At 63.4% G+C, this 57,671-nt stretch carries 47 protein-coding genes, 2 tRNA genes, 1 rRNA gene and 1 pseudogene (1 of these 51 running past the window's edge); 29 read left to right on the forward strand and 22 right to left on the reverse strand.

Going from position 1 to position 57,671, the window contains the following annotated elements; all coding sequences use genetic code 11:
• Positions 1-120 precede the first annotated feature (120 nt).
• The 4 genes from rrf (at position 121) to rlmM (ending at position 4,338) form a co-directional block, all read left to right on the forward strand.
• Positions 121-236 (forward strand): 5S ribosomal RNA (gene rrf, locus C6W88_RS15995).
• A gap of 731 nt (positions 237-967) precedes the next feature.
• Complete coding sequence (locus C6W88_RS16000; RefSeq protein ID WP_108133202.1) at positions 968-2,527, forward strand: BCCT family transporter; 1,560 nt, start codon at positions 968-970, stop codon at positions 2,525-2,527.
• A 310-nt stretch (positions 2,528-2,837) separates the two neighbouring features.
• The gene (locus C6W88_RS16005; RefSeq protein ID WP_045992979.1) at positions 2,838-3,275 is read left to right on the forward strand and encodes a DUF2721 domain-containing protein; all 438 of its coding nucleotides are present in this window, start codon (positions 2,838-2,840) and stop codon (positions 3,273-3,275) included.
• A complete protein-coding gene (rlmM, locus tag C6W88_RS16010) occupies positions 3,265-4,338 on the forward strand; it encodes a 23S rRNA (cytidine(2498)-2'-O)-methyltransferase RlmM (protein WP_045992978.1) in 1,074 nt (357 codons plus the stop codon). The genes C6W88_RS16005 and rlmM overlap by 11 nt, the downstream gene beginning before the upstream one ends.
• 31 nt (positions 4,339-4,369) lie before the next feature.
• Here rlmM and C6W88_RS16015 read toward each other — a convergent pair whose 3' ends face one another.
• Positions 4,370-4,657: an antibiotic biosynthesis monooxygenase family protein gene (locus tag C6W88_RS16015; RefSeq protein WP_045992977.1), complete on the reverse strand. Its 288-nt coding sequence runs from the start codon at positions 4,655-4,657 to the stop codon at positions 4,370-4,372.
• Positions 4,658-4,683: 26 nt separating this feature from the next.
• On the opposite strand from C6W88_RS16015, the gene tusA reads away from it, so the two are divergent.
• Positions 4,684-4,938, forward strand: a complete 255-nt coding sequence (gene tusA / locus C6W88_RS16020) for a sulfurtransferase TusA (RefSeq protein ID WP_108133203.1) — start codon at positions 4,684-4,686, stop codon at positions 4,936-4,938.
• Between the two features lie 75 nt (positions 4,939-5,013).
• On the opposite strand, the gene C6W88_RS16025 is transcribed toward tusA, so the two are convergent.
• From C6W88_RS16025 to C6W88_RS16035, 4 genes and pseudogenes are all read right to left on the reverse strand, one after another.
• Positions 5,014-5,727 (reverse strand): hypothetical protein, encoded by a 714-nt coding sequence (locus C6W88_RS16025; RefSeq protein WP_108133204.1) that lies wholly within the window; start codon positions 5,725-5,727, stop codon positions 5,014-5,016.
• A gap of 98 nt (positions 5,728-5,825) precedes the next feature.
• Complete coding sequence (locus C6W88_RS22120) at positions 5,826-6,053, reverse strand: hypothetical protein (RefSeq protein WP_375038301.1); 228 nt, start codon at positions 6,051-6,053, stop codon at positions 5,826-5,828.
• Positions 6,054-6,153: 100 nt separating this feature from the next.
• Positions 6,154-6,900: pseudogene (locus C6W88_RS16030) on the reverse strand (DUF3080 family protein); the annotation flags it as partial.
• A gap of 2 nt (positions 6,901-6,902) precedes the next feature.
• The gene (locus tag C6W88_RS16035; RefSeq protein WP_231498674.1) at positions 6,903-8,342 is read right to left on the reverse strand and encodes an MATE family efflux transporter; all 1,440 of its coding nucleotides are present in this window, start codon (positions 8,340-8,342) and stop codon (positions 6,903-6,905) included.
• Positions 8,343-8,791: 449 nt separating this feature from the next.
• Between C6W88_RS16035 and C6W88_RS16040 the strand changes: the two genes are divergently transcribed.
• A complete protein-coding gene (locus C6W88_RS16040; protein WP_108133205.1) occupies positions 8,792-9,346 on the forward strand; it encodes an elongation factor P hydroxylase in 555 nt (184 codons plus the stop codon).
• Between the two features lie 9 nt (positions 9,347-9,355).
• Here C6W88_RS16040 and C6W88_RS16045 read toward each other — a convergent pair whose 3' ends face one another.
• The 3 genes from C6W88_RS16045 to C6W88_RS16055 form a co-directional block, all read right to left on the reverse strand.
• The gene (locus C6W88_RS16045; protein ID WP_108133206.1) at positions 9,356-10,354 is read right to left on the reverse strand and encodes an MBL fold metallo-hydrolase; all 999 of its coding nucleotides are present in this window, start codon (positions 10,352-10,354) and stop codon (positions 9,356-9,358) included.
• A gap of 315 nt (positions 10,355-10,669) precedes the next feature.
• Positions 10,670-11,149, reverse strand: a complete 480-nt coding sequence (locus C6W88_RS16050; RefSeq protein ID WP_108133207.1) for a hypothetical protein — start codon at positions 11,147-11,149, stop codon at positions 10,670-10,672.
• Position 11,150: 1 nt separating this feature from the next.
• Entirely contained in the window at positions 11,151-12,020 is an 870-nt protein-coding gene (locus C6W88_RS16055; protein ID WP_231498675.1) for a TatD family hydrolase, read from the reverse strand.
• Between the two features lie 200 nt (positions 12,021-12,220).
• Between C6W88_RS16055 and C6W88_RS16060 the strand changes: the two genes are divergently transcribed.
• On the forward strand, positions 12,221-14,164 hold the full coding sequence (locus tag C6W88_RS16060; protein WP_108133209.1) for an ATP-binding cassette domain-containing protein: 1,944 nt from the start codon (positions 12,221-12,223) through the stop codon (positions 14,162-14,164).
• Positions 14,165-14,342: 178 nt separating this feature from the next.
• On the opposite strand, the gene C6W88_RS16065 is transcribed toward C6W88_RS16060, so the two are convergent.
• A complete protein-coding gene (locus C6W88_RS16065; protein WP_045992968.1) occupies positions 14,343-14,789 on the reverse strand; it encodes a universal stress protein in 447 nt (148 codons plus the stop codon).
• Positions 14,790-14,900: 111 nt separating this feature from the next.
• On the opposite strand from C6W88_RS16065, the gene C6W88_RS16070 reads away from it, so the two are divergent.
• Positions 14,901-15,431, forward strand: a complete 531-nt coding sequence (locus tag C6W88_RS16070) for a preprotein translocase subunit YajC (RefSeq protein ID WP_108133210.1) — start codon at positions 14,901-14,903, stop codon at positions 15,429-15,431.
• A 145-nt stretch (positions 15,432-15,576) separates the two neighbouring features.
• Here the strand turns inward: C6W88_RS16070 and slyA are convergent, their stop codons facing one another.
• Positions 15,577-16,023, reverse strand: coding sequence for a transcriptional regulator SlyA (slyA, locus tag C6W88_RS16075; protein WP_045992966.1), 447 nt, complete (start codon positions 16,021-16,023; stop codon positions 15,577-15,579).
• 148 nt (positions 16,024-16,171) lie between these two features.
• Complete coding sequence (locus tag C6W88_RS16080) at positions 16,172-17,563, reverse strand: DUF5924 family protein (RefSeq protein ID WP_108133211.1); 1,392 nt, start codon at positions 17,561-17,563, stop codon at positions 16,172-16,174.
• Between the two features lie 232 nt (positions 17,564-17,795).
• Between C6W88_RS16080 and fadB the strand changes: the two genes are divergently transcribed.
• Positions 17,796-19,955, forward strand: coding sequence for a fatty acid oxidation complex subunit alpha FadB (fadB, locus tag C6W88_RS16085; protein ID WP_108133212.1), 2,160 nt, complete (start codon positions 17,796-17,798; stop codon positions 19,953-19,955).
• A 23-nt stretch (positions 19,956-19,978) separates the two neighbouring features.
• The gene (fadA, locus tag C6W88_RS16090; RefSeq protein WP_045992964.1) at positions 19,979-21,157 is read left to right on the forward strand and encodes an acetyl-CoA C-acyltransferase FadA; all 1,179 of its coding nucleotides are present in this window, start codon (positions 19,979-19,981) and stop codon (positions 21,155-21,157) included.
• Between the two features lie 97 nt (positions 21,158-21,254).
• Here fadA and C6W88_RS16095 read toward each other — a convergent pair whose 3' ends face one another.
• Entirely contained in the window at positions 21,255-21,785 is a 531-nt protein-coding gene (locus C6W88_RS16095; RefSeq protein ID WP_108133213.1) for a hypothetical protein, read from the reverse strand.
• Between the two features lie 592 nt (positions 21,786-22,377).
• Here C6W88_RS16095 and peaA point away from each other — a divergent pair.
• From peaA to C6W88_RS16125, 6 genes are all read left to right on the forward strand, one after another.
• The gene (peaA, locus tag C6W88_RS16100; RefSeq protein ID WP_146164676.1) at positions 22,378-23,946 is read left to right on the forward strand and encodes a quinohemoprotein amine dehydrogenase subunit alpha; all 1,569 of its coding nucleotides are present in this window, start codon (positions 22,378-22,380) and stop codon (positions 23,944-23,946) included.
• Between the two features lie 41 nt (positions 23,947-23,987).
• Positions 23,988-25,421: a quinohemoprotein amine dehydrogenase maturation protein gene (peaB, locus tag C6W88_RS16105; RefSeq protein WP_308812441.1), complete on the forward strand. Its 1,434-nt coding sequence runs from the start codon at positions 23,988-23,990 to the stop codon at positions 25,419-25,421.
• On the forward strand, positions 25,418-25,783 hold the full coding sequence (gene qhpC / locus C6W88_RS16110) for a quinohemoprotein amine dehydrogenase subunit gamma (protein ID WP_108133216.1): 366 nt from the start codon (positions 25,418-25,420) through the stop codon (positions 25,781-25,783). The genes peaB and qhpC overlap by 4 nt, the downstream gene beginning before the upstream one ends.
• Complete coding sequence (gene peaD / locus C6W88_RS16115; RefSeq protein ID WP_108133217.1) at positions 25,783-26,934, forward strand: quinohemoprotein amine dehydrogenase subunit beta; 1,152 nt, start codon at positions 25,783-25,785, stop codon at positions 26,932-26,934. Before qhpC ends, peaD begins: the two co-directional genes overlap by 1 nt.
• 86 nt (positions 26,935-27,020) lie before the next feature.
• Positions 27,021-28,691 carry an ATP-binding cassette domain-containing protein gene (locus tag C6W88_RS16120; protein ID WP_108133218.1) on the forward strand — a complete coding sequence of 557 codons (1,671 nt, stop codon included), beginning with the start codon at positions 27,021-27,023 and terminating at the stop codon, positions 28,689-28,691.
• A complete protein-coding gene (locus C6W88_RS16125; protein WP_108133219.1) occupies positions 28,688-29,392 on the forward strand; it encodes a S8/S53 family peptidase in 705 nt (234 codons plus the stop codon). Before C6W88_RS16120 ends, C6W88_RS16125 begins: the two co-directional genes overlap by 4 nt.
• Here C6W88_RS16125 and qhpG read toward each other — a convergent pair.
• Entirely contained in the window at positions 29,351-30,688 is a 1,338-nt protein-coding gene (gene qhpG, locus C6W88_RS16130; protein WP_108133220.1) for a flavin-dependent monooxygenase QhpG, read from the reverse strand. The two genes, C6W88_RS16125 and qhpG, sit on opposite strands and share 42 nt — an antisense overlap.
• Positions 30,689-30,990: 302 nt before the next feature.
• On the reverse strand, positions 30,991-32,490 hold the full coding sequence (locus C6W88_RS16140; protein WP_108133222.1) for an aldehyde dehydrogenase family protein: 1,500 nt from the start codon (positions 32,488-32,490) through the stop codon (positions 30,991-30,993).
• A 281-nt stretch (positions 32,491-32,771) separates the two neighbouring features.
• Between C6W88_RS16140 and C6W88_RS16145 the strand changes: the two genes are divergently transcribed.
• Positions 32,772-34,718 (forward strand): sigma-54-dependent Fis family transcriptional regulator, encoded by a 1,947-nt coding sequence (locus C6W88_RS16145; protein ID WP_181248655.1) that lies wholly within the window; start codon positions 32,772-32,774, stop codon positions 34,716-34,718.
• Between the two features lie 174 nt (positions 34,719-34,892).
• Here C6W88_RS16145 and C6W88_RS16150 read toward each other — a convergent pair whose 3' ends face one another.
• Positions 34,893-35,354 carry a flavodoxin family protein gene (locus tag C6W88_RS16150; RefSeq protein WP_108133224.1) on the reverse strand — a complete coding sequence of 154 codons (462 nt, stop codon included), beginning with the start codon at positions 35,352-35,354 and terminating at the stop codon, positions 34,893-34,895.
• Positions 35,355-35,611: 257 nt separating this feature from the next.
• On the opposite strand from C6W88_RS16150, the gene C6W88_RS16155 reads away from it, so the two are divergent.
• The 3 genes from C6W88_RS16155 to C6W88_RS16165 all read left to right on the forward strand — a co-directional run bounded on the left by C6W88_RS16155 (position 35,612) and on the right by C6W88_RS16165 (position 37,299).
• Positions 35,612-36,091, forward strand: a complete 480-nt coding sequence (locus C6W88_RS16155) for a YbhB/YbcL family Raf kinase inhibitor-like protein (RefSeq protein ID WP_108133225.1) — start codon at positions 35,612-35,614, stop codon at positions 36,089-36,091.
• A 75-nt stretch (positions 36,092-36,166) separates the two neighbouring features.
• Positions 36,167-36,856 carry a hypothetical protein gene (locus tag C6W88_RS16160; RefSeq protein ID WP_108133226.1) on the forward strand — a complete coding sequence of 230 codons (690 nt, stop codon included), beginning with the start codon at positions 36,167-36,169 and terminating at the stop codon, positions 36,854-36,856.
• A gap of 107 nt (positions 36,857-36,963) precedes the next feature.
• Entirely contained in the window at positions 36,964-37,299 is a 336-nt protein-coding gene (locus C6W88_RS16165) for a zinc ribbon domain-containing protein YjdM (RefSeq protein WP_108133227.1), read from the forward strand.
• Positions 37,300-37,402: 103 nt separating this feature from the next.
• Here C6W88_RS16165 and C6W88_RS16170 read toward each other — a convergent pair whose 3' ends face one another.
• From C6W88_RS16170 to C6W88_RS16180, 3 genes are all read right to left on the reverse strand, one after another.
• A complete protein-coding gene (locus tag C6W88_RS16170; protein WP_108133228.1) occupies positions 37,403-38,887 on the reverse strand; it encodes a YfcC family protein in 1,485 nt (494 codons plus the stop codon).
• 449 nt (positions 38,888-39,336) lie between these two features.
• Positions 39,337-41,097 carry a ShlB/FhaC/HecB family hemolysin secretion/activation protein gene (locus tag C6W88_RS16175; RefSeq protein ID WP_108133229.1) on the reverse strand — a complete coding sequence of 587 codons (1,761 nt, stop codon included), beginning with the start codon at positions 41,095-41,097 and terminating at the stop codon, positions 39,337-39,339.
• 153 nt (positions 41,098-41,250) lie between these two features.
• Complete coding sequence (locus C6W88_RS16180) at positions 41,251-43,593, reverse strand: collagen-like triple helix repeat-containing protein (protein ID WP_146164677.1); 2,343 nt, start codon at positions 43,591-43,593, stop codon at positions 41,251-41,253.
• A 378-nt stretch (positions 43,594-43,971) separates the two neighbouring features.
• Here C6W88_RS16180 and C6W88_RS16185 point away from each other — a divergent pair, with 378 nt between their 5' ends.
• Positions 43,972-44,526 carry a hypothetical protein gene (locus C6W88_RS16185; RefSeq protein ID WP_231498676.1) on the forward strand — a complete coding sequence of 185 codons (555 nt, stop codon included), beginning with the start codon at positions 43,972-43,974 and terminating at the stop codon, positions 44,524-44,526.
• Positions 44,527-45,153: 627 nt separating this feature from the next.
• Here C6W88_RS16185 and C6W88_RS16190 read toward each other — a convergent pair.
• Both C6W88_RS16190 and C6W88_RS16195 read right to left on the reverse strand, forming a co-directional pair.
• On the reverse strand, positions 45,154-45,744 hold the full coding sequence (locus C6W88_RS16190) for a helix-turn-helix domain-containing protein (RefSeq protein ID WP_162816469.1): 591 nt from the start codon (positions 45,742-45,744) through the stop codon (positions 45,154-45,156).
• A gap of 103 nt (positions 45,745-45,847) precedes the next feature.
• On the reverse strand, positions 45,848-46,600 hold the full coding sequence (locus C6W88_RS16195) for an SDR family NAD(P)-dependent oxidoreductase (protein WP_108133232.1): 753 nt from the start codon (positions 46,598-46,600) through the stop codon (positions 45,848-45,850).
• Between the two features lie 166 nt (positions 46,601-46,766).
• On the opposite strand from C6W88_RS16195, the gene gltX reads away from it, so the two are divergent.
• From gltX to C6W88_RS16210, 3 genes are all read left to right on the forward strand, one after another.
• Complete coding sequence (gene gltX, locus C6W88_RS16200; RefSeq protein ID WP_108133233.1) at positions 46,767-48,254, forward strand: glutamate--tRNA ligase; 1,488 nt, start codon at positions 46,767-46,769, stop codon at positions 48,252-48,254.
• 331 nt (positions 48,255-48,585) lie between these two features.
• Positions 48,586-48,661: transfer RNA gene (locus tag C6W88_RS16205), tRNA-Ala, on the forward strand.
• A 17-nt stretch (positions 48,662-48,678) separates the two neighbouring features.
• Positions 48,679-48,754: transfer RNA gene (locus C6W88_RS16210), tRNA-Glu, on the forward strand.
• A gap of 511 nt (positions 48,755-49,265) precedes the next feature.
• On the opposite strand, the gene C6W88_RS16215 is transcribed toward C6W88_RS16210, so the two are convergent.
• The gene (locus C6W88_RS16215; protein ID WP_108133234.1) at positions 49,266-50,162 is read right to left on the reverse strand and encodes an NAD(P)-dependent oxidoreductase; all 897 of its coding nucleotides are present in this window, start codon (positions 50,160-50,162) and stop codon (positions 49,266-49,268) included.
• Between the two features lie 215 nt (positions 50,163-50,377).
• Complete coding sequence (gene gltA, locus C6W88_RS16220) at positions 50,378-51,664, reverse strand: citrate synthase (RefSeq protein WP_045992953.1); 1,287 nt, start codon at positions 51,662-51,664, stop codon at positions 50,378-50,380.
• Between the two features lie 477 nt (positions 51,665-52,141).
• On the opposite strand from gltA, the gene sdhC reads away from it, so the two are divergent.
• The 5 genes from sdhC to C6W88_RS16245 all read left to right on the forward strand — a co-directional run.
• Positions 52,142-52,519 carry a succinate dehydrogenase, cytochrome b556 subunit gene (gene sdhC, locus C6W88_RS16225; RefSeq protein WP_045992952.1) on the forward strand — a complete coding sequence of 126 codons (378 nt, stop codon included), beginning with the start codon at positions 52,142-52,144 and terminating at the stop codon, positions 52,517-52,519.
• Complete coding sequence (gene sdhD / locus C6W88_RS16230; RefSeq protein ID WP_045992951.1) at positions 52,513-52,860, forward strand: succinate dehydrogenase, hydrophobic membrane anchor protein; 348 nt, start codon at positions 52,513-52,515, stop codon at positions 52,858-52,860. Before sdhC ends, sdhD begins: the two co-directional genes overlap by 7 nt.
• A 3-nt stretch (positions 52,861-52,863) precedes the next feature.
• Positions 52,864-54,636: a succinate dehydrogenase flavoprotein subunit gene (gene sdhA / locus C6W88_RS16235; RefSeq protein WP_045992950.1), complete on the forward strand. Its 1,773-nt coding sequence runs from the start codon at positions 52,864-52,866 to the stop codon at positions 54,634-54,636.
• A gap of 12 nt (positions 54,637-54,648) precedes the next feature.
• Positions 54,649-55,359, forward strand: coding sequence for a succinate dehydrogenase iron-sulfur subunit (locus tag C6W88_RS16240; protein ID WP_045992949.1), 711 nt, complete (start codon positions 54,649-54,651; stop codon positions 55,357-55,359).
• 301 nt (positions 55,360-55,660) lie between these two features.
• A protein-coding gene (locus tag C6W88_RS16245) for a 2-oxoglutarate dehydrogenase E1 component (RefSeq protein ID WP_108133235.1) crosses the window boundary here: on the forward strand, positions 55,661-57,671 show its 5' portion. It continues 827 nt past the right edge of the window; only the first 2,011 of its 2,838 coding nucleotides appear in the window; the start codon lies at positions 55,661-55,663; its stop codon lies off the right edge, out of view.

The raw sequence follows: 57,671 nt of genomic DNA on the forward strand, positions 1-57,671 counted from the left end.
TGAGGCTTGACCATATAACACCCAAAGGGTTTTGGTCGATGATGTCTCGAATCAATTGACGGATACGTGGGACGTATCGAGCAGGACTTTGTCAGTAGTGATGTACATTGCCTTTTTCCGCCTGACGACCATAGCGAGTGGGAACCACCTGATCCCTTGCCGAACTCAGAAGTGAAACCGCTCAGCGCCGATGGTAGTGTGGGGTCTCCCCATGCGAGAGTAGGTCATCGTCAGGCATTTATTCAGAATAAGCCCAATTCCGAGAGGAGTTGGGCTTTTTCGTACGCATGGGGAAGACCCCGCTTTTTATATGTGGGGCCGCACTGCGTGCGGTCCGGCCGCTCGCAAGCTCGCGTCGTTCGTCCCCCCTTGCGGCGTTGCCGCAAAAGCTAGGGGTGACTCACCCCCATGCGAGAGATAAGCTGCCTTGTTTCTAGTACAACTCCGGATACCGGAATTTTCCACAAGGTTAAGCTCGCTTTCTATAAGCGGGCGCGGGACGATAACCCCCTCGGCGCGGTCCGGCCTGGCTCTTCTCAAGGAGAAGCTCGCGTCGTTCGTCACCCCTTGCAGCTTCGCAGCAGCCCTTGTAAAGAGCTTCGGGGTGACTCACCCCCATGCGAGGGCGCTGGTGTTTGTGTGACGCCCGGAGGTCGTATACCCCTCCAGTGGCATGCTGGCATGACCGGAAAAAGACTCAAGCGTTGAACCATCGCGCTGTTCAGGGGGTGGTCATGCGGCGTCGACATTGTCATGCTTTTTTTACGATACGCTTGGAACGGGTTCCAGGCGCGTCGCCGGGTTCGATTCGCGCATGAGGCGCGGTGAATCCTTTCCCTTCAGCCACAGAGCTGTCATGAAATCGCGGAATCCTCCGTGCTTCCTTCATGCCCATCAGGGCGCCATTCATCTTTCCCAAAAGGAGAGTCCGACAGCCTGACCCTAGTCTGCTGTCGCTACCCACCACATGAGTCATACCACCGCTTCCTCCGACTCGCGGGCTTCTTCGGCCGGTTCTCGACTGGGTGATCCCATCGTGCTCATCTTGAGCATCGGCTTCATCATGGGCTTCGTCGCCCTGTCTGTGTACGACATCGAGATGGTTGCCAACGGCATTTCGGCAGGCTTCGCCTGGACCGCCAAGACCCTGGGCAGCTATTTCCAGCTGTTGTTGCTGGCGACCTTCTTCATCGCCATGGGCATCGCCGTGTCTCCCAGCGCCAAGGCGCGTATCGGCAATCTCGAGACGCCAGAGATCAGTACCTTCAAGTGGCTGTCGATGATCATGTGCACGCTGCTCGCGGGCGGCGGTGTGTTCTTCGCCGCCGGTGAGCCGGTCTATCACTTCGTGGTGACGCCGCCGGCCTTCGACAGCGAAGCCGGGACGGCCGAGGCCATTTCAGGGGCTCTGGCCCAGTCGTTCATGCACTGGGGGCTGCTGGCCTGGGCCGTGCTGGGTACGCTGGCGTCGGTGGTGCTGGCTCATGCCCACTACGTCAAGGGACAGCCGCTGCAGCCGCGGACCCTGCTGTATCCGGTGCTGGGCGAAAAGGTCATGAAGGGGCCCTTCGGTGGCCTGGTCGACGCTCTGTGCGTAATCGCCGTGGTGGCGGGTACCGTCGGCCCCATCGGTTTCCTGGCGACTCAGGTCAGCTTCGGTTTTCATGAGCTGTTCGGTGTCAGTGAAGGCTACAGCACCCAATTGATGGTGCTTGCTGCTCTGGGGGTGGTGTACGTGACCTCGGCGGTCACCGGAATCCACAAGGGGATCCAGATCCTCAGCCGCTTCAACGTGTTTCTGGCTCTGGCGATCGCTGCGACGATCTTTATCCTGGGACCGACGCTGTTTCTGACCGATGCCTTTACCCAGGGGGCGGGCGCCTATCTGAGCTCGTTCTTCGAGATGGCGACCATGACCACCCAGACCGCACCGGACTGGTGGATGCAGTGGTGGACAGTGTTCTTCTTTGCCTGGTTTATCGGTTACGGCCCGCTGATGGCGATCTTCGTCGCTCGGATTTCTCGTGGACGCTCCATCCGGCAGATGATTCTGGCGGTGGCGGTGATGGCGCCTGTGGCCACCATGATCTGGTTTACCCTGCTGGGTGGTTCCGGCATCTACTATCAACTGAGCGGTGCCATCGATCTGACCGAGGCGCTGAACAACTTCCAGTTTGATGTCGCGACCCTGACCGTGGCCCAGTCGCTGCCCGGCGGAAGCCTGATGGCCATGGCCATCCTGCTGTTGACCACCATCTTCGTGGCGACGACCGGTGACTCCATGAGCTACGCCATTTCCGTGGTCGGTGCCGGTCACGACGAGCCCAACGCACTGGTTCGTGCCTTCTGGGGCATCGCCATGGCGCTGATGGCCGCCATTCTGCTGAGAATGGGCGCAGGCCAGATCAGTGCCCTGCAGCAGTTTATCGTGATCACCGCCATCCCGGTGTCGCTGGTGCTGCTGCCGACATTGTGGACGGCCCCTCGGGCGGCTCGTCAGATGGCCAAGGAGCAGGGCATCCTGTAATCGGGACATCGCCTCTGTTGGCCGCGGCCTGATGGCTCTGCAGGTTGAGTCCTGATTGCGGCCTCCGCTCCATTGTCTGCCCCCGACGCTTGCGTCGGGGGCAGTTTCGTATAAGGCACAGCGGTCCGGCGGTCGCTACCGGATCGGCAAGTTGTGCGTCTTTCCACGCGAGCTTGTCTCAGCGTACCGGGTGTGTCGCACCTGGTGCGTCAAGCTGACCTTCGAGGCTGGGGGAAGGGCCGCGCGACTCGTCGCCAGGCGCCGTGACTGCTACCATGATCGACTTTCGTCGATCCTCTGGAGTGCCCCCGTGAATCTAACCACGCCGGCCCTGCTGTTTCCCGCCATTTCATTGCTGTTGCTGGCCTATACCAACCGCTTCCTGACCCTGGCCGGACTGATCCGCAAGCTGGCGGAGCAGGTAAAGGAGGGGGAAGAGGATCACGTCACCCAGATCCGACTACTGCGCCGGCGCATCTCGCTGACCAAGCGAATGCAGATCGCCGGGGTCTTCAGCTTCCTGCTGTGTACCCTGTCGATGTTTGCGCTGTTCCTGTCATGGACGCCGCTGGGTATGCTGCTGTTCGGCATCAGCCTGGCATCGCTGTCGATATCCCTGGTGTTTTCGTTGTGGGAGGTGGTGATCTCCACCAACGCCCTGAATGTTCAGTTGAAGGATATCGAACTGACCGCCGAGGGACGCGCCGGACTCGACTGGAGAAAGAGAACCTTTACCCATGACGCCTGATCAAATCCTTCTATTCTGTCGCCCGGGGTTCGAGCCGGACCTGGCCGCCGAGCTGACCGACCGCCTGCACGCTGAGTTCCTGGCCGAAGGCGAGGGCGCCAGCGTCGAGCCCCTGATGGAGGAGGGGCTGGTCAGGGTCAGCATGGACGGCGAGCACCCGGCCAATGACTTGCATCGTCGCCTGCGTCTCGACGAGCTGGTATTTGCCCGCCAGTCGTTGCTGGCCCTGCCGGAGCTCTCGCTGTCCCGGGACGATCGGCTCTCGCCCATCTTCGAGCAGCTCAAGGCCTGTGGCTGGAGCTTCGAGTCGATCTGGCAGGAGACCCCGGATACCAACGAGGCCAAGGCGCTGAGTAGCCTGTTGAAGGCGTTGGAGCGCCCGCTCAACTCCCAGCTCAAGAAGCGTGGCGCCTTGCGCCGCAAGGCGGGAGGACGACGGCTGCACCTGGTCTGGCGTGACGGTGACCGGGTCCAGCTGGCGATGAGCTTTCCCGGCAATCGCAGTGAATTCCCCGGCGGCATTCGACGTCTGCGCTTCCCCCACGCTGCGCCAAGCCGATCGACCTTGAAGCTCGAGGAGGCCTGGCATGAATTCGTGCCGCGTGACGAGTGGGACGAGCGGCTCGGGGAGGGCATGCAGGCGGCGGATCTTGGTGCTGCCCCGGGGGGCTGGACCTGGCAGCTGGTGCAGCGGGGGATGCAGGTCTACGCCATCGACAATGGCCCCATGGACAAGGCCCTGATGGCCAGCGGCATGGTCGAGCATCTGCGTGAGGATGGCTTCGTGTGGGAGCCGCCGATGCGCCTGGACTGGCTGGTCTGCGACATCGTCGACAAGCCCTCGCGCGTCATCACCATGATGGAGCGTTGGCTGTTGCAGCGCTGGTGTCGCGAGGCGGTGTTCAACTTGAAGCTGCCGATGAAGAAGCGCTGGGAGGAGGTATCGCTGTGTCTTTCCGGCCTCGCGTCACGCTTGCAGGAGGCCGGGGTTCGGGCCGAAATACGCTGTCGTCACCTCTATCACGACAGGGAAGAGGTCACCGTGCACGTTCGCCTCGATTGAGGCGGCGACACGGGCAGCAGATGGGCGTGGGTCAGTAGGCCGGTTCGAAGATCCGGACGTTCTCTGCCTCGGTCAGCAGCGGCTGGACGTGCTGCATCACTCTTTCTCGGGCCTCGCTGTTGTACCATGCCTTCCAGGCGCGCAGATCGCGCCACTTGGTGATCATCAGACGGCGGTCGGAGCGTCCTTGTTCGACCAGGCTCTCGCCGCCGAAGAAGCCATCGGCGCCCAGCGACTGGCGCATGGCCTCTCGTGCGGCCTGCTCGTATTCTTCTTCCAGGCCCGGCATGATGCGGCGCTCGATGATGATCTTGATCATGCTTTCACTCCAACTCCGAGGTATTGATGGTGGATTCTTCCGATGCGCTGCCCGCAAGCGACAAGGAACTGGATACCAGCGGTCTGTTCTGCCCTGAACCGATCATGATGATGCACAACGCGGTGCGGGACATGAGTCCTGGCCAGGTGCTCAAGGTCACGGCGACAGATCCGGCGACCACCCGAGATGTGCCCAAGTTCTGCCTGTTTCTCGGGCACGAGCTGGTGGAGCATCGCAGTCTTGAAGATGGCTCGCACTTCTACTTTATCCGGCTGGGATGATATTGCCGAGGGAGGGGACTCAACGCTTGAGCCCCCTCCCCGGTGGTGACGCTGATCCTGACGCTCCTTCCGACGCTATTCTGAGGCTTCCTCATCGTCGTCAGGCATGACCATCATGGCCAGGGCTTCCAACGTCGCCGGGTCTTCCTGGCGAATACGATTGGCGATCTGGCGCTGGAAGAAGTACACCACCCGGTGTCGGCTGTGGCCCGGGTAGAGACAGGCGTCGCCGGGCAGTACCGGGACGGTTTCGATCAGGTTCTCGTCGGCCAGCAGGGACTCGATGGTGCCGTCGCTGTACAGGCGCCAGCCGAAGACCTGCTTGAGCTGCCAGGGCGCGCCTTCCTCGTCCATGCACAGGGCGTGGGTACCCTGATGATCCGGCAGGCTCTGGATCAGGGTGGTTTCGCGGGTATCCTCGTATTCGAAGTAGGCCGCCGCGTGGGCCAGTTCCATTTCCTTGTGTTCCGGGGGCTGGTCGAACAGCTCCTCGGTTTCCGGATCACGGTAGCCGACGAAGTGACCGTGGTCCGGATCGTCGAGCTGCTCGCATGGCGTCAGCGACTCCATCCACGGGACCAGCCCGACAATATCGCCGTTCTCACGCATCCCCCAGGCCAGTATCGGCATGCCGTACAGGGTATCCGGGTGCGCGTCGAGTCGGTACACCATCTCCAGTCCATCGAGCTCCGGGGCCAGGCGAACCAGGCGTCTGCGGGCCAGTTGGCGTTGGCGCATGCTCTCCAGGTCGATGACCCGAGCGGGGCGGGGTGACAGTGGAATGCCCATGATCTCCCTCCAGCGGCTGCTTGCTTACGGCATCGCATCTCGGCCCGGGGCCGGACGCTGCGCTCTACGTCCCTGTTCTCATCAATAGCACAGACTCATCAACTAGCGTAAGTCCTCGTGGGTATCACAGCGTTGACGCCATTGCTGACGCAACCACAGGTGATCGTCTCGTACGCGCACGAAACTTGCCAGTGGCGTGGTTTCGCTGTCCAGGTCGAGCCATTGCCGGCGGTAGTCCTGAAAGGCCTGGCTGCCCGCCACATGGGCGTCCAGCAGTCGGTCCATGCCAGCGAACCAGCGTAGCGCCTGCGTCTCGAGGCGCTCAAGTGACGCTAGGGTGTCGCCTTCCTCGGGCAGCGTCGTCGTCTGTGAACATGCCGCATCAGCGCCGGTCCGGTCGTCGTCTGAGCCATGGCGGGAGGCGAGGGCGCTCTCAAGCAGTCGACTGGCTTCCTCGAGGCGTTGGCTTGCCAGCATCAGGGCGCGCATCAGCTCGGCACTCAGTGGACGATCCCGCAGGGTGGCAAGCGCCTGTTCCAGTGGCCCGGACTCTGGCGTCCACTGGCGGTCGAACTGATGGATGACCGCTTCGTTCAGATAGCCAAGCGCCGCAAGCTGCTCGTCGACCGCCGAGAGTTCGTCGAGAGGCAGGGGAGAGCTTGCCCGCGAGAAGCTGCCGGTCCACTCCTCGGAGGAGACCAGGGCGTTGTAGCTGGCCAGCGGTAGCTGGCGTGTCTTGATGTCGGTCAGGCGAGCCAGGCGCTGGCGGTCACCCTCGGCCAGGGCGTCGGCGGCCTCGGCGTTCCAGCAGGCGCTGAGGCGGCGCCACAGACGCAGCTCGTAGAGCCAGCGCTGGCTGGGGGCGGCGGTCTTGCCAAGCTGGTTGTTGCGCTCGGCGACCAGGTTGGCGATATGGCAGCCGCGCAGGGCAAAGACGTCGAGCATGCCTTCCCTGATCGGCGGGATCTCGAGCGTCAACTGACGGCGTTCGGGGAAGTCGCCGATGTTGGCCACCGGCGCGGGCTCCGGTGGTGGCTGGTCGAGTGCCTCGGCTAGCCGCTGTTGATAGGCCAGCAGATCACGTTCCAGCGCCGAGTCGCCACAGCCCACCAGCAGCGACAGGCAGGAGGCGAGCAGCAGCGGTCGCCACCGGCCAGGACGAAAGCCGTTCATGCTCAGCCGTCCTCCGCGCGCCTGGCAACGCTTCGGGCCTTGCGCCGGAAGCGCTCACCGAGCAGCAGCGCGGCGACGGTCAGCCCCGCGATCAGCCCGATCCAGTAGCCGTGTACCCCCATCGGTTCGATCCAGTCGCCAACCCCGTAGCGTCCCAGCAGGTGGCCGCCGCCGAGGCCGACCAGCCAGTACGCCAGCAGGGTGATGAACATGATCACCCGGGTATCCTTGTAGCCGCGCAGGGCGCCGGCGAGGGCCACCTGCAGGGAATCCGATACCTGATAGAGCATCGCCAGCCCCACCAGCGACAGGGTCAGTGCCTGGACCTCGACGTTATGGGTGTAGAGCCCGACGATGGTCTCCGCCGTCAGCCACAGCAGCAGGCTGTTGAACAGCGCCACCAGTAGCGCGATCAGGATGCCGTTCCAGGCCACCAGTCGCGCCAGCCGAGGGTCGCCACCGCCGAGGGTGTTGCCGACCCGCACCGTCAAGGCCATACCCAGTGACAGCGGCAGCATGAACAGTACCGAGGTGTAGTTGAGCGCCACCTGGTGCGCGGCCACCACGATCTCGCCGAGGCTTGCGATAAACAGCGCGATCAGGGTGAACAGGGTGACCTCGACAAAGATCGCCACACCGATGGGAACGCCCACGTAGAGCAGTTCGGCGATCATCCGGGGATTCGGACGGGTGGGCGAGTGCCACAGCTCGATACTGCCATAGGCGCGGCTCTTCTGGGTGTAACGGACCATCGCCAGGGTCATCACCCACATGGCGATGGCGGTGGCGATGCCGCAGCCATAGGCGCCCAGTGCCGGCAGGTCGGCCAACCAGCCGGGGGTGGCGTCGCCCAGCAGGCGAGTAAAACCGTCGCCACCGTAGATCAGCACATAGTTGCTGGGAATATTCACGGCAAGCCCGATCAGGCTGATCCACAGCGCCGGTCGGGTATGATTGACCCCGTCGGAGAACGCTCGCAGTGCCAGAAAGATGGCGACGCCGGGCATTCCGAAGGCCACTGCGCCAACATAGTCACGCGCGCGTTCGGCCACCTCCGGCGGCACTTCCATCCAGGCGAATACCGGCGCCACCGCCAGGCGCAGCAGCAGCGCCGAGACCAGCCCCAGTACCAGGCCCACCCACAGCGCCTGGTGCACGTTGGGGCGAATGCCCGCCTGGCGCCCCCCCCCCAGCAGCTGGGCGACGATCGGCGTCAGCCCCATCAGGGTTCCGGTCATGAACAGCATCAAGGGCATCCACAGACTTGCACCGACGGAGACCGCGGCGAGGTCGGTGGCGCTCTGGCGGCCAGTCATCATGATATCGACGACGCTCATGCCGGCCTGGGCCAGTTGGGCGCCACAGATGGGCAATGCCAGACGGATCAAGGGCCAGCTCTCGCGGCGGCTGGTGGCGCCGAGGCCGGTGGGGAAAGGACGCACGTTGGTGGGCTCCATGCAAAGAATACGGGCTTCTTGCCCTGGTGCCTTGAGTCAGCGGGCCGCTGTCGGGACAGACGGCCAAGAGGTGATCGCCGGGCGAGCGCCGACTCGGGACACGGGGTACCGTGAGAGTGTACCAGCGATGCACCATCTTGGCGCCGCAGGCCCTGGTGCCAGAGCGCGAAGGCCGAGCGCCGTCATCGGTGTCTGGTCAATCAAACCAGCGATGTCGCCAGAATAGAATGCTTCGAGAGTTTGGCTGTGCGCCAAGCCTTGGTATCCTTGCCGGCTCGCGCCAATCGGCATCGGCCACTGTTCTCGCCAGGCGGGTTCGGCCATCGTTGTCGGCAGGCGCCCTTGGCAAGCGCCCTCGCCAACATCGCTCGGTAGTGGCGTTGGTCAACAACCCGCCGCCGCTTTAGTCAAACGCCCGACGTGAAGGAGCCCTCGTGGAGCACCGCCTGGAAGACGTGATCGAACTGTTCGATGGGCTGTTTCTGGGCCCCTGCAATACCCGTCTGGTGCGTGGCGGTGATGAGCCACTGTATCTGCCCGCCGACGATCAGGTGCCCTGGCATCGGGTGATCTTCGCACGGGGCTTTTTTGCCAGCGTACTGCACGAGGTCAGTCACTGGTGTATCGCCGGGCCGCGCCGGCGACTGCTGGAAGACTACGGCTACTGGTACGAGCCTGACGGTCGCAGCGAGATGCAGCAGCAGGCCTTCGAGAAGGTCGAGGTGGCGCCCCAGGCGCTGGAGCGCATCTTCAGCGAGGCGGCCGGGCTGACCTTTCACGTCAGCGTCGACAACCTCGGCGAGGTGGAGGTCGATCGTGAAGGCTTCGCCCGACGGGTGGCCGAGCGTGCCCGCCGTTACCGTGACGAAGGACTGCCGCGCCGTGCGGCAGCCTTCGAAGCGGCGCTGCGCGGCTTCTATCGGCAAGGGCTGGCGTTGAGCGAGGCGATCGAGCTCGGACGAGAGCAGCTCGAGCCTGCCATCGCCTGATGGTGTCGGTCACTCGATGACGTCAAGATCATCGGGTAGCAGCACCCTGCCATCATAGTCGGCGCGAACCTCGTCAAGCACGCTCTCCCGCGGGGCCGAGTAGTGCAGAACATGGGTCAGCACCAGGGTGCCGGGACGCGCTTCCCGGGCCAACTCTGCCAGTTCATCGCTCAGCGTGTGGGCGTATTGATGGTAGGCCTGCCACTGCGGTGACAGTTGTTCCCACCCCTGACGGCTGATCACCTCGTGGATCAGTACGTCTGCGCCGCTTGCCTGGCGACGCACTTCCTCGGAAAGCGACGTGTCACCCGAGATCACCAGGGTCAGGTCATCGGTGACGACCTTGTAGCCGTAGGCCTGCTCCCAGTCTCCATGAGTTACCCCGAAGGCGTGGATGCTGATGCCGGGTGACTCGTGGACCAGCCCCTCCTTCTCGATTTCGGTCACCAGGACCCTGGCCGCCGCTGGATTGGTGACAGGGCTCTTGTCGGCCAGGCGCGTATTGGTGTCCTCGGCCAGCATGGTGTAGACCCCTTGGCTCATGGCCTCGGTACCCACCGGGCCGACCACCGAGATGGGCTGTTCGCGGCGCCACCAGTAGGTGCCGAGCAGTTCCGGGTAATCCAGTACATGGTCGCTGTGGAGGTGGGTCAGAAACAGCCGCTCGATGTTCACCGGGGCGAGCGCTTCGATGCCCATTCGCTCCTGGGCCTGGCTGGCGCGCTCGACGACGCCGGGGCCAACATCGAAGAGATAGGCCTCGCCATCATGGATGACCGCGACCCCCGAACCGGCCCGCTCTCCGTCGGGTACCGGGGTGCCGGTGCCCAGCATCACGATACTGGTGTCGGCCTGGGCGGCGGTGGACAGGGTTGCGCTGAAAAGGGCTGCGCTGGCCAGGGCCAGGAAGGTGGCGATGGCGCGGGGGGCAGGTCGGGGGCCGGCAAGACGCCGGGGCTGGGCAAAAGACGTGGCAATGTTCGTGGCAATGTTCGTGGCAATGGGCATGGGCTCACTCTCTCGAAGCTTGTTGTTCGTATAGCGCACTTAAGTTCGATTTGTTGGGAAGAACAAGCCTGGCCCGAGAGGAGGGAGGAGACCAGTCGACCAAGGTATACCGCGACCACCACGCCGGGGTGACGCCAGCCGCTGCTTTGCTTCGCGCCGGGAGGGGCGGTACTGCTTCGTGACCAAGCGATAGTTCGCGAGAACGCCTGAAGCCCTGGTAACAGGGGATGGAGCTATGGGAGGGCTGACGGGAGGACTGCTGGTAGGACTGACGGCCCGAGTCGCACCGTCAGCGGTCGCATTTCGTTTGCGGTCTCAGTCGCTGTCGCTGAGTCGCTTGTGCAGATGCAACATTACCTCTACCTCCTGCTCCGGACGCATGGGCTCGAGGCCCAGTTCGGCAAACAGCTCGTTGCGGGCGCGCGCCCACTCGCCAGGATCCAGGTCGGGATAGAGGGATTCTGCCGGGGCCAGCTCGACGAAGGGGTCGAGACCGTAGGTGTCGAACAGCCGTGAGATGGCCGCCTCGTCGTCGAATACGCCGGCGGTCAGCAGGGTGGCATTGAAGTGATCGGTTTCCAGTTCACGGATCACGTCCAGCGGACTCACGCCGATGCTGGCCAGTTCCTCGCGGCTGTAGTCGCCGAGGGACACCGTCTCGGCATCGAGCCAGTCCTCGTCGGGCTGGATCAGGGTGTGCTTGATGCGGCCATCGTCGAGGCTCCAGGCGATGGCCAGGGGCAGATCGCCGTCGCCGCCGGTCTCCACGGCGATAAAGGCAGGCATGTCGCCCATGTCAGGACTCCTTGATATCGAAGAAGGCGCGGGCCGTCGCGGTGCTGCTGGCGGCAAGCTCAGCTTCGCTTTCGCCGCGCCAGTGGGCGATCTCTCGCACGATCCAGGGCAGCAGCGCCGGCTCGTGGCGGCGGCCCTTGAGCTTGGCCGGCAGATTACGCGGCAACAGGTAGGGACAGTCGGTCTCCACCATCAGTCGATTGGCGGCGATGTCGCCTACCAGATCACGTAGATGATGGCCCCTGCGCTCGTCGCAGATCCAGCCGGTCAGGCCAATGTGCAGGTCAAGATCCAGGTAGCCGTGGAGCGTCTCGCGATCCGCGGTGAAGCAATGTATCACCGCCCGTGAAATATCATCTCGCCAGGCGCCGAGGATGTCACGCATTCGGGCACCGGCGTCGCGCTCGTGCAGGAACAATGGCAGCCCCGACTCGGCAGCCAGGGCGAGTTGCGCCTCGAAGGCGCGTTCCTGTTCGGCCGGGGTCGAGAAGTTGCGATTGAAGTCGAGGCCACATTCTCCCACCGCGACCACTTGGGGCTTTTGGTGTAGCTCGGCCATGGCGGCTTCGAGCTCCGGACCCCATTCGCTGGCCTGGTGCGGGTGGATGCCGGCGGTGGCGTAAAGGCCTTCGTGGGCCTGGCACAGGGCCACCGCCTGTTCGGCATGCTCACGATCGGTACCGGTGAGAATCAGCGTCTCGACGCCGGCCGCGCGGGCACGGGCGAGGGTGGCATCGATATCGTGGGTAAAGCTCTCGTGGGTCAGGTTGGCGCCGATGTCGACCAGAGGGGCAGGCGAGTGAAAGCGCAGCGGCTCCGGCAGCGGGTTCGGCAGCGTCTCGTCTGGGGCTGGCTTGTCTGGGACGGACAACGCGGTCTCCTTGGGGCGGCTATATCGATGGAGGCGCATTGTACCTGTGTGTCGGCGGCACAACCACGTGGAGCGGTGCTCGAGGTGGCCATGTCGCTGATCGCGTGGTCTCTGATTTTGACTCTCAGGTGGGATCGGTCATGCCAGCAGGAGGGGGGCATGAGGTACACTGTCGCGATGATCAAGCGAAGAGGTGAAGCGTGACCCTGCTACGATTGGAGCAGTTGCAACTGGCCTATGGCCACCATGTGTTGCTCGACGGTGCCGACCTGGTGCTCGAGCGGGGAGAGCGGCTGGCGCTGGTGGGCCGCAATGGCACCGGCAAGTCCACGCTGCTGAGACTGGTGGCGGGCGAGAATCAGGCCGACAGCGGCACCATCTGGCGCGCCCCAGGCCTCAAGATCGGGGTGCTCGAGCAGGACCTGCCCGAGGCCAGCGGCGAGACCATCTTTGATGTGGTGGCCCAGGGCCTGCCCGAGGCCGGCGATCTGCTGTCCGAGTATCACCATCTGGTGCAGTCCGAGGATCCGGACATGAACCGCATGGCCACGCTGCAGACGCGGCTGGAGGCCATCGACGGCTGGTCGTTCCACCAGCGGATCGATGTGGTGCTGACCCGCCTGGGGCTGCCCGAAGACGCCGAGATGTCCTCGCTGTCGGGCGGCTGGCGCCGGCGGGTGGCGCTGGCTCGGGCGCTGGTCGCCGAACCTGATCTGCTGCTGCTCGATGAGCCGACCAACCACCTGGACCTGGATACCATCGCCTGGCTCGAGGAACAGCTTGCCGCCTTTGCCGGAGCGGTGCTGTTCATCACCCACGACCGCGCCTTTCTGTCGCGTCTGGCCACCGGCATCCTCGAGCTGGATCGTGGCAAGCTCGGGCGCTATCCCGGTGACTACGCCACCTACCAGGCCCAGAAGCAGCACGAGCTTGAGGTCGAGGCCCGGGAGAACGCCGAGTTCGACAAGAAACTGGCCCAGGAAGAAGCCTGGATTCGTCAGGGGATCAAGGCCCGACGTACGCGCAACGAAGGACGGGTGAGGGCGCTCGAGCAGTTGCGCCGCGAACGCAGCCAGCGGCGCGAGCGCCAGGGCAATGCTTCGCTGACGGTAGATACCGGCGAACGCAGCGGCAAGCGGGTGGTGGAGCTGTCTCACGTCACCCAGCACTTCGAGGATGCGACGGTCATCCGTGACCTGAATATCGAGATTCAGCGTGGGGATCGTATCGGTCTGATCGGGCGCAATGGCGCCGGCAAGACCACCCTGTTGAAGATCCTGCTGGGCGAACTCGAGCCGAGCGAAGGCACGGTGCGGCTGGGGACCAAGCTTCAGGTCGCCTACTTCGACCAGCTCCGCGCCGGGCTTGAGCCTGAGCGCACCGTCTACGACAACGTGGCCCAGGGCAGTGATCGGGTCACGGTGGGTGGCAAGGACCGCCACGTGATGAGCTACCTGCAGGACTTTCTGTTCTCGCCGGAGCGTGCGCGTCAGCCGGTCAAGGCACTGTCCGGGGGCGAGTCCAACCGCCTGCTGCTGGCCAAGCTGTTCACCCAGCCGGCCAACGTGCTGGTGCTCGATGAGCCGACCAACGACCTGGACGTCGAGACCCTGGAGCTGCTCGAGGAATTGTTGCTCAACTTCGACGGCACCCTGTTGCTGGTATCACACGACCGCGCCTTCATGGACAACGTGGTGACCAGCGTGCTGGCCTTCGAAGGCAGGGGGCAGGTACGCGAGTACGTCGGTGGCTACAGCGACTGGGTCCGCCAGGGCGGCAAGTTGCCGCCGGCGCCCTGGGAGGGTGCGGCGCGCCAGCGGGTGGAGCCGACCGCGGATGACGCGGCACCGGCGCCGGCATCCAGCAAGACGGATACGGCGGACACGGCCGCAGCGCCAGCCAAGGCCAAGCCGGTCAAGCTATCCTACAAGCTGCAGCGGGAGCTCGATGGCCTTCCGGCGGAGATCGAACGGCTGGAGTCTGAGGTGGCCGAGCTCGAGGCGGAGGCGGGCAAGCCCGACTTCTACCAGCAGCCATCCGGTGTGGTCACCGAGCGTCTGGCGTTGCTGCAGGAGACTCAGGAACGCCTCGACGCGGTCATGGAGCGCTGGATGGAACTCGAGGCCATGGCCGCCGGCGAGTAGACACGGACGCGCTCTGGCCCCTTTGCGTGGTACCGAGGAGTCGCTCGAAAGGCGCCTTGCGAAAGGAGCCTCGCCCGTCCACCGCTTGGGTGGACGGGCGAGGGCAAGCTCCCGGGAATGAACGGGGCAGTGGGCGCGATGCGGTTGCCGCGAGGTGCGATCCGGTCAACCGCTGGGGTTACTCTTCGCTTTCCTTGCCGACGCGCACGGCCAGTACGTCGCACTGAGCACCATGGAGCACGCCGGTGGAGGTGGAGCCGAGCAGCAGGGCGAAGCCATGACGGCCGTGGGAGCCGACCACAATCAGGTCGACGTCGTGCTCATCGGCGAAGCGATGGATCTCGGTATCGGGCATGCCGACGACCACGTGCTGGTCGTCGCGCGCCACGTGGGCATCGGCGATCTCGGCCAGGCGCTGCTTGGCATGGTCGTCCAACTGGTCCTGGATGCTGGTCAGGTCCATGGGGATGTCGCCCCCGTAGGCAAAGCCGAGGGGCTCCAGCGTATGCATGATCGACAGCTTCGCGTGGTTGCGATCGGCGATCTGCAGCGCGCGTTCGAGGATCTTGTGGGAGTCCTTGGTGAGGTCCACGGCCACCAGCACATGACGATATTCATTGCTCACGGGACTACGCCTCCAGCGGCGGTCGGTTGAGAAAAGGTCTGTGCTTCCACTCTAGGCCGCCAGTCCCGTCAAAACAATGCTGATGATCAACGATTTTTCTGAGGAAACCGTATGTTGTGGCTGCTGATCCTGGGGGTGGTAGGAATGGTCTTTGCCCCGGCCATGTGGCTGCGCCCCACCGCCCGAGAGCGTCGTCAGGGGTCGCTGCGCCAGGTGGCGATCGAGGCGGGGGCCAGCGTCAAGCTGGAGACGCCACCGCTGCACGGCGAGATCGACAAGATGGCGGCCTATCGCTGGGTCTATCCGAGCCAGCGGCCTGGCCCACGTTTTGTGCTGGTACGCACAGAACGTGCCAGCGAGGCGCTCAAGTCGTTCGACTACGACAATGGCTGGCGCTGGCGGATTCAGCCGCTGGAGCCGTTGCCATCGGTGATCAATGCGCGACTGTCGCGTCTGCTGACCCAGTTGCCCGAGGACGCCTGCGTGGTCGAATCCAGCGACAAGGCCTTGACGCTGTGGTGGGAAGAGTCGCTGGAGGCTGACGCCTTCGGCAGCCTGGCGGCGCCTGCGACGGCGCTACGCGACGCCCTGCAGGGACGTCCGGATCGTCCCGCCGCCAATTTGCCGAACTCGCCGCCCTGATATTGGCGGCTCTAACTTGGACGATGGCGATCGACCACCCAGGATCGAACAGGGCTGCGGCATGCTGGGTATCCGGCCCAGGTGTCAGGGCGGGCCTTGAAGGCGATCTCGGCGAGGCTCTTGCTGGACTCGTCGGGCTCAGGTGTCAGCGCTGGCAATCATCCGGCGTCAGCAAGGCCTGACCGTTGGCCTCGATGCGGCTGAGCATGTCGCTGAGTCTTTCCTGTTCCTGCTCGTCCAGCCCCTTGAGCATCTCTTCCCTGGCCTGTTGCACGATGGCATCGATCTTCTCGAGCAGAGGCGTCGCCTGCTTGGTCAGGTGCACGCGTTTGGTGCGGCGATCCTGGTCACACGGACAGCGCTCGACCAGGCCCTGCTCGCAAAGCTGATCCAGCGTCCTGACCAGCGACGGCGCCTCGACGCCGATGGCCCGCGCCAGGTCGCACTGGGGCTGCCCGTCCGGCATGCGCCACAGGTGATAGAGCGTCACCCACCGCGTCTGGGTCAGTCCCAACGGTGCGAGGCGCTGATCGAGCACCGCACGCCAGATGCGTGGTGCCCGAGACAGTTGAAATCCGATGTTCTCGTTCATAGTGATCAAGATCGCAAGGCTGCAAATGATTTGATTGTCCGAACGCAGCGGCGGTAATGCAAGCCAACTCCCTCCTTTGCTTCGAAACTGCGCCTATTCTTCACTCTTCGGGGGTACAGCCGCTCCCTGGCTGTCGCTCGCTCGCGACTCACGACTCACGCCCTGTCTCACCGTTGTCGTGTTCCCCTTCATCGTCTGCTTGCGGCGCTTGCTCCTCCTTGCCCTCGCGATCACCTTTCTGTTCAGCCGGCTGCTCGCCTGCCGAATCGCTCTCCCTCGTCTCGCCGCTTTGTCCCGTGTCATCTTTCGGCTCACCCGCATCCTCTTCAGCAGGGGCTGGCTCCTCGTGATTCGGCGGCTCTTGCTGGCGTGCCTTGTCGGATGCCATGTCCGGTGTCTCCTGCTGTCCCTCGGGACGGGCGGTCAACCAGCGCAGCCTGAGGCCGGGAATGCCCGCCTGGGTATCGATGCTGGCGTCGGCGGTGGTCGCCGCCCCAGGGTCTTCGGCAACCTCGAAGCGCAGTACGCCGATACGTTGGCCGCCGGCGGTCATCACATCGATGCGCCAGCTGCCGCTGCTGGCCTCGGGGAAGTTCTGCTTGCGGGTCCAGGCGCGATAGCCCTCGGCGCGTCCGCCGTAGATATTCAGCGCGATGCGGTCGACGAGTTCTCCCTCGTGGCGCCACTCGTGTACCACCTCTTCCTTCAAGCCGCGTGGCGCATGGATTGCGGTGTAGGCATAGAGCCCTCGGGACGACAGCGCCTCCGGTGTCAGCGCCATGGAGCCCTGCGGCGTGCGTGCGGCCTCGTCGAAGGCCGGCGACAGGGCGCTGCCGGACAACCACAGGGTCGCCGGCGGCACCCACACCCGGCCCAGCCAGGCGACCCCGGCCAATAGCGGTAGCAGCGCGAACATCGCCAGCCAGCGGGCGGGACTCATGGGGCGCAGCAGATGCAACAGACTCGGCAGGCTGAATACCACCATGGCCACGGCGGCCGCCAGCATGCTCTGACCGGTACTCAGGTGCAGGACCAACGGCAGGGTCACCAGCACCACCAGGAACACGCACTGGGCGTGGAACACGAAGTAGAGCCAGCGCTTGCGTTCGGCCAGTCGGTAGTAGAGCGGATCAACGATGGACAGCACCGCCATGCCAAGCATGAACAGGGTGAACAGCGCCTGACCGCTGCTCCACACCGTGGTGGCGACAAGAAAGGGTAGGGCGAAGAACAGCGTCTCCTGGTGGATCATCTGGGCGATGAAGGTGGTCACGCCACGGGGCAGGGCAGGATAGCCGCGCCGCACCATCAGGCGTCCGATCAGACTCTCCGACAGCAGCAGGGTCCAGGCCAGCAGCATGCCCCCGGCCAGCAGCACGCCGAGCCACTGCTGGCGCTCGACCAGAAAGAAGCTGGCGACACCGGCAGCGAAGGCCAGCGGTGGCCACAGCCAGTGCCAGGGCCGCAGACGCGCTACCCAGGTCTCGATGAATCGCTGCGTCGCGTTGAGGGTGGTGCGCTGAGGGGGCGAGGAGGGCATGGCGTGGTCCGCGGCGGCTGGGAGGGGCATGCTATCAGTATGCTTAAACGCTGGTGAAGCGCCGCTGCATGCTTCAACGCCTCGCAAGCCCTCTAAGGTATTGGTAGGGGTTGACGGAAGTGAATCTTTGCACCAAGCTGGCGAAATCAAACGGGCGTATGAATGTCGCCTGGCCCATCGATTGTCGGGCCCTTTCCGGATGACACGGCATGACTTCAGTGGAGATGCGTGGATGATCTATCAAGGCAATGCCATTTCGGTGGCTCGCAATGGCGACGATATCGCCACTCTGACCTTCGACTTGAAGGATGAATCGGTCAACAAGCTCTCTGGCGCGGTGATCAAGGAGCTGGGCGAAGCGCTGGACGCGGTGCGCGGCGAGAGCGGCGTCAAGGGCCTGATGCTGAAAAGTGCCAAGGACGCCTTTATCGTCGGTGCCGACATCACCGAGTTTCACGCCATGTTCGGCAAGGACGAGGCGGAGATCCAGGGCATGCTCGAGCAGGTCCACGGTATCTTCAATGGCCTCGAGGACCTGCCCTTCCCGACGGTCAGCGCGATCAACGGCCTGGCCCTCGGTGGCGGCTGTGAGGTGGTGCTGTCCACCGACTTCCGCGTGATGACGCCTGACGCCAAGATCGGCCTGCCCGAGACCAAGCTCGGTATCGTCCCCGGCTGGGGCGGCTGCGTGCGTCTGCCCAGGGTGATCGGCGCCGACAACGCCATCGAGTGGATCGCCGGCGGCACCGAGAACCGTGCCGACGCCTGCCTCAAGGTCGGCGCCGTGGATGCGGTGGTGCCCGCCGATGACCTCGAGGCGGCGGCGCTCGACATGCTGGCGCGAGCCAACGCCGGCGAACTCGACTTCAAGGCCCGGCGCGAGGAAAAGAACAGCGCGCTGAACCTCAATCCGGTCGAGCAGATGATGGTGTTCGAGACCTCCAAGGGATATGTCGCCGGCAAGGCCGGGCCGCACTATCCGGCGCCGGTGGAAGCGATCAAGGTGATCCAGAAGGGCGCCGGTGAAGGTCGTGCGCGGGCCCAGGCGATCGAGGCCAAGGCCTTCTGCAAGATGGCCAAGACCGACGTCTGCTACAACCTGGTCGGGCTGTTCCTCAACGACCAGGTGGTCAAGAAGAAGGGCGGCAAGTACGCCAGCAAGGCGCAACCGGTGCGCCAGGCGGCGGTGCTCGGTGCCGGCATCATGGGCGGCGGAATCGCCTACCAGAGCGCCTCCAAGGGCACCCCGATCCTGATGAAGGATATCAAGGAAGACGCCATCGAGCTGGGCCTCAAGGAGGCGCGCAAGCTGTTCGGCAAGCAGGCCTCCCGCGGCAAGCTGTCCGTCGAAGGCGTGGCCGAGAAGCTCGCCAACATTCGTCCGACGCTGTCCTACGGTGATTTCGACAATGTCGATCTGGTGGTCGAGGCGGTGGTCGAGAACCCCAAGGTCAAGGGTGCGGTGCTCAGCGAGGTCGAGCAGCAGGTGAGCGACAACACCATCCTGGCGTCCAACACCTCGACCATCTCGATCACCCGGCTGGCCGAGAACCTGAAGCGTCCCGAGAACTTCTGCGGCATGCACTTCTTCAACCCGGTGCACCGCATGCCGCTGGTCGAGGTCATCCGTGGCGAGAAGACCAGCGACGCTGCCGTTGCCGCCACCGTGGCCTACGCCAAGGCCATGGGCAAGACGCCGATCGTGGTCAACGACTGCCCGGGCTTCCTGGTCAATCGCGTGCTGTTCCCCTATTTCGGCGGTTTCAGCCTGCTGGTCGAGAAGGGTGCCGACTACCAGCGCGTCGACAAGGTGATGGAGAAATTCGGCTGGCCGATGGGCCCGGCCTATCTGCTCGACGTGGTCGGCATGGATACCGCGGTGCACGCCAACGCGGTGATGGCCGAAGGCTTCCCCGACCGCATGGCGCGTGACGCCAAGACCGCCATTCAGGTGATGTTCGACAACGATCGCCTGGGGCAGAAGAACGCCAAGGGCTTCTACGCCTACGAAGAGGATCGCAAGGGCAAGCCCAGAAAGGTCAGCGACGAGGCCGCCATCGAGCTGGTCAAGCAGGTGGTCAGCGAGAACCGCGAGTTCTCCGACGAGGAGATCATCGCGCGGATGATGGTGCCGCTGTGCATGGAGACCGTGCGCTGTCTCGAAGATGACATCGTCGGCACCCCGGCCGAGGCCGACATGGCGCTGATCTACGGCATTGGCTTCCCTCCCTTCCGAGGTGGTGCGCTGCGCTATATCGATGCCATGGGCGTGGCCGAATTCGTCGCCCTGGCCGACAGCCTGGCCGAGGAGCTCGGGCCGCTGTATGCGCCCACCGATGGCCTGCGTGAGATGGCCAACAGTGGCAAGACCTTCTACGCCGACGCCAAGTGACCCCACCAGACAGGAGAAGACAGATGAGCTTGAACCCGAGAGATGTGGTGGTGGTCGATGGTGCCCGTACCGCCATGGCCAAGGCCAAGAACGGTGGCTTCCGCCACGTGCGTGCCGAGAACCTGTCGGCGGCGGTGATGAATGCGCTGCTCGAGCGCAACGCCGCCGTTGATCCCGGCGAGGTGGATGACGTCATCTGGGGCTGCGTCAACCAGACCCTGGAGCAGGGCTTCAACGTCGCACGCAACGCCCAGATCATGACCGCCATGCCGCGCAGCGTGCCGGCCCAGACGGTCAACCGCCTGTGCGGCTCGTCGATGAGCGCACTGCACATCGCCACCGCCAACATCAAGGCCGGCATGGGTGACGTCTACCTGGTCGGTGGCGTCGAGCATATGGAGCACATCCCGCTGACCCACGGCATCGACGTCAACCCCAGCGCCAGCAAGCACGCCGCCAAGGCGGCGATGATGATGGGCATGACCGCCGAATTGCTGGGCAAGCTGCACAGCATCTCCCGCGAGCAGCAGGACAGCTTCGGCGTACGCTCCCATCAGCGTGCCTACGAGGCCCAGCAGAGCGGCGCCTTTGACCGCGAGATCATCGGTGTGGAAGGCCATGACGCCGACGGCCGCCGGATTCTGGTCAAGCGTGACGAGGTGATTCGTCCCGAGGCCAGCCTGGACAGCATGGCGGGCCTCAAGCCGGTGTTCGATCCGCGTGGCGGTACCGTCACCGCCGGCACCTCCTCGGCACTGTCGGTGGGCGCAAGTGGCATGCTGGTGATGAGCTACGAACGCGCCCAGGCCCTTGGTCTTTCGCCGATTGCTCGGGTGCTTTCCACCGGAGTGTCCGGCTGCGACGCCTCGATCATGGGCTATGGCCCGGTACCGGCGTCCCAGAAGGCGCTCAAGGCGGCGGGACTGAGCATCGATGACATCGACACGGTGGAGCTCAACGAAGCCTTTGCCGCCCAGGCGTTGCCGGTACTCAAGGACCTGGGGCTGCTCGACGTGATGGACGAGAAGGTCAACCTGCACGGCGGCGCCATCGCCCTGGGTCACCCGCTGGGCTGCTCCGGCACCCGTATCAGCAACAGCCTGCTGAACGTGATGCGGCGCCAGGACACCCGCCTGGGTCTCGCCACCATGTGTATCGGCATGGGGCAGGGCGTGGCGACCGTGTTCGAACGCCTCGACTGAACTCTTGCCGCCTTCGGGCGGAGCAGAGCGGAAAACGCCGGCACTGTCTGACAGTGCCGGCGTTGTTGCGAGAGTGCAGTGTACACGCGCAAGTCATTCAACCGCTGGATGCTGCCGTGGCCATCATCTGATCGTGGCAGAGGCGCACCATGGCGCCTCCTCGTCCCAGTGGCACGATCTGACCGACGTTGTCCGGCGGGTTCTGCTGGTCCGATGGTTCGACCACTTCCTCGAGTTCCACCCTGTAGCGATGTCCGGCGAGGTGGGTCAACACGAACCGATGGCCCTCGGGCATCTCGGCGGAGGCCGGGAGGAGCCGGCGTACACGATCCAAGACCTCCTCTGACAATACCTCATCCTGCTTTTTGACCAACATCCAGCCAAGCTGCGTCACGATCCCCGCGACGGTAGCGATGGGGCCCGGGTAGAGCTGCCAGAACTGGGTGAAGGTGGGGCCGCGGGCGATCGATACGCTGACGTACTCGGGGCCGAAAATGATGATGAGAACGGCGATGATCAAGACAATCAGCGACACCGCAATGACCAGATAGCCAAAGACAGTATCACCGGTGTAGGAGGGACCTTCGAATTCGATCGGTAGGTCCTCCAGCGTCTGCTGTGCATCCATGCGCATCTCCTGTGGCTCCGTTGGCCGGAGCCGTTGTACTTCCCTGTAGACCCCGACCTCGCCGTGATTTACGGCATCCCTTGAACGGACGAGTATCGAGTGAGTGACGCACAGTCCGGGCGACATCAGGCATCTTGCCAAAGGCCCATCTGTACGTTGGTGAGAGTGTCTCCAGAGGGACCGTGGCCTGGCAATGCCGAGGCTTTATGCGACCTATCTAATACGCCATTGGCGATGTGATGGTGCATAGTTACGAGGTCTTGGCCTCGACTCCCAGTGCATCGCCACCGTGATAACGATGCTGGCGCCACGCTTATCCTCGAGCCCCGGTGTCCGTTCAGCGATCTTGTCTGGGCATATCGCTTGCGCCCGACAGCGGGGACCTGCGTCGTGGGCACCGGCTGGCTCCGCAGGAGACTGTCGCAGTTTGCGACAGTCTCCTGATCAGGCCGCTGCTTGTGCACAGTGAGTGTGTGGTAATTATTTGAAAAATAAGTTTTTGCTATGCGCTGGCGTGAATGTTTCATGGCCTTTGCAGGCGAAGGAGTCCTACTCCTGTCGATATAACAACAACGCTCAAGGAGAAACTGCCGTGACGAAACTCCGTCCGAGACCAGGCCTGATGGCGCTAGTGCTGTGCGTCCTGCCGGCAAGTGGCATGGCCGCAGAGGGCGCGCAACTGGTCGATCGCTACTGTTCCGGCTGTCATCAGCCGCAGGCAGGTGAAGGAAGCTGGAGTCGCATCAGCGCCCAGCGCAAGACTCCGGAAGGCTGGGACATGACGATCGCGCGCATGGGCATCATGCACGGGGTGCAGGTGCCCGGCGAGGATCGTCGGGAACTGGTCAAGTACCTGGCCGACAGCCGCGGTCTCGCCCCGCAGGAAAGCGCACCAGAACGGGCGCTGATCGAACGTCGTCTCAACCGTGTCGAGTCCTTCGACCATCCCACCTTTCAGCAGATGTGTGCCCGCTGTCACACCGGCGGTCGGGTGCTGCTGCAGCGGCGTACCGAAGAGGACTGGGCCAAGCTGGTCAACTTCCACGTGGGCCAGTACCAGACCCTGGAATTCCAGTCCAACGCACGGGATCGCGACTGGCTGGGCGTGGCGTTGAACGACATCGTGCCCTGGCTTGGCGACAACTTCTCTGTGCAGACGGATGCGTGGGAGGCCTGGCAGCAAGCGACACCGGTGGACCCGACCGGACATTTTCAGATGTGGGGAAGCTGGCCAGGTCAGGGCGCCTTCGTGGCCGCAGTCGACATCGAAGCGGCGGAGGGCGACGACGCCTATCGCATGACGGTGGATGGTCACTTCCTCGACGGTCGCGACTTGCAGGGGCAAGGAATGGCGACCCTGTTTACCGGCTATGAATGGCGTGCCCAGCTGACCCTGGATGGGCAGTCGCTTTTGCAGGTGCTGGACTTCTCTCAGGACATACCCAGCGGCCGCGTGCTCGATGCCGACGACGAAGCCATGGGCATGCCGGTGACGTTGCTGCCTGAGGCTCAGGAGACCGCCATCGAGGCGGTGCTGCCGCGCGGCCTCAAGGCCGGAGAGCGCACTACGCTCGCGGTTATCGGCACTGGTCTGGACGCGGATGCACTAGAGGTCGGTGAAGGCGTCGAGGTGATCGAGGTGCTGAAGCAGGAGAGTGGCCTGCTGTTGCTGGAGGTGGCGGTGGACGGCTCGGCGACACCGGGATGGAGGACGCTGCGACAGGGAGACGCAACGCTTGAGCGTGAGCTCGCCGTCTACGACAGGGTGGATCGTCTGGAGATATCCCCGGACTTTGCCGTGGCGCGGGTCGGTGCTGAACAGACGCCGGCGGTGAGTGGTGTCTTCCGGGTCGAAGGCTACCTGGAAGCGGAGGGGCAGCAGCCCATCGCACTGGGCGAGGTGCCAGTGAACTGGTCGGTGAGCCCCTGGGACGAGACCGCAGAGCAAGACGGAGACGTCACCTTTGCCGGGGTCATGGACAAGGCCTCCGGGATCTTCTCGCCGAGCGGTGCAGGCCCCAACCCCGAGCGCAAGTACGACACCAACAATGCCGGCAATCTGCGCGTCAGCGCAACGGCCAGGGGGCAGTCCGAGGCGGTCAGCGATGACGCCCAGTTGATCGTGACTGTGCAGCGCTGGAACAACCCGCCGCTGCGCTGAACCGGGTTCACCGATGTTTTTATCAGGAGTCGAATATGGGCATGCTCAAGACGATCCCGGACAACCTGCACCGGGTCCAGGTCGACGGTGATCCGCTGTGGTTTCACATTCCGACGACCAGCCTGTTTACCCCGGACGCGCTGTCCGAGGATATCCTGCGCCAGCTGGACGACGCCCAGGGGTTGTCGCCGGAGGCTCTTGGCCAGGCGCTGGTCGAGGGTGGTCATGGCCAGCTTAGCGTGGCGGAACTTGATGACCGCCTGGCCCAGCTGAAGGCGCTCAAGCTGGTCACCGAGGGCGACGTCGTGGCCTTCAATCCACGCGTGGAGGTGGAGGAATTTCCGCTTTCCACGGTGGTGCTCAACGTCAATACCGGCTGCAACCTGGGCTGTAGCTACTGCTACAAGGAAGACCTCGACAATCCGCGTGACGGCAAGAAGATGGATCTGGCGACGGCCCAGGCATCGATCGAGCTGATGCTGAAGGAGGCCCCCTGGCGGGACCGCTACAATGTGGTGTTCTTTGGTGGAGAGCCACTCTCCAACATGCCGTTGATCCGTGAGGTGGTGGACTGGGCCGAGACTCGCCTGCACGGCCTCGGCAAGCAGGTGGACTTCACCCTGACCACCAATGCCACCCTGCTCACCGAGGAAAGAATCGCCTACTTCGACGCCCACCGCTTCGGTCTGACCATCAGCATGGATGGTCCAAAGGCGATCCATGACAAGAACCGTATCGCGGTCAATGGCCAGGGTACCTATGACCTGGTCGCCCGGCGTATCAAGCCGCTGCTCCAGAATTACCGCTCGCGGCCGATCGGCGCCAGGGTCACCCTGACCCGCGGTGTCACCGACGTGGTCGGTATCCACCACCACCTGGTCAATGAGCTGGGCTTCCATGAAGCGGGCTTCGCGCCGGTGACCTCCGGCGACATGGCCGAGTACAACCTGAGCGCCGAAGAACTCAAGCAGGTCTTCGACGGTATGGTCGAGCTTGGCGAGCGGGCGGTGGCCTGCGCCCTGGAGGGCGGAGATCTGGGGTTTGGCAACTTCAACCAGCTGTTGACTGATCTGTGGGAGGGGCGCAGCAAGGCGGTACCCTGCGGTGCCGGCCTGGGGCTGGTGGCGGTGGATCACCAGGGCGACGTTCATCTGTGTCACCGCTTCACCGGTTCCAGCATGCCGACCTTTGGCAACGTGGAGACCGGGCTCAAGCATGACGAGCTCAAGCAGTTCGTAGAGGCGCGCAGCGATCGCAGCCAGCGCGGGTGCAGCGACTGTCGCATCCGCAACCTGTGCTCCGGTGGCTGCTACCACGAAAGCTACGCACGCCACGGCGATCCGATGACACCGACCTATCACTACTGCGACCTGATGCGAGACTGGGTGGATTTCGGCATCCAGGCCTATGCACGCATTCAACGTGGCCGACCGGACTGGTTCGATGGCCCTCTGGCCAGGAGGCAAAGCGCATGAACGATAACAACAAGACTCCAAAATCCCTGCAGGCGCTCGGTTTGACGCCGATGAACCAGAAGGCGCGTCGCCTCGATCAGGCCGGTACCATGGCCGAGCGCGACGAGGTCCAGGCGATGCAGACCATCGCCGGCTGCACCTCGAGCTTCGATCCGGGCTGGGAGGTGGATCCCTTCGGCGGTGTGGCCGCCCTGTGCCAGCCCATGGAGGCCGACCTCTATGGCTGCGCCGATCCGTGCTGGTGGCCTGCTCAGGTGCCCGACACCATGAATACCTATCCCGACTGGGACAAGGGTGCACCCAAGGCTGAACGCGACTGGCGCAAGCTGGACAGCGTCTATCCGACCGGGGAGGACTCCTGATGAGCGACTATCGTTACTGGCTGGCGACGGCCGCTCTGGTGGTTGCTGCACCGCTCTACGCTCAGACCGAGTCGAGCCAGGCCGAGTCACTTCAGACCGAGTCACTTCAGACCGAGTCGGTCGGGAGCACCGCAGACACTGGGGCTCCCCGGGAATATCTGGTCACCCTGACCCGTCCCGACAAGCTCCACCTGATCGATGCCAGCAGCCGCGAGGTAGTGAGGACCTGTGCGCTGGGTGGAGCCTTTGGGCCCGGCGCCATCCAGCTGTCCCCGGATGAGCGTACCGCCTACGTACTGCACAATCGCTGGGAAGACGTGGTCGGGGTCGACCTGACCAACTGTGAGGAGGTGTTCAGGGCACGTCAGTCCCGCGGCAACGAGCGGGTCAAGTCGATCGCCTCGCTGGCGGTGAGTCCGGATGGCTCGCGACTCTACACCGTACAGAATCCGGTAGAGATGCTGATCGACGAGTATCGGGTGAAGCCGCCTCGGCTGGCTGTCTTCGACACCTCGGCGGGTCTTGATGCTGAGCCTCTCAAGACCTTCGAAGTGCCCCGCCAGATCACGACCATGGCCACCGACGCCGAGGGTCAGTTGTACATGGGCGGCGCCGACATCTACCGGGTGGATCCCGCCAGCGGCGAGGTCGAGATTGCCATCGCCAACCGCCACTGGGACCGTCCGGGGTTCAGCGCACCGGACTCTCTGGCCATGTGGTCCACCGGCGAGGTGGCCGACGAGTACTTGCGACCCTACACAGTGGCCGAGCTGGATGACCAGGGTGAGCCCAGTGCCTATCACTGGGGGATCAGTCGGGTCGACCTGACCACAGGAGAAACCGAGAACAAGGAGATCGGCCCGTTCGAATTCCTGATCTTCTCCATGGTGTCCGACCCGAACAACCGAGATGATCTCTACGGCGTCTACACCCAGCTGAGCCACTACGACGCCGCTAGCCAGGAGCTGAAGAAGGTGATCGATCTCGATCACACCTACTACAACATCAACTCCTCCCATGACGGCGAGACGCTCTATGTTGGCGGTGCATCCAGCGACATCGCCATTTATGATAAGGCGTTCAATGATCTAGGACGTATCGAGCTGCCCGGTGACATGAGCACGGCGACCCTCAAGGTGGCCCGTTTCTGATCACCTGGTCTTTACCCTGGGCTCGCCCCTGGACGCCGGTTCCTGGCAGGAATCGGCGTCCTGCGTTCTACAAGGATGCCTTTGCCATGACGCCTGACCGACACGCCTTGCCCTGGAGCTGGCTGTATCGTCCGCTCAAGGCTCGCCGCGCATCGCTGCTGGTGCTGCTGGGAATGAGCCTGTGCGCTACGCTGCTGGCGCTGGCACCGCCGCTGCTGACCCAACGCCTGATCGACCAGGGGCTGATGGCCGGCCAATTCGACAAGGTGGTGGGCTATGCCTTGGCCATGGTGGCGGTAGGTCTGGCCTCGCTGGGGCTACAGGGAGTGATCCGACTGCGCCACGTCAGGCTATCGGCGACGCTGTTGCTGAGCCTGCGCAGGGCGCTGCTCAGGCACCTGTTGCGGCTGCCCAGGTCGCGCTGGCAGGCGCGTGGGCGGGGCGACCTGATGAGTCGTCTGGACGGTGACCTGTCGATCCTTCAAGGCTTTGCGCTGGACAGCCTGCTGTCAGGGTTTTCCAACGCCCTGGGGCTGATCGGCGCCCTCGCCATGATCGGCGTGCTCAACGTCCAGCTGATGCTATTGGTGGCCCTTCTGGTGCCGCTCCAGTGGCTGTGGTTGCATCTCTGGCGACCTCGGCTGATGGCCCGCCAGCAGGCGCTCAGAGCGCATAGTGGTGAGGTCTCCGGATTCTGGCAGGACACCCTGTCCCACGGCCAGTGGTGGCAGGGCCAGGCGTTGGAGGCACCGCGCCTGAATCTGTTGCAGGCACTTGGCCACGAGCAGATGCGGCGTCTGCTGGCGGTACGCCTGGTGGGTTACCTGAGCGACCTGGGCCCGCAACTGTTGACGGCGCTGGCTCGTGTGGCGTTGTTGCTCGGTGGTGGCTATCTGGTCATCGAAGGTCGTCTGCAGCTGGGGGAGCTTGTGGCCCTGTTGAGCTATCTGGCCATGGTGATGGCGCCCATCGGTGGGCTGATCGGGCTTTACGGGGGTTGGCAGAGAGCCCGGGTCAGCGCCGAACGATTGGCCGAGTTGTTCGCCGAGCCGACCCTGCCGTCACCCTATGTGGGACGCCGTGCGCCAGCGTCGGGTGATATTGTGCTGCGCAAGGTGAGCTTTGCCTACGCCGGTCAACCGGTGCTGTTCAATGGGCTTGATCTGCGCCTCGGCCAGGGCGACAAGGTACTGGTGGAAGGCCCGTCCGGTGCGGGCAAGAGCACCCTGGTGGCGCTGCTGCTGGGGCTGGAGTCACCCTCGTCGGGGACGGTGGAGGTCGGCGAAGTCAATCTCGAGACGCTGTCGCGGCGGGCCTGGCTGAAGCAGGTGGCGTGGGTGGAGCAGCATCCGAGCCTGATCCGCGCAAGCCTTGGCGACAACCTGCGTCTGACCGCGCCGGGGGCCAGCGACGAGCAGGCGATCGCCGCCCTTGATCGGGTCGGCCTGGGGAGCTGGTTCGAGGCACAGCCGCAGGGACTGGCCACGCCGATCAGCGATCACGGTCATAGCGTATCCGGTGGCCAACGGGCTCGCCTGGCGCTGGCTCGTGCGCTGCTCTCGAAGCCTCGTCTGGTGCTGCTCGACGAGCCCACCGGCGCCCTCGATCCGGTAGCTGCCAGGGCCTTCGATGCGGTGCTGGATGAGGCTCTGGGACAGACCACGCGATTGATCATCAGTCATCAGGGGGAGCACTTCGCGTCACTGGATCGCCGCTATCGTCTGCTGGACGGTCGGCTTGACGAGGTGGGCGCATGAGCCTGGACGGGTGCAGGGGCAGGCACCGAGGCCGTATCGCAGTGCTCGATAGCGGGGTCCCCGCCGGATGGCTGCCACGACTGGCCGACTTCGCCAGCCTGTGTGACAGCGACGACGCCCTCGACCGAGTGGGGCACGGCGGTGCCATCATCAGGACCCTGGACTGGTACGGTGCGCTGGCCGGTCGCGAGTTGGTACTGATCAAGCTGTTCGACCGGCGACTGACGACGACCGCGACGCGCCTGGCCATGGCGCTGGAACTGCTGGCCGACGAGCCCCCCGACTGGGTGCTGGTCAGCGCCGGACTAGCCCGTGATGAGCCGCGACTGGCTGCAGCCGTTGCAATGCTGGTGCGCGCCGGCAGCGTGCTGGTGGCGTCGAGCGCTCGGCATGGCGCTGCGGTCTACCCGGCATCCTGTCCCGGTGTGAAGGCGGTCAGTGGCGATGCCCGGCGCCTGCCGGGGCAGTGCGGGGGCAATCACCAAGGTCGCGCCCTGGCCTGCGCCTGGGCCGTCGCCGAGGGGGCCTGGCAACCCTGGTGGACGGGACCACCGCCACTTGGTGAGGCCGGCCACACCTGGCTGGCTGGGTCGAGCTTTGCCGCCGCCCACGCTCTGGGGCAGTGGATCGGTGACGCGAGTCTCGGCCCTGCCGGCCCTTCACCTACGCGCCCTGGGCGGAGCCCCGGCGTTGACCGGTAGCGGCAACGCAGGCCAGTCAGACTGCTGTGCCCACCACTGACGCAGCCCTGTCGCCTGGGCCTTGGGCAGGTCCGCCAACCGCTCGCGCACGAGGTCGAGACGACCCGCCTTCATCGCCGCGACCAGCGGTGCCAGCGCGACGCCGGACACCGCGTAGATGCCCAGGGGCTGGTCCGGGGTGATCACCAGCTCGCGCTGGCGCAGGTGTGTTCCGATGATGGCGGCGGCCTGGCCCACGCGCACCCGAGCCCAGGCGTCGATAGCATGCATCGGCAGATGATCCGGCCAGTGACAGCGGCCAAGCCAGTAGGGGGCAGGGTCGTCTTTGGCAGCAAGACGGAAGAAGTCCCGGCCGGCCCGGGCAAAACGCCAGTAGAGCAGGTCCTGACGGCGCTGGTGAAAACGGGTCAGCGGTGCCAGGGGTTCGCCGGCCAGGGCACCGAGGATGACCGGGGCCAGCCCATGGGCCGACGACAGGGCATTGAAGATGCCCTGGCCGGACAGCGGATCCACCGACATGGCGGCGTCGCCCAGGCGCCATAGCCGGCCCTGGCGTACCAGGGTGCGGGCGACCAGGCCAGGGCGCAGGTAGTGCTGCTCCAGCGCGGTATCGTCCCAGCAGCGGGCCAGTCGCGGATGACATTCGAGCCACTCAAGCGGAGCCCCCCGTGCCTCGTCCAGTTGGTCCTGGGGCAAGGCCAGTTGCAGGTAAGCATGGCCCGCTGCACGTGCCCACCAGCCCCAGCCGCCGCCTGGAAGCGAGCTCGCCAGGCTGGCGGCAGAGCTGACATTACTGCTACCGCGTAGGATCAGTGCCGGCGTTGCCCAGGGCGCTGCGTCGCGCTGGTGGCCGCGCGCCGCTTGACGTCCGCGGGCTTCCACCCCCCAGCGAGCATGGCGCTGGCGTCCATCGGCCAATTCCACTGTGATGCCGCTCTCGTGCTGGTGCCAGCCGCGCACTCGGGCTTCTCTGACGCTCACGCCGGCCTGACGGAGGTCGGCGAGCAGGGCACGGTCGAAGGCAGGGCGGGGCAGCAGCCACTCCTGATTGGGCGCGCGGTCTTCGTTGCCCCAGTGCACCCGACGGGCGACCGGGCCGTGGGCGGTGGCCAGGGCGCGGTTCAGTCCAAGGCGTGCCATGGCGTCGCCGCTGCGTCGGCTGATGCCTTCGATGGCTGGGTAGTCGCGCAGGCGGGTCACCACCTCGACCCGATGGCCAGCGTGATGCAGCAGCAGCGCCAGGGCAGCGCCGGCGGGGCCGCCGCCGGCGATCAGCACGTCGATGTCGTTGCTCATGTCCTCGGCGCTGTCTGTGGAATCAGGGAGTTATCCTACCAAAGCCGCCCAGGCGCCGTTCTCTTTGCGCTCGGCATGGGCGGCGGTGTCGTGCTAGCCGGCGCTAGCCGAACAGGCGTTATCCGACTGCTCGGCGAGCGCCGGCGCCGTTCGATGGACCCGAGGCTCTGTCCGAAAAGTCGGCGAGCGAAGGTTAGACAAGGCAAAAATCGGTGAGACAGCGCAGTTTACGGGGGTAAATGAGCATGTTGATCCGATTTTTAACGCCGTATTACCGAGCTCAGGCACTTTTCAGATAAGCCCTAGAGCATCATGACCACCGATTTAGTCTCGGTATAGTGTTCGATCAACGAGTCACCCATCTCGCGGCCGATCCCGGACTGCTTGAACCCTCCAAAGGGCATGCAGGGATCCAGCAGGTTGTGGCCGTTGACCCAGACGCTGCCGGCGTCGATTTCGGGAATCAGGCGATGCACGGCGGCCAGGTCATTGGACCAGATGCTGGCAGCCAGGCCGTAGGGCGTGTCATTGGCCAGTTCGATCAGCTCGTCGAGTTCGCGGAAGGTCTGGACCACCACCACCGGGCCGAAGATCTCTTCCTGGACACAACGGCTCTGCTGGTCGAGGCCGGTGATCACCGTCGGCTCCACAAAGAAGCCACTGCTGCGACCCGTGCCGCCACCGGTGGCGATCGTGCCGCCTTGCTGACGGGCGCTTTCGATATAGTCGAGCACGCGGCTCTGCTGCTTGGCCGAGACCAGCGGCCCCAGGGTGGCGTCCGACTGGGTGCCCGGTGCCAGCACCAGCGCCTCAGCCTGGGCAGTAAGGGCCTTGACGAAGGCGTCGTGGGCCTCTTCGTGCACATAGATGCGTGAGCCGGCGGTGCATACCTGTCCCTGATTGAAGAAGATCGCCTGGGAGGCGCCGGCGGCGGCGGCCTCGATGTCGGCGTCCTTCAGCACCATGACCGGTGACTTGCCGCCGAGTTCCAGGGTGGTACGGGTCATGTTGTCCACCGCCGAGCGGGCGATCAGCTTACCCACCGGTGTGGAGCCGGTGAAGGCCACCTTGGCTAAGCCGGGGTGGGCCGCCAGGGCCGCGCCCGCGTCGTGGCCGTAGCCGGTGACGACGTTGAGGGTGCCGGCGGGAAAACCGACCTGCTCGGCCAGCTCGGCCAGCATCAGGGCGCTCAGCGGTGTGTCCTCGGCAGGCTTGAGCACCACGGTGCAGCCGGCTGCCAACGCCGGAGCGATCTTCCAGGCGGCCATCAGCAGCGGAAAGTTCCAGGGAATGATGGCGCCGACCACGCCGATGGGCTCGCGGCGGGTGTAGGCCACCAGCTCGCGTTCATCGGGGACCGATGGGATCGAGGGGGTCATGGTGCGACCTTCGATCTTGGTCGCCCAGCCGGCGGTGTAGCGCAGAAAGTCCACGCTCAGGGCGACGTCCATGTGACGCGAGAATGTGATGGGCTTGCCGTTGTCGAGGGTCTCGAGCAGCGCCAGCTCATCGGCCCGCGCCTCCAGCGCGTCGGCCAGGGCCAGCAGCAGCTTTTCGCGGCGACTGGGGCGGACCTTGCGCCAGGCTCGAAACGCCTGTGCTGCTGCGCCGACGGCGCGATCGATGTCCTCGCTTGTGCCCTCGGGCACCTGGGCCAGCGGCTCGCCGCTGGCCGGGTCTGTCACTTCTATGACCCCGCCTTTGCTGGCGTCGACCCAGCGACCGTCGATGAACATGCTGCGTGGCGTGGCAAGCCAATGACGAAGGCGGTCGAATGTCAAAGTGGCGTCGGTGTTTGTCATGGTTGTTCTCCGAAGGTGAACCAGCGTTATGATGGCGTCAGGGCAGCGTCTTCAGGCGGCTCCTGTCAACCTGAATAGCAAGGCGCGTGCCAGCTTTGGTGAAAGAACAAACACAAAGAAAAACAGCGGGTTGAAATTGCTATCTTCGGGGCGGTCGTAGGTCTTGCGAGGCTGCGACAGGGTACTGTCGCAGAATGCGACAGCCGGGCTCGAGATGGGAATCGGCGCGACGGCCTCGGTGGTGGCCCTGTCGTACCAGCATGCACCCGCAGGAGTCTCCCATGCCCCGTTCCGCCGTCAGATCCCCCGACGTCATCCGCCAGGCCCGACACCTGCTGCGCCAAGGCACCGTCGCGATGGACATGCTCGACCCCTGTATCGGGCGCTCCTGGCAGCGTTGTCTGGCCCTGGGGGTGTTGCCTGGGGGGACGCACGAGATTCCGCGGTTGAGCCAGACAGAGCTGAAGGACCTGCGCGACTCCCACGACACACTGCTGAGACTATCGGACCCGCTGCTGGCAGCGTTGGCCGGTGAGCTCAAGGACTGCCAGCTGGTGCTGACTTCCCGCGATGCCACCGTGCTCAAGGCTTGCGGCCGGCGATTCTCGCTGGAACCGCGGCTGGATATCGCCGCCGGCATCCAGCTCGACGAGCGCTGGTTCGGTACCAATGCGCCAGCGGTGGCGATGTTCGAAAAGGCACCGGTGCTGGTGCGCTCCAGTGAGCATCTGCTATTTCCCGACAATCCGGTGTCCTGTGTAGCGGTGCCCCTGGTCGATCCGGACGAGCATTGTCTGGGCATCCTCGATCTGACCTTCGATGCCCGCCACCGCTATCCCGAGCACTATCTGGGGCGGCTGGAACAGGTGGCCAGAGCACTGAAACGCGACATGTTCATCCAGCGGCACGAGACCCACTGGGTGCTGGAAATTCAAAGTGACGTCATGGCCTTCGATGGGATGGGTGCTGCACTGCTGGCCATCGATGAAGATGGTGTCATCAGGGGACACGAGCGCCAGACAATCGCGGTCCTGGGCATGGAAATCCCCCAAGGGACCGACATCGAGGCGCTGCTTGGTCAGCCCTGGGCCAGGCTCAAGCGCCAATGTCGGGACGGCGCCGAACTGCTGGCGATCCAGTCGCTCTCGGGGACCCGGATGGCGAGATTGCACGCACCGCGCCGGTGGCGTGGGGCCGTGGCGGCACTCGGCCGCTCTGCATCCGCCAGCGTGGCCGACGACAAAGGCCGCACTCGACCGTGTCTCGACAGTCTGGTGGCGGGCTGGGAGCCTCAGCAGGCTAGAGAAGCCTGGCGTGCCGTACGTGTGCTGAAAGCCGGATTGCCGGTGTTGCTGCAGGGGCCGACCGGGAGTGGCAAGGAGGCCCTGGCGCGAGGGCTGCACGAGGAGAGCGGCGCGCAAGGTCCCTTTGTCGGGCTCAATTGTGCAGCGATTCCCGAGAGCCTGATCGAGGCGGAGCTATTTGGTTATGTCGAAGGTGCTTTCACCGGGGCGCGCAAGGGGGGATATCGAGGTCGCCTGCTCGAGGCCAACGGGGGCACCTTGTTGCTCGACGAGATCGGGGACATGCCACTTTCGTTGCAGGCACGGTTATTGAGAGTGCTTCAGGAAAAGGTCGTCATACCGCTCGGTGAGCATCGCGAAGTGCCGGTGACCGCCGCCATCGTTGCGGCCAGCCACCGTCATCTGGAGCTGGAGGTGGCTTCGGGAAGCTTTCGCGAGGACCTCTACTATCGTCTGGAAGGCGTGGTGGTGGAGTTGCCGTCGCTGGCACAACAGTCGTCGCTGGTCGAGCAGATCCACGAACTTTGGCAGCGGCTCGAGCAACAGTATCAACGACGGGTGGTGCTCGCTGAGGCGCTGCTGGCGCGCCTGGCCGCCTACCCCTGGCCAGGAAACTGGCGGGAACTGCAGCACTGTCTGGAAACCGCGCTGGTGGGGCTGGAGCCTGACGCGTCTCGGCTCGACCTCGAGGATCTATCGCCACGCTGGCAACGAAAGCTGATGGATGTCACGCCGGGGAGCCTTGGGCAGAGCGCACCGGTGCGGCCGGCGGCAGAACCTTCGGACCTGGCGATCCGGGAGCTGACCCTCAAGCATATGCAGAAGGCGCTGGCTGCCCACGGTGGCAACATGAGTGCTGCGGCCAGGGCGCTCGGGATCAGCCGTTCGACGCTTTACCGACGGTTGGAGCAGGCGTGTCGCTGAGAAGTGACAAGGAGATATCTAGCCGACCGCGCCTTCAGGCTTGCTTGTCGAGCAGATAACGCGCTGACCAGACGGCGACTCGGTAGCGGGGCTTCTCGACTCTGGATGGTGATACACGCTACCTGAACTAGCGCTGCTTCTGGAGATGGAAGCTTCATGCTTCCCGCCTGCGGATTACACGATCCCCGCATCAACTCCCGCCGCCAGGGTCATGGCGAGTTCTTCTACCTGACCGATGAAGTCGTCCTGCCATTCACCCCGCAGCACCAGTGGCGCCTGGACCCATTTCCAGCGTAGACCGGTGACGATGCCTTCCACCGCCCGCTGCGTGCCGGTGCCGTCGTGACCCGCGCGGATGTACAGCACGCAGGGCAGCCCCTGGGTGTGTTCCAGCACGGGGTAATAGCTACGATCGAAGAAATCCTTGAGGGCACCGCTCATGTAGCCGAGGTTCTCGGTGGTGCCAAGCAGGATGGCGTCCGCTTTCCTGACATCCTCGGGGCCAGCATCGAGCGGCGCCAGTACCTGGACGTCCACGCCGTCGATGTCCGGATGGCGGGCGCCACGCTCGGCCGCTTCCCTTAGTGCCAGGGTGTTGGGCGAGGGTGCATGGGCGACGATCAGCAGACGTTTCATGCAGAGCTCCGGCAAGGCTGGTGCGAGGATGGTGGCTAGAGCGGCGAGCGACGGTTCAGTGCGTCGATCTTCCGGCTGCCCCCTTGAAGCCATGGGGGATCACCATCATGTCAAAGACATGCGGGTTTGACAGCCCGGGGCGACTCGTCAAGGCTGGACATGGCTGCCGCGGTGAAATATCGCCTAGCGGTTTCATGAAAATCACGCAGACGCCCTTTGCAGATTGTGAACCATTTCGATCCAGGGAGGATATCACCATGCCCTTTGCGCTTTCTTCGCTAAGAGTGACCAGCACCGCCTTCGACAATGATGGCGCCATCCCCGCACGGCACTCCCAGGAGGCAGAAGATCTGTCTCCGGCGCTGGCCTGGGACGGCCTGCCCGAGGGTACCAAGTCGGTGGCGGTCATCTGTCACGACCCCGACGCGCCGCTGGTCCAGAAGGGATGCTACGGCTTTGTTCACTGGGTGCTCTACAACCTGCCGGCGTCCCTCTCCTCGCTGGAGGAGGCCACCGAGGAAGGCACCCGAGGAATCAACGACGCCGGCAACCTCGGTTTCAATGGTCCGATGCCGCCGGAAGGGCATGGCGTGCACCGCTACTACTTCTGGGTACTGGCGCTGGACACCGAGACGAACCTGCCGGAGGGCCTCGGCATGAATGAACTGCTGTCCGAGGTCGAGCCGCACCTGCTCGGCATGAATCGGCTGGTGGGGAGCTATCAGCGCGACGCCTGAGGCGCCTCGGCCTCCATCAGAACATGACGTACTGAAGCCCGTTTTTAACGGGCTTCTCGTTCAAGGATGACGCCCATGTACGAATGGATTTCTGCCCACAAGGATGTATTGCAGACGCTGGCCAGCGTCGGCTCCTTCATGATCTGGCTGATCTACGCGCAGCTTCTGTACTTTGGCTTTCGCCGCCAGCGTCGACCCCGGCTGATCATCAATCGCGGCAAGCGAAAGAATCTGGATGCGCTGTGCGTGATCAGCAACATGAGCGCCGAGCCCATCTACTTGCAACATATCATGATGACGCTGGAGACCTCGGAAGGTGACTGGACGCTGGATGTCAGTGACCACGAGGCGGATCTTGATGATGATGAAGACCAGCAGGAAGCGGGCCACAACGCCAGCCATTGTACCCACCAGGGTCCGCTGGACAGCGGTGGCTTCGTTCATATCGGTTCGTTCAATGCCTTGAAGGAACGTATTACCACCATCGCCGACATCGACGAGTCGCGGGATGGGCTGGTATTCAAGGCCGTCTGTGTACGGGTGATCGGCACCTACTGTTCGGAGAACCTGCCGATCGGTGCCGAGCGGCGTTTCGTGTTTCACCAGAGCGAGAATTCCTGCACCCTGGTGCCCGAGACCTGGGACACTCTGCAGTTCAGTACTCGCCGCCAGCGGCGGGCCCTGAAGGCCGATATCAAGCGCATTCACGAGCGCCAGGCCCAAGGCGAGGGCGAAAAGGCGGAAAAGGAAGATAGGGAGCAATAGGAAGCAATAGGAAGACAGCGCCTGACAAGGCTCTCCTTCCATTGGACGACTGGCAATCCGGCGGGGGGCGGAGTACCGTCTTCGCTTTTCCCACCTGCGAGAGTGTCATGAGCGACCTGCCCCCCTGTCCCGCCTGTGAGTCCCCATACGGCTACGAGGATGGCCATTCCCTGGTCTGTCCCGAGTGCGGCCACGAATGGTCGTTGAACGCCGAGCCCGATGAGAGCGGTGACCAGGTGCGGGACGCCCACGGCAATGTGCTGAGCGACGGCGACAGCGTCACCGTGATCAAGGATCTGAAGGTCAAGGGCTCTTCTTCGGTGGTCAAGGTCGGCACCAAGGTGAAGAACATCCGCCTGGTCGATGGTGACCATGACATCGACTGCAAGATCGATGGCATCGGCGCCATGAAGCTCAAGTCGATGTACGTCAAGAAGGCCTGAATGCGGCCCTTGAGGCGTCATGCAAGGGCAAACGCCAGCGCTTGGAAAGCGCTGGCGTTTTTTTATGCTCGACTTGCGTTGGTTGCCCTGACGCGACCTGTGCTCAGGTGAGGCTGGCGCCCACGAACAATGTCACGGTGGTGACTCCCAGGGTCATCAGGATATAAGGCAGCGCCCACTTGACGAAGCGCTCGTAGGGGATCTTGGCAAGCGCCAGTCCGGCGACCAGATGGGCGGCGGTGGGAGCGAACATGTTGATCCAGCCGCTCGCGGACTGGAAGGCGGTGACCACCAGTTCGCGATCCACGCCCGAGAAGTCGGCCAGTGGCGCCATCAGCGGCATGGACACCGTGGCCAGCCCCGAGGTCGATGGGATGAAGAAGCTCAGCACGATGTGGACCACGTAGGCCACCACCACGAACAGTCCCGAGGACAGGCCGGCTACCGCGCCTTCGGCCCAATTGAGGATGGTGTCGATGATCACGCCGTTGTCCATCACCACATAGATGCCGCGTGCCACGGCCACCACCAGGGCCACGCCGATCAGGTCCTTGGCACCATCGAGGAAGGTCTCGATGAAGTCGGATTCGGACTGTCGATTGATCAGGGCGATCAGGATGGCAGCGCTCAGGAACAGGGTGGAGAGTTCATCGAACCACCACCACAGGGTCGGAAAAGCCGTGATGCCCATGTCTTCCCAGGGCACGACGCCGTAGACCATGATCCCGAAGGTCATGAAAAACACCGTCATGGTCAGCTTGTGGCGCAGGGTGAACGCCTGGGGCGAGGCGGCCTCCTTGGCCTGAGGGCCGGCTGTCAGCTGCAGGTCCGCCAGCACCGAGCGCTGCGGGTCGCGCTTGATCCGCGCGGCGTAGCGCATCACGAACCAGATAGCCAGCGACACCAGGATCACGAACTGCACCAGCCTGAGGGTGATACCGGCGCCGATCGGCAGGCCGGCGAAGCCCGAGGCGATGCCGGTGGCGAAGGGGTTGACGGTGGAGGCCAGCACACCGGTGCCGGAGCCGAGCAGGATGATGCCTGCGGCCACCATGCGGTCGTAGCCGGCGGCGGTGATCACCGGCAGGATGATGGCCCAGAAGGCGACCGTTTCCTCGGCCATGCCGTAGGTGGACCCGCCGAGGGCAAACAGCACCATCAGTACGGGAATCAGGTACTGCTCGCGCCCGCCAAAGCGCTCGACCACCGCGCCGATCCCGGCATCCAGGGCGCCCGAGCGCATCGTCACCGCCAGGAAGCCGCCGATGACCAGCACGAACAGGGCAACGTCCACGGCCTTGTGGAATCCCTGGATCGGTGCCACCAGCACATCCAGCGGCCCCTGGGGAGAACTTTCCAGCACCTGGTAGGTGCCGGGAATCGGCAACAGGCGGCCGTCACCCTGATAGTCGAGCACGTCGCTGGCAGCAATGACCTGATCGCTGCCTTCCACATGGTAGTCGTACTTGCCGGCGGGCATGACCCAGGTCAGCACCGCCACCAGCGCGGTGATCACAAAGAGCAGGGTATAGACCGTGGGCATGCGCAGGCCGGAGCGCCGTTTGGAGGAGGTCGCTTGCGTTTCCATCTCGGTTTCCTCGTTTCAGAAGGTCATGGTGTAGGCTCTTTTGTTGTCGGTGTGATCAGGGACAGACGGCCCTTGTGTGACCGCCTGTCTTCGAGTCTACGGGCCTCGACAGTCTGTCGGGACTTGGGTCGGCACAATGCTTGATCCGCTGCAAGGACGGCGACGATGCGGCGAGATGAGAGGTAAATTTGCTGGCCTGGCTCAAGAAATGAGGCGACGCCAATGTTTCACCACACGCGGTCTCGCTGCACGACGAGACACGCGCAGGGTTGTCGTGTGCAGGGCAATAGGAAGTGGCGCTGGGGTCGGCTGACAGGGCGGCTGAAAGGACGGCCGGGAGGCCGACTGAGCGAGCGGCCGGCCCTGCCGTAAATGAGGGCCTTGGGTCGGGTGATATGGCCAGGGGCCCGGTGTGGCGGCCCCTGGCGAGTTCACCCATAGCGCAGAGATCAGCCTTCGAAGTTCCAGGTCAGGCGGGCGTTGATGCGACCCTCACGGCTATCGGTCTCGAGGTCACGATCGCCGATGGGCTCAGCGTACTCCAGGGTGAGGCCGTACAAACGTCCTTTGCCCAGGCTGACGCCGGCCGCCGCCGAAGCCAGGTGGCTATCCGCGTCGCGCTCCTGAAACTCGGTGCGGGCGCCATCCAGCACCAGGTAGGGCTCGATGCGCGAAAGCCAGGCGCTATTCACAGGCTGCAGATAGCGTAGTTCCAGCGCCCCGGCGAAACCGTAGTCGCCCTCCGCCTGGCCGGCGTCATAGCCGCGCCCGAAGCGTTGGCCACCGTAGTTGCCGCGCTCGGGTTCCGGCAGCGCATCGTCGGAGTAGAAACCGTTGGCGCTGGCGGTAAGGCGCCAGTGATCGCCATACAGGCGTCTGTACTGGGCGTCCAGCTGCCAGCGGGTGAAGTGTAGATCTCCGTTGTCGGCAAGCGGTGTACCGTTGAGCCGGCGCTGCTGCTCGTTGGCCCCCAGATCTACGCCCTGGCGCAGGGCCAGCGAGGCAAGCCAGAACTGCCGTCCACGCTGGGTGCGATAGTTCAGGTCCAGATCGGCGGCCGAATACTCGGATTCCTCGACCAGTTGGTTGAGGGTCTGTTCCTCGAAGCTGAGTGATGTGGTCTTGGTCTCGTCGTGATGACGCAAGGCGCCGCCCAGGGTCAGGCTCGAGGAGCGTGACAGCAGCAAGGGGTAGGACAGCCCCAGGCGATAGCGTCTGCGGTCGGTATCCTGATCCTGGCGCAGATCGAAGCGCTGTCCGTCGAGCAGGTAGATCAGATTCTCCTCGTCCTCACCGTCATAGCTGTCGGCGGAGGCGGTCAGGGTCAGGCCGTCGTTGCCGATATCGGTACGATAGTCCAACGCGTAGAGCTCGTTGTCGTTGTCGATGGGCCACAGCCAGGAGAAGCCCAGGCTGTCGCCCCAGGTAGTCAGGCTCTGGGTCGAGACCCGGTTGATGAAGACGGCGTCCTGCTCGTCGCCGCCGCTGAGGTTGCCCGAATAGTCAAAATGATCGATACGACGTTCTTCGACACGCAGGGTAGTGGCACCGCTGGGGGTGCGCGGCACCGGTGCCTTCAGGGTCAGGCTGGCACCGGGAATTCGCTCGATCAGCCCGCTGACACGCTCAAAGGTGCTGCGCGTCAGAGGGCGTTCTTCCAGCAATGGCTGGACCAGTTTCTCCACCCGGCCCGCCACGGGGTCATCGTCCACCACGATCTCGGTACGGGCGATATGCCCCTCCACCAGTACGATGCGCACGTTGCCGTCACGAAAGTTGTTGGTTGGCAGGTAGGCGAAGGACAGCGGATAGCCGCCGTCCTGGTAGGCGTCGGTGATCGCCTGGACTTCGGCCTCGATGGCCTCTCGGCTCACGCTCTGCCCGATCATGGCCTGAAGTCCCTGACTCAGTTCGGCCAGATCTAGCACGCTGTCGCCGATGAAGCGCACGTGACTCACGGTGACGCGGGCAGGGATGCCGGCGCTGGCGTCGCTGGGCAGGTCAACCTCGGTTTCCACGCTGCGCTGTTGTGGCGCCAGCCGGCGATTTTCGATGATGTCGTCGACGGTCTCCAGCGTCTGCTGGGCCTGGAGGGGGGACACGGCCAGCAGGCTGCCGGCGGCCATCACTAGGTGAAGGGGACTGTATCGCGAACGTGGCGGGGAAGATGGCTTGGTGTAGGGCGTTGGTTGCGGCGTAGTGCTTGGCATAGGCTTCCTTGTCGATCCCTGGTAGAGGCCCCTCAAGGGGGCTCGAATATTGTTGTGAACAGCGTCTGGACTGGTGTTGGGTTTGACCTCAAGAAAAGGCCCGATACCCGCGGGGGTATCGGGCCTGCGTTTGGCATGGCTGGTCAGGCGAGATCAGTTTCTGCCCAGCACTCCTCCCAGAATGCTGCTGACCAGGCCGTCATTGCTGCCGGCGTCGTTACTGCTGCCGTCCTGGCTGCTTTCCATGTCACCGGTAAGCTTCTCGGTCACGCCACCGACGGCGTCCAGGGTGCCGCCGACCAGGCCACCGCCGCTGTCGCTGTCGCCACCGCCGAGGGTGCTGGTCAGGGTGTCGGAGACGCCGGAGACCAGGCCGCCGCCGCTATCGCCACCGCCGAGGGTGCTGGTCAGGGTATCGGAGACGCCAGAGACCAGGCCGCCGCCACTGTCGCCACCGAGGGTGTCGCCCAGTCCGGCAGTCAAGCCGCTGCCGCCGCCCAGCGTATCGTTGAGTCCGGCGATGAGGTTGCTGTCACCACCAAGCTGGTCGCCAAGCCCTGCCTCGAGTCCGCCCCCGAGGCCGCCTTGCTGGCTTCCTCCGAGGTCCGAGAGCAGAGCCCCTTGGCCCAGCAGTCCGGCAGATTCCAGTTGACTGAGTCCCTGACCATCGAGGCGTGAAAGCAGTCGAGCCTCATCACCGCCCAGCAGTCTGCCGGTGTTGGCGGCGATGCCTCCGACACCACTGACAGCACCACCCACGCCAGCGGCGAGGTCATTGCCCTGGCCCAGGCGGCCACCCAGTCCATCTACCGCTACGCCGGCCTGGATCAGCACGTTGCCTACCTCGGGGCCGACCACCAGGGCCTGGCTGAGCTGGGTAACGCCGCTATCCGTCTGGATGACAACGGGGCGCAATACCGCCGACACTTCGCGGGTCAGGCCACCAAGGTGCGAGCCATCGTCGTTGAAGTTCAGGGTCAGCACGTTACCGGCCTGGGTCACGCCGCCACCAAGGGCCGCGACGCTGCTGCCGAGCTGGGTGATGGCGCCGCTGCGGTTGTCGAGCTGCATGACCAGGGGGAGCTGGTTCAGGTTGCCGACGGTGGCGCCGAGGCTGGATACCACCTCTCCGGTTTCGGAGACCGCTACACCGCCGCCGGCCAAGGTGGTTCCCACAGCGTTGGGGTTATTCGAGAAGTTGCCCAGACCATTGTCGAGTCCGTTGCTGAGCCCGGATACGGCTTGGCCGCCATTGCTGATGACATTGCCCAGCCCGTCGGTGACGAACTCTCCACGTCCTCCCAGACTTTGTTGCGAAATGCCATCGCCCAGGGCGGTGACGGCGTCTCCAGCACCGGCGCCGGTCTGTCCTGCGCTGGCGACGGTGCGCTCCAGGTCGGTGCGGCCGTCTTCAGGCGCGCTGGTATCGCCATCGAGCAGTCCGCCGAGGCCGCCGCCTGAGCCATTGTCGCCTTCACCCCCGCCGAGCAGCTCGCCGGTCGCGATGACGATATTACCGCTGCCGGTCACGCTATCGCCGGCGCCGCCAAGCAGAGAGTAGCGTTCACCGATACGCTGACCGAGGTCGGCCAGGGTGCCACCGGTGCGTAGCAGCAGGTTGCCGGCCTGGGCCGGCAACACCAGCGCTTGACCGACGCGTGTGACCTTGCCGTCGGTGCCCAGCAGCACAGGACGAAGGGCAACACCAAGCTTGGTAGTGGTGGCCCCGAGCACCTCGCTGGAATCCTCGAAATTAACGCTGAGTGCGTCGCCTGCGCGCTCCACCTTGCCGCCGAGCCCATTGACGGTGGTACCGAGCTTGGTCACCAGTCCTGTTCGGGCGTCGAGTTCCATCACTACGGGCAGTTCGCCCAGGCCGGCAACGGTGTCTCCTGTCGCCGAAACTGCCTGTCCAAGCTCGCCGACACCGTTGGTCACGCCTGCGGCGGTGGTGCCCAGATAGTTGTCATTGGTACTGAGGCTGCCGACACCATCGCGTATGCCGCTCGAGATGTCGCCGACCGCATCGCCCGTTTCGGAGACGATCGTACCTGCAGGTTCGGTGACGCTGGCCAATTGAGGGACGGCGCTCTGCTGGGAGATGCCGTTCCCGATGTCAGTAAGCGTGGTGTCTACACCGTCGCTGGTATCGGCTGTCGCCAGGAATACACCTTCCAGCGATGAGCGGGCAATGCCATCGCCGCCATCGCCGCCGTCGGATCCATCACCATCGCCGCCATCGCCACCGGAGCCATCGCCACCGGAGCCATCACCACCGGAGCCATCACCACCGGAGCCATCACCACCGGAGCCATCGCCACCGGAGCCATCGCCACCAGAGCCATCGCCACCAGAGCCATCGTCGCCACCGCTGGTAATCGGGTCCTGGCTGTTACTGGCCAGGGTGCGAGAGTTGCTGGAATCACCAGAGCAGGCGGTCAGGGTCGCCATCGCGCTGGCGAGAGCAATAACGAGTAGTTTTCGTTGCAAAGTCATCGGTTTATACCTCACCTAGTCCGGATGTAATGGTTATCTTGGTGGAAAGGCAATAAAGCCTGTATGGGCTTTCTAAAACTCTTGTAGTTGAATATTTAGCGTAGATGCATCTTTATGCATAATTCCTTTTTATTAGCTTTTTATGGGTTTTAATTAGTGTCTAAGTGTTACCAGACGTAATAAAAAGTGTTATGAAGTGATTGTGCTGAAGATTGTTTTGAAAAGGGCGGGGCGCTCGGGCGTACACTGAACTAGCACCGTGCTAGGCTCATGTAGCAGCAAGGAGAGGTGATGATGAGCCCTTGGCGTTTTGTAGTAATGTTGGTCGCAGGAGCCATGGTTGCCGGGGTGCTGGCGGCCTGTGATGGAGATTCAACAGTGAGTCAGCCTTCGGAGCCGAGCGGTGAGCGAGACATCGCGTCCGGTTCTGTCGAAAGGGTGACGTCCCGAGTTGATGAACCTGAACCTGAACCTGAACCTGAACCTGAACCGATGACGGTAGCGGCGCTGGACGAGCCGGTGACGGTATCGCTGGATATCCGGCTGGCGTCGGATCGGCGAATGCATGTGGCGGCCACGACCAACTTGCCGGAAGGCACTAAAGTCCAGCTTCGAGTGGTGCGCGAGGCCAGCAATGTGCGTTGGCAGTCACGCACTGAGGTGCGTGAGGGCAGTGTGGCAGCCGGGCCCTACGGTCCCGGTAGCGGGTTGCCCGATGGCTACTATCGTATCGAACTGGTCACCGCGCCTGCTGACGTGCAGCCCGCCGAGGTCAAGGCGCGGATCGGGCCGAGCGGCGAGTACCTTGATGGGCCACTGGTTGCCACGTCGGAGCATGGACTGGGCAAGATCATCAAGGCTAGCCAGCGGTTTCTGGTAGGGCAGGAAGTGCGACGAACGCTGGACGATGTCGAAGTGCAGCAGAGCCCCTGAATCAACCTTGAAAGCACCTCTTGATAAGTGTCCCTAAGACGCGAACGCAGCAGGAAGTTGTTACAGACCGCCCGTGGAAGTCGCTTTTGGAAATCGTTTTTGGAAATCGTTCCGGAAACGTGTTCTTGAGAAGTGTTCCTGGCAAAGTTCTTGCGAAAAGTTCTTGAGAAAAGTTCTTGGGAAGAGTTCTCGGGGCAACGTTCTTGAGAAGAGTTCTTGGAAAAGACTGAGAAGAGTTCTGGAGAAGTGTTCCAGAAAAGCGTCCTGGAAGATGGCTGGAAGCGGACGTCATGCGTCGAACGCGCCTGGACGCCATCGCCGACTTATAAGTTAGAGGGATAAACGGCGCCAGGGATAAGAAGCTCAAGAGATAAGAAACGCAAGTGATAAGAAGCGCAAGTGATAAGAAGCGCAGGGGATAAGAAGGGCAAGGCACAGAGAGCGGTGGCGACAAGACTGCCGGGCAGGGCAGAGGCGGCAAGGGACGGTCAGGCCGGAGTGACCGACCTGACCCGTCGGGCTCGCTCTCGGGGCTTGGGCGCCTGGTTGGATGATCTGGGTAGGCGAGAGATGAAACGTCAGGCCCGGCCGACTGCTTTTGGTTTCATCTCTGCTTTTCGTCTCACCTCAGGTCGCTGACTCGCTACGCCATAGCGCTACCACCTTGGCCTTGAGTCGCATGCCGCTGTGATAAGGCATGGTGGTGGTCTGGCCCTGGCGCTGAAAGGTCAGTTGCCCGTTGTTGTCCTGTGCGACCCGGCGCAGGTACAGGGTATCTTCCTCCGCCACAAGATAGAGTCCCGGCTGCCGGAATATCTCGGTCGGAGCCACGGCGGCCAGATCCAGCGGTCCCAGAAAATCGAAGTGCTCATCCGGCGCTGGCGTCACCAGGTGGCAGTCACCGTCCCAACGCTGCTCCGGGATCAGCTCCAGTGGCAGATCGATCCCCTTGTGGGCGACTTCCTGCCAGGGCAGCGGCAGGGTCGATCTCAGGTAGAGGGGAGATGGTCGGCTCGGTTCTCCTTCCAGCAGGTGTGCCAGGGGGCAGTTAAGGGCCTGTGACAGTGCCACCAGGCGTTCATGCCCGATCTGCTTGATGGTGCCGGACTCCCAGTAGGAAATGGTGACGTCAGAGACCCCGACCTGGCGAGCCAGCGCCGCCTTGTTCAAGCCGGCTGCCAACCTCAAAGATTTGATGCGCGGACCCAGCGCGTCCATGGAACCTTCCTGTCGACACATAAAGAGAATTTAGAATACTCATTCATAAGCACCTCTTGTGCAATATCAGGCGTCAACGATATTCGACGGTTCCTATGCCGCACTACCAGGTGATCGGCTCGTTGGCCCAGTCGAAGAAGCCGCCGCTGTCGTCGGGGCCACGCTGCTGCACCATGGTCATCAGTCGGTCGGCGACAAAGTCGGCGGTGAATAGCTTGTGCTCAGGGACTCGGGCCTGAAAGGGGCGTGACAGCAAGCTGTCGGTGGTACCCGGGTGGAAGCTCAGCACGCAGGACTGGGGATTCAATCGCTTGAGTTCGATGGCAGCGGTTTTCATCAGCATGTTGTGGGCGGCCTTGCTGGCGCGGTAGGCGTACCAGCCGCCCAGGCCGTTATCGCCGATCGAGCCGACCCGTGCCGATAGGCTGACCACGGTGGTGGGATGGGAGCCCTTGAGGTGGGGAAGCAGCGTCTGGAGCATCAAGGCCGGCGTGGCGGCGTTGACCTGAAAAAGGGTCGTCAGGGCGGCTTCGTCGAGGTCCTCCAGGCGTTTCTCGGGCTGAATGTTGCTTGCTTCGTCGTGCAACAGGCCAATGGCGTTGACCACAAGGTGAAGAGGAACGGCTTGGCCAGCAGGGCCGTGAAGGGCTCGACCCAGGTCAGCGCGGCCCTGTGCAGTGGTGACATCGCCTTGGATCGCTTCCAGGCGAGAAGAGGAGGCCTGAAAGGAGGTTCGGCTGACGACGGTCGCCTGCCCCAGCCGTGGGTCGGCGAGCAGTCGATCGACGACGGCGCGACCTATGCCTCCATTGCCGCCGATGACGAGGGCGCGATAGCCGTCGGGAAGTCTGTCCATGTCGCTCTCCTGGCCTGGGTGGGGTGGCAACCTGTTCGAGTCCCGCACGGGGTGACGATTTCAGAGTTTCGCGAATCCCGCCGGGTCCTGCGCAATTGCTTCGTCGGTGCGTATAATGCGCCCACGCCGCCAGCTTGGCTTCAACGACTTCAGGATGCAGGACGTTATGACTGTTCGCACGCGTATCGCCCCGTCGCCCACCGGGGACCCCCACGTAGGAACCGCCTACATTGCCTTGTTCAACCTGTGCTTTGCTCGACAGCATGGGGGAGAGTTCATCCTTCGCATCGAGGACACCGATCGTGTTCGTTCCACCGCCGAGTCGGAGCAGATGATCCTCGATTCGTTGCGTTGGTTGGGGCTCGAATGGGACGAAGGACCCGATGTCGGCGGCCCGCATGGTCCCTATCGTCAGAGCGAGCGAGGAGACATCTATGCCGAGCACGCCCAGCGATTGATCGATGCCGGTCATGCCTTCAAGTGTTACCGCACCAGCGAGGAGCTCGACGAGCTGCGTGAGGCGCGCAAGGCCCAGGGGCTGCACCTGGCGCTGAAGCCGGCCGATCTGGCGCTTGATCCCGACGAACAGGCCCGTCGCGAGCAAGAGGGCATGCCTTATGTGGTGCGCATGCAGGTGCCGGAAAGCGGCCCCTGCGTCGTTCAGGACATGCTGCGTGGCGCCATCGAGGTGGACTGGGCCCAGGTGGATGCGCAGATCCTGCTCAAATCCGACGGCATGCCGACCTATCACCTGGCCAATGTGGTGGACGATCACCTGATGGGGATCACCCACGTGCTGCGTGGCGAGGAGTGGATCAATTCGGCGCCCAAGCACCAGTTGCTGTATGAGTACTTTGGCTGGGACATGCCTGAGCTGTGCCATATGCCGCTGCTGCGCAATCCCGACAAGTCCAAGCTGTCCAAGCGCAAGAACCCTACCTCGATCAACTATTATCGGCGTATGGGATTCCTGCCCCAGGCGGTAACCAACTATCTCGGACGCATGGGCTGGTCCATGCCGGACGAACGAGAGAAGTTCTCCCTCGCCGAGATGATGGAAAACTTCGACATTCAGCGGGTATCGCTGGGTGGCCCGGTGTTCGATCTCGAGAAGCTGACCTGGCTCAACGGTGTCTACCTGCGCGAGGACCTGGACGACCGCGCCTTTCTCCAGGCCTTGATGACCTGGGCCTTCAATGAAGACTACGTGGCGCAGATCCTGCCCCAGGTGCGCACGCGGGTCGATACCTTGTCCGACGTGGCGCCTCTGGCGGGGCACTTCTTCTCCGGGCTGCCCGCCATCAGCGAAGCAAGCTTCGACGGGATCAACCTGGAGCGTGAAGATCTCGTCAAGCTGCTGCAGTTCCTGGTCTGGCGGCTCGAAGGTGTGTCCAGCTGGAACAAGGACGCGCTGCTGGCCGAGATCAAGCTGTTGGGCAGCCACTTCGATCTGAAGATGAAGGCACTGCTGGCACCGGTCTTTATCGCCATCACCGGCTCCTCGTCGAGCACCTCGGTGATGGACGCCATGGCGATTCTTGGCTCCGACATGACCCGCGCCCGCCTGCGTCACGCCATCGGCGTGCTGGGTGGCGTCTCCAAGAAGCAGGCCAAGCGCTTCGAGAAGGAATATCGCGAGCTGCCGGCGGAATAGTGACAAGTGATGGCGGTGGGGGAGAGGCGTTATTGCGAGCCCCCATCGCCATGGCGCTTGTTGCGTTCAGCTCCCCCGCGCCCGCCTGCGTCACGCCATCGGCGTGCTGGGTGGCGTCTCCAGGAGGCAGGCCAAGCGCTTCGAGAAGGCGCGCCGCGAGCTGACCTGAGAAAAAGCGCGAGCTGCCGGCGGCATGATGAAAAAGATGGGGAGGCCTGCTGGCACCCCATCACCTTGGTATCGCCATGGCCGGCGCGCCGAAAAATTTTGGCGCTTCCGGGCTTGACCAAATCTTATGATATCCGTAAGATACGTCTCGTCTTCACGAGATGGGGCCTTAGCTCAGCTGGGAGAGCGCGACACTGGCAGTGTCGAGGTCAGCGGTTCGATCCCGCTAGGCTCCACCAATCTCGTTTCAGGCTGCGTCCCATTCGTCTAGTGGTCCAGGACACCGCCCTTTCACGGCGGGAACAGGGGTTCGAACCCCCTATGGGACGCCACTTCCTGTGCGTTGCGTCTGCTCCGCATGGATTCATGCTTTCGCATGAATCGTTGTGAACTCCGTGGTCTCTCCTCTTGTTATCACCATTCGCTTTGTGAGCTCTTCGTGATTTGCACGAAGCCTCAGTTTGCTTGTGGATGGTTTGCAAAAACTGTCTTGTACGGCTTGACAGAACCTTCCTCTTGTCCACCAGTGACGCATTTTTCCCCCGGTCAGCCTCTGCTACGGGGATAACGCCCGTGGTTGCGCGATTTATATTTTTTCCCTTCAAAATCAACGTGTTGCGACAGGTTAAAAATTAACCAATCTAAGTCCAATGCCCAGTTCATGGCGATTCGAGGGCGGTTTCGATAGGTTGTGAACAGGGTTATCCACAGAAAGTGTGGAAAACGCTGGGCGGGGTGAAGGGGGCTTGGGGAGAGAGGGGGATGTTGGCCCATGAGCGCATGCCGGCGGCGCGGGAAGGTCGGGCCAGCAGGAGGGCGCTGGCCCGGCAGGTATGGAAAATGTCAGTCCTTGCTGTCAGACCTTTCGCGCAGGCGTCGCAGCAGCGAGGACGTGTCCCAGCGTCCACCCCCCATTGCCTGCACGTCGGCGTAGAACTGGTCCACCAGGGCGGTCACCGGCAGGCGAGCCTCCAGCTGACGCGCCTGGTTCAGACAGATATCCAGATCCTTGCGCATCCAGTTGACGGCGAAGCCATGCTCGTATTCGTCACGGATCATGGTCGCGTGACGGTTCTCCATCTGCCACGATCCGGCGGCTCCCTGGCTGATGACCTCGACCACCCGCTCCTGATCGAGACCCGCTTGCTCGGCGAAATGAAGGCCTTCAGCGAGGCCCTGGACAAGGCCCGCGATGCAGATCTGGTTGACCATCTTGGTCAGCTGTCCGGCGCCGACGCCGCCCATCAAGGTTACGGCTCTGCCATAGTGCTCGAGTACCGGCCTTGCCCTGGAGAAGTGCTCCTCCTGGCCGCCGCACATGATGGTCAGGGCGCCGTTCTCTGCTCCTTGCTGGCCGCCGGAGACCGGCGCATCGATGAAGCCCACATCCTGCTTCTGGCAGGCCTGGTCGAGCTCCTCGGCGAGGCTCGAGGAGGCGGTGGTATGGTCCACCAGGATGGCGCCCTGGGAGAGCGTCGACAGTACCCCGTCGGGCCCGGTGGTGACCTCGCGAACGTCGTCGTCATTGCCCACGCACACCAGTACCAGATCGGCGCCGCTGGCGGCCTCGGCGGGTGTCGCATGATGGCTGCCGTCGAAGCGCTCGCACCACTGTTCGGCCTTGCTTTGCGTGCGATTGTAGACGCGCACTGTCAGCCCGGCTTCGGCGAGATGTCCTGCCATGGGGTAGCCCATGACCCCAAGGCCGATAAAGGCGACGGTGGAGATGTCTTGACTCATGAAAGCGCTCCTTTGTTGTTTCGCTAGAGGGGGTCAGCATAGCGCCGGTAGGCGTGTCCGTTCATCCGTTGGGCAAAAAAGTTGAACAAAAAAAGGGCCGCCCCGGAGGGCGGCCCTTTTCATGGTAATGCGACGCGGGATGGTGCGTCTTCTGGCGTGGCGGCGATTCCCTTGCATGGGGCAGCGGGCGCCACGCGAATTACCTGGTCGGCGAATTACTTGGACGGGTAGTCGCGCTTGGGATGCCCGGTGTAGAGCTGGCGCGGACGACCGATCTTGTAGCTTTCGCTGATCATCTCGTTCCAGTGCGAGATCCAGCCGATGGTACGGGATACCGCGAAGATGACCGTGAACATGTTGGTCGGGATGCCCATCGCCTTGAGGATGATGCCGGAATAGAAGTCGACATTCGGGTAGAGCTTGCGCTCGACGAAGTACTCGTCTTCCAGGGCGATCTGCTCCAGGCGCTTGGCGATCTTGAGTTGCGGATCGTCGGCCTTGCCCAGTTCTTCCAGGACCTCGTCGCAGGTCTCTTTCATGACCTTGGCGCGCGGGTCGAAGTTGCGATAGACGCGGTGACCGAAGCCCATCAGCTTGAACGGGTCATCCTTGTCCTTGGCCTTGTCGATGAAGCGCTGGATGTTCTCTTCGGAGTCGTCGCCGATCTCGTCGAGCATGTTGAGCACTGCTTCGTTGGCGCCACCGTGGGCAGGACCCCACAGGGCCGCGATGCCGGCGCTGATGCAGGCAAACGGGTTGGCGCCGGTGGAGCCTGCCAGACGCACCGTGGAGGTGGAGGCGTTCTGCTCGTGGTCCGCGTGCAGCATGAAGATGCGGTCCATGGCCTTGGCGTAGACCGGGTTGATCTCGTAGGGCTCGCACGGATTGCTGAACATCATGTAGAGGAAGTTCTCTGCATAGTTCAGGTCGTTGCGCGGGTAGTTGAAAGGCTGTCCGATGTTGTACTTGTAGGACATGGCCGCGATGGTCGGCATCTTGGCGATCAGGCGAATGGCGCTGATCTCGCGGTCCTTGGCCTGGGTAATGTCCAGGTGGTCATGATAGAACGCCGCCAGGCCGCCAATCACGCCGCACATGATCGACATGGGGTGGGCGTCGCGACGGAACCCCTTGAAGAAGTTGGCGATCTGCTCGTGGACCATGGTGTGGTTGCGCACCCGGTGCTCGAAGTCCTTGTACTGCTCTTCGTCCGGCAGTTCACCGAACAGCAGGGTGTAGCAGAGCTCGACGAAGTTGGAATGCTTGGCCAGTTGCTCGATCGGGTAGCCGCGATGCAGCAGCACGCCGTTGGCGCCATCGATGTAGGTGATGCCGGATTCGCAGGAAGAGGTGGCCAGGAAGCCGGGGTCGAAGGTAAAGAGGCCTTCCGCTCCGAGTCCGCGCACGTCAACGACGTCGGGGCCGAGGGTGCCTGAATGGACGGGAAGTTCGACAGGTTTCTCCAGACCATCCACCGTCAGGGTCGCTTTTCTCTCAGCCATGTCAGGCCTCCTTCGTGTTCGATATGGAGCGATACGTTGTCATTTCTCACTAACGTGCCGACGAATAGGGGGTCGCCCGGCAAAAAAGGTTCGCCCACTATAGAAGCGTTCAGGATATTGTCAATTCTCCCATTGAACGCTTGCTGTTGTACTATGCTCATTTAGCAGTATAGGTGTTGTACAGGTTATGATGCTTTGCATCATAGGCTGTCCTTTTGCAGTGCAGCAACTTGACGAAGTCGCATTTTTATGCAGCTTTGCCGCATTTTCCGACGAAGCGTTCGCCAAATTGCATGGTCATGCCATTTGTCATGGTGGGGGCATGTCCCTATAATTCAGGCCGCGACTGGCAGGAACAGGAGGTCGTGTCCAACTTGTCGCAGGTTGGGTCACGACAGCGCCCTTCCCAAAACCACCGCCCGCTCGGGCCTCTGGCCCGTATGTCGTAGAGTGGGCCAAGAGAGTGTGTAGAGAGCCGTGAATAGCAAACGACCCGTAAATCTGGATCTATCCACGATCCACTTCCCCCTTCCCGCCTTGACGTCGATTACCCACCGGGTCACTGGCGTCATTCTCTTCGTCGGTCTGATCTTCGGCTTCTGGGCGCTGGACGCCTCGTTGTCCTCGCCGGCCGGTTTCGACGCCGTACGTGATGCGCTGGCGCACAACTTCTTCGCCAAGCTGGTGGCCTGGGGACTGTTGTCCGCTCTGGCCTTCCACTTCGTCGCCGGCTGCAAGCACTTCATTATGGACGCCAACATCGGCGTGTCATTGGAAGGTGCGGTGAAAAAGGCGCAGATCACCATCGTGGCGAGCGTTGTCCTGATCATTCTGGCGGGAGTCTGGGTATGGTAACCAACATCACGAGCTTCAGCCGCAGCGGCCTGTCCGACTGGATCATCCAGCGCGCCAGTGCGGTTGTCATGGCGCTCTACACGGTCTTTCTGGTGGTCTATCTGCTGGCTCATCCGCAGCTCGACTATGCCACCTGGAGCGGTCTGTTCGAGCAGACCTGGATGCGAATCTTCTCGTTGCTGGCCTTCGTCTCGCTGGCCGCCCATGCCTGGGTGGGCCTGTGGACCGTGACCACCGACTACATCAAGCCGACCGCCATTCGTGTCGGCACCCAGTCCGTCATCATCATTGCCATCTTCGTGTTCCTGGTCTGGGGCATCCAAGTGCTGTGGGGAGCCTGATACATGTCAACCATGCGTAGTTTGACCTTTGACGCCATCATCATCGGTGGTGGTGGTGCCGGCCTTCGTGCGGCGCTGGAGCTGGCCAAGTCCGGCAAGAAGACCGCGGTGCTGTCCAAGGTCTTCCCGACGCGTTCGCACACCGTGTCCGCCCAGGGCGGCATTACCTGTGCCATCGCTTCCTCCGACCCCAACGACGACTGGCGCTGGCACATGTACGACACCGTCAAGGGCGGTGACTACATCACCGACCAGGACGCTGCGGAATACATGTGTTCCGAGGGGCCGAAGGCGGTGTTCGAACTCGAGCACATGGGCCTGCCGTTTTCCCGTTTCGACAATGGGCGGATCTATCAGCGCCCGTTCGGCGGTCAGTCCAAGAACTTTGGCGAAGGCGGCCAGGCGGCCCGTACCTGCGCCGCGGCCGACCGTACCGGACACGCTCTGCTGCACACGCTGTACCAGAACAATCTGAAAAATAACACCACCTTTCTCAATGAATGGTACGCCGTCGACCTGGTGAAGAACGCCAACGGTGACGTGGTCGGCTGTATCGCCATGGATATCGAGACCGGTGAAGTGGTGCACGTAAAGTCCAAGGCTACCGTGCTGGCCACCGGCGGTTCCGGTCGCATCTATGCCTCCACCACCAATGCCCTGATCAACACCGGTGACGGTATCGGCATGGCGCTGCGTGCCGGTGTGCCGATGCAGGACATGGAAATGTGGCAGTTCCACCCGACCGGTATCCACGGTGCCGGTGTGCTGGTGACAGAAGGTTGTCGCGGTGAAGGCGGCTACCTGGTCAACAAGGACGGCGAGCGCTTCATGGAGCGTTATGCGCCGAACGCCAAGGACCTCGCCGGCCGCGATGTGGTTGCGCGCTCCATGGTCATGGAAATCCTCGAAGGCCGTGGTTGCGGTGAAGACGGCGATCACGTCTTCCTCAAGCTCGACCATCTGGGCGAGGAGGTGCTGTCCAAGCGTCTGCCGGGCATCGTCGAGCTGGCCAAGACCTTCGCCCACGTGGATCCGGCCAAGGAGCCGATCCCGGTGGTGCCGACCTGCCACTACATGATGGGTGGTATCGCCACCAACGTGCATGGTCAGGCGATTGCCCAGGATGCCGACGGCAACGACCAGATCATCAATGGTCTCTACGCCTGTGGCGAGGCAGCTTGTGTCTCCGTGCACGGTGCCAACCGCCTGGGCGGCAACTCGCTGCTGGATCTGGTGGTGTTCGGGCGTGCCGCCGGCATGTACATCGAGAGCGCGCTCAATGAAGGCATCGAGTACCTGGATGCCCGCGAGTCCGACATCGAGACCGCGATGAAACGCATCACTCGCTGGAACGAGTCCGAAGGCGGCGAGAGCGTGCCTGAGCTCAAGCGCGAGCTGCAGAGCATTATGCAGAACTCCTTCGGCGTGTTCCGCGAAGAGAAGAACATGGTCGAGGGCGTCGAGAAGCTGGCCGAATTGCGTGGACGGATCGCCAACGCTCATCTGGCCGACAAGTCCCATGCGTTCAACACTGCCCGGGTCGAGGCTCTCGAGCTCGACAACCTGATGGAAGTGGCCGAGGCCACCGCCATCGCGGCACTGGAGCGCAAGGAGAGTCGCGGTGCGCACTCCCGCTACGACTATCCGGATCGTGACGACGCCAACTGGCTGAAGCACTCCATGTTCTTCCCCGGCGAGAAGCGGGTCGGCCAGCGCGATGTCAATTTCGCGCCGAAGACCGTCGACAAGTTCGAGCCGAAAATCCGTACCTATTAAGGGGGAGTCAACATGTCCAAGCTTCAGGTATCCCTGTACCGCTACAACCCGGAAACCGACTCCGCGCCTTATATGCAGGAGTTCGAGGTCGACACCCAGGGTCGCGACCTGATGGTGCTGAACCTGCTTGAGATGATCAAGGAGGACGACAGCTCCGTGGCCTTCCGTCGCAGCTGCCGTGAAGGCGTCTGTGGTAGTGACGGCATGAACATGAACGGCAAGAACGGCCTGGCTTGTATCACCCCGCTGTCCGAGGTGGTCAAGAACAACAAGCTGGTACTGCGTCCCTTGCCTGGTCTGCCGGTCATTCGTGACCTGGTGGTCGACATGGCGCTGTTCTACAAGCAGTACGAAAAGATCCAGCCGTACCTGCAGAACGACACGCCGGCGCCGGCCATCGAGCGCCTGCAGTCTCCGGAAGAGCGCGACAAGCTCGACGGTCTGTATGAGTGCATTCTATGCGCCTGCTGTTCGACCTCGTGCCCGTCGTTCTGGTGGAATCCGGAGAAGTTCGTCGGTCCCGCCGGCCTGCTGCAGTCCTATCGCTTCCTCGCGGATTCCCGCGATACGGCGACCCAGGAGCGTCTGTCGGAGCTGGAGGATCCGTTCTCCGTATTCCGTTGCCGCGGCATCATGAACTGCGTGGCGGTCTGTCCCAAGGGGCTTAACCCGACTCGGGCGATCGGCAAGATCCGTGAGATGTTGCTGGCGAATGCCACTTAAATCGTGGCGCCGGGCTTGTTATCATGGGCTCGGTCCGGGGGCGCGGCATCCTGTCGCGCCCCCGGATGACAGCGTCAGGAGCCGGTGCCATGGGCACCGGCTTTTGAGCATGATGCAAGACCGCTAGGCAGATCGACCGCGGCCCCGATGACCGCGGCAGAACCACCAGGGCGCTCGATGATGGTCAGTGCCAAGGGTGACGATGGGCAGGACGCCTTCCACTGAGGGGCCTGCGCCACGCCCGCGGTAGATCACGAGCATCGAGCCCACTACCACCCCATCAGTGCAGGGTGACCGAGAGATGCAACAAGGCATAATGGAGTTGATGTGGCGCTCCTCTCACGTGACGGGCAGCAACGTCCACTACGTGGAAGCGCTCTATGAGCAGTACCTCGACGACCCTAGCGCCGTCACCGATGAATGGCGCGATTACTTCGACGAGTTGTCACGCCAGGAAGGCGCCCCGTCCGACGAGACCCCCCTCTCACCGATCCGTGATCAGTTCTATCAGCTTGGCCGCGAACGTCGCACCGCCGTTGCCGGCAGCACGCCTGTCGACAGCGAAGAGAGCCGCAAGCAGGTCAAGGTCCTGCAGCTGATCAACGCCTATCGCTTCCGGGGCCACCAGAAGGCCGACATCGACCCGCTGGGGCTGCGTGATCCGAAGCCGGTGCCTGATCTTGATCTGGCGTTCCACCAGCTGTCCAAGGCCGACCTCGATACCGAGTTCCAGACCGGTTCCTTCTTCCTGGGCAAGGACCAGGCGCCGCTCAAGGAAATCGTCGATGCGCTGGATCGCACCTATTGCCGTTCGATCGGCTGCGAGTTCATGCATATCGTCGATACCGAAGAGAAGCGCTGGCTGCAGCAGCGTTTCGAGTCGGTGCGCTCGGCTCCGGACCATGGTGATGATCGCCGCAAGCAGCTGTTCGAGCGGTTGTCCGCGGCCGAGGGGCTCGAAAGCTACCTGGCCTCCAAGTACCCGGGCACCAAGCGCTTCGGCCTTGAGGGTGGCGAGACCTTCATTCCGATGATGGACGAGCTGATCCAGCGCGCGGGCAGCTACGGCACCAAGGAAGTGGTCATCGGCATGGCCCACCGCGGTCGCCTCAACGTGCTGGTCAACATCCTCGGCAAGAACCCCGGCGAGCTGATCGACGAGTTCGACGGCAAGAAGCTGATCGAGCGCGGTTCCGGTGACGTCAAGTATCACCAGGGCTTCAGCTCCAACGTGATGACGCCGGGCGGTGAGGTTCACCTGGCGATGTCCTTCAACCCCTCGCACCTCGAAATCGTGGCGCCGGTGGTGGAAGGCTCGGTGCGCGCTCGCCAGGATCGCCGCGACGATGTCGATGGCGGCAAGGTGCTGCCGATCAACGTCCATGGCGATGCCGCCTTCGCTGGTCAGGGCGTGGTCATGGAGACGTTCCAGATGTCCCAGACCCGTGCCTACAAGACCGGTGGTACGGTGCACATCGTCATCAACAACCAGGTCGGCTTCACCACGTCGCATCCCGAGGACGCGCGTTCCACTGAGTACTGCACCGACATCGCCAAGATGGTGCAGGCGCCGATCCTGCACGTGAACGGTGACGATCCCGACGCGGTGCTCCACGTGACCCAGGTGGCCCTGGACTATCGTCAGCAGTTCAAGAAGGACGTGGTCATCGACCTGGTGTGCTACCGCCGCCGCGGCCACAACGAGGCCGACGAGCCCTCCGGCACCCAGCCGATGATGTACCGCAAGATCAAGGACCATCCGTCCTCTCGTGCGATCTACGCCGAGCGCCTGGTCAAGCAGGGCGTGCTGAGCGAAGACGAAGCCAAGGCGGTGGTCGAGAAGTATCGCGATGATCTGGTCGCCGGCAATCACGTGGCCAACGCCCTGGTGCAGGAACCCAACACCTCACTGTTCGTCGACTGGAAGCCGTACCTCGGTCACGAGTGGACCGGGCACGCCGATACCACCTTCGACATGAAGCGGCTCAAGCAGCTTGCCGCCAAGATGTGCGAGATCCCTGACGGGGTGAAGGTGCAGCGTCAGGTCGCCAAGATCTACGATGATCGCCGCAAGATGCAGGGCGGTGGGCTGGCCATGAACTGGGGCTTCGCCGAAACCCTGGCCTACGCCACCTTGCTCGAGCAGGGGCACCCGATTCGCCTGACCGGTCAGGATGTCGGACGCGGTACCTTCTCGCACCGCCATGCGGTGATCCACAACCAGGCCGACGGTTCCACCTACGTGCCGCTTCAGCACATGGCGGACGGTCAGCCGCGTTTCACTATCCATGACTCCTTCCTCTCCGAGGAGG

It is taken from the genome of Halomonas litopenaei (assembly GCF_003045775.1).
Lineage (GTDB): Bacteria > Pseudomonadota > Gammaproteobacteria > Pseudomonadales > Halomonadaceae > Halomonas > Halomonas litopenaei.

Bases quoted from the DNA above. Each gene is read 5' to 3' on its own strand.
- C6W88_RS16000 (WP_108133202.1), top strand. From the start codon at position 968: ATGAGTCATACCACCGCTTCCTCCGACTCGCGGGCTTCTTCGGCCGGT.
- rlmM (WP_045992978.1), top strand. From the start codon at position 3,265: ATGACGCCTGATCAAATCCTTCTATTCTGTCGCCCGGGGTTCGAGCCG.
- C6W88_RS16015 (WP_045992977.1), bottom strand. From the start codon at position 4,657: ATGATCAAGATCATCATCGAGCGCCGCATCATGCCGGGCCTGGAAGAA.
- tusA (WP_108133203.1), top strand. From the start codon at position 4,684: ATGGTGGATTCTTCCGATGCGCTGCCCGCAAGCGACAAGGAACTGGAT.
- C6W88_RS16025 (WP_108133204.1), bottom strand. From the start codon at position 5,727: ATGGGCATTCCACTGTCACCCCGCCCCGCTCGGGTCATCGACCTGGAG.
- C6W88_RS16045 (WP_108133206.1), bottom strand. From the start codon at position 10,354: ATGCCCATTGCCACGAACATTGCCACGAACATTGCCACGTCTTTTGCC.
- C6W88_RS16050 (WP_108133207.1), bottom strand. From the start codon at position 11,149: ATGGGCGACATGCCTGCCTTTATCGCCGTGGAGACCGGCGGCGACGGC.
- C6W88_RS16070 (WP_108133210.1), top strand. From the start codon at position 14,901: ATGTTGTGGCTGCTGATCCTGGGGGTGGTAGGAATGGTCTTTGCCCCG.
- slyA (WP_045992966.1), bottom strand. From the start codon at position 16,023: ATGAACGAGAACATCGGATTTCAACTGTCTCGGGCACCACGCATCTGG.
- C6W88_RS16080 (WP_108133211.1), bottom strand. From the start codon at position 17,563: ATGCCCTCCTCGCCCCCTCAGCGCACCACCCTCAACGCGACGCAGCGA.
- fadB (WP_108133212.1), top strand. From the start codon at position 17,796: ATGATCTATCAAGGCAATGCCATTTCGGTGGCTCGCAATGGCGACGAT.
- fadA (WP_045992964.1), top strand. From the start codon at position 19,979: ATGAGCTTGAACCCGAGAGATGTGGTGGTGGTCGATGGTGCCCGTACC.
- C6W88_RS16095 (WP_108133213.1), bottom strand. From the start codon at position 21,785: ATGGATGCACAGCAGACGCTGGAGGACCTACCGATCGAATTCGAAGGT.
- peaB (WP_308812441.1), top strand. From the start codon at position 23,988: ATGCTCAAGACGATCCCGGACAACCTGCACCGGGTCCAGGTCGACGGT.
- qhpC (WP_108133216.1), top strand. From the start codon at position 25,418: ATGAACGATAACAACAAGACTCCAAAATCCCTGCAGGCGCTCGGTTTG.
- peaD (WP_108133217.1), top strand. From the start codon at position 25,783: ATGAGCGACTATCGTTACTGGCTGGCGACGGCCGCTCTGGTGGTTGCT.
- C6W88_RS16120 (WP_108133218.1), top strand. From the start codon at position 27,021: ATGACGCCTGACCGACACGCCTTGCCCTGGAGCTGGCTGTATCGTCCG.
- C6W88_RS16125 (WP_108133219.1), top strand. From the start codon at position 28,688: ATGAGCCTGGACGGGTGCAGGGGCAGGCACCGAGGCCGTATCGCAGTG.
- qhpG (WP_108133220.1), bottom strand. From the start codon at position 30,688: ATGAGCAACGACATCGACGTGCTGATCGCCGGCGGCGGCCCCGCCGGC.
- C6W88_RS16140 (WP_108133222.1), bottom strand. From the start codon at position 32,490: ATGACAAACACCGACGCCACTTTGACATTCGACCGCCTTCGTCATTGG.
- C6W88_RS16145 (WP_181248655.1), top strand. From the start codon at position 32,772: ATGCCCCGTTCCGCCGTCAGATCCCCCGACGTCATCCGCCAGGCCCGA.
- C6W88_RS16150 (WP_108133224.1), bottom strand. From the start codon at position 35,354: ATGAAACGTCTGCTGATCGTCGCCCATGCACCCTCGCCCAACACCCTG.
- C6W88_RS16155 (WP_108133225.1), top strand. From the start codon at position 35,612: ATGCCCTTTGCGCTTTCTTCGCTAAGAGTGACCAGCACCGCCTTCGAC.
- C6W88_RS16160 (WP_108133226.1), top strand. From the start codon at position 36,167: ATGTACGAATGGATTTCTGCCCACAAGGATGTATTGCAGACGCTGGCC.
- C6W88_RS16165 (WP_108133227.1), top strand. From the start codon at position 36,964: ATGAGCGACCTGCCCCCCTGTCCCGCCTGTGAGTCCCCATACGGCTAC.
- C6W88_RS16170 (WP_108133228.1), bottom strand. From the start codon at position 38,887: ATGGAAACGCAAGCGACCTCCTCCAAACGGCGCTCCGGCCTGCGCATG.
- C6W88_RS16175 (WP_108133229.1), bottom strand. From the start codon at position 41,097: ATGCCAAGCACTACGCCGCAACCAACGCCCTACACCAAGCCATCTTCC.
- C6W88_RS16180 (WP_146164677.1), bottom strand. From the start codon at position 43,593: ATGACTTTGCAACGAAAACTACTCGTTATTGCTCTCGCCAGCGCGATG.
- C6W88_RS16190 (WP_162816469.1), bottom strand. From the start codon at position 45,744: ATGGACGCGCTGGGTCCGCGCATCAAATCTTTGAGGTTGGCAGCCGGC.
- C6W88_RS16195 (WP_108133232.1), bottom strand. From the start codon at position 46,600: ATGGACAGACTTCCCGACGGCTATCGCGCCCTCGTCATCGGCGGCAAT.
- gltX (WP_108133233.1), top strand. From the start codon at position 46,767: ATGACTGTTCGCACGCGTATCGCCCCGTCGCCCACCGGGGACCCCCAC.
- C6W88_RS16215 (WP_108133234.1), bottom strand. From the start codon at position 50,162: ATGAGTCAAGACATCTCCACCGTCGCCTTTATCGGCCTTGGGGTCATG.
- gltA (WP_045992953.1), bottom strand. From the start codon at position 51,664: ATGGCTGAGAGAAAAGCGACCCTGACGGTGGATGGTCTGGAGAAACCT.
- sdhD (WP_045992951.1), top strand. From the start codon at position 52,513: ATGGTAACCAACATCACGAGCTTCAGCCGCAGCGGCCTGTCCGACTGG.
- sdhA (WP_045992950.1), top strand. From the start codon at position 52,864: ATGTCAACCATGCGTAGTTTGACCTTTGACGCCATCATCATCGGTGGT.
- C6W88_RS16240 (WP_045992949.1), top strand. From the start codon at position 54,649: ATGTCCAAGCTTCAGGTATCCCTGTACCGCTACAACCCGGAAACCGAC.